The 41,177-nt window shown below is 64.8% G+C and carries 46 protein-coding genes; 14 read left to right on the top strand and 32 right to left on the bottom strand.

The genetic code is table 11. From position 1 onward, the window contains the following. On the top strand, positions 1 to 617 hold a 617-nt coding region (locus tag VNQ78_RS03840; RefSeq protein ID WP_414694039.1), incomplete at its 5' end, for a MutS-related protein. Here the strand turns inward: VNQ78_RS03840 and VNQ78_RS03835 are convergent. The 4 genes from VNQ78_RS03835 to VNQ78_RS03820 all read right to left on the bottom strand — a co-directional run bounded on the left by VNQ78_RS03835 (position 614) and on the right by VNQ78_RS03820 (position 4,605). After that, a complete protein-coding gene (locus VNQ78_RS03835) occupies positions 614 to 1,339 on the bottom strand; it encodes a proteasome-type protease (protein ID WP_325686766.1) in 726 nt (241 codons plus the stop codon). The two genes, VNQ78_RS03840 and VNQ78_RS03835, sit on opposite strands and share 4 nt — an antisense overlap. A 69-nt stretch (positions 1,340 to 1,408) precedes the next feature. Further along, positions 1,409 to 2,215, bottom strand: coding sequence for a transglutaminase family protein (locus VNQ78_RS03830; protein WP_325686764.1), 807 nt, complete (start codon positions 2,213 to 2,215; stop codon positions 1,409 to 1,411). 11 nt (positions 2,216 to 2,226) lie between these two features. Continuing rightward, positions 2,227 to 3,186, bottom strand: a complete 960-nt coding sequence (locus VNQ78_RS03825) for an alpha-E domain-containing protein (protein ID WP_325686762.1) — start codon at positions 3,184 to 3,186, stop codon at positions 2,227 to 2,229. A gap of 12 nt (positions 3,187 to 3,198) precedes the next feature. After that, positions 3,199 to 4,605, bottom strand: coding sequence for a circularly permuted type 2 ATP-grasp protein (locus tag VNQ78_RS03820; protein WP_325686760.1), 1,407 nt, complete (start codon positions 4,603 to 4,605; stop codon positions 3,199 to 3,201). A gap of 280 nt (positions 4,606 to 4,885) precedes the next feature. Between VNQ78_RS03820 and VNQ78_RS03815 the strand changes: the two genes are divergently transcribed. Together VNQ78_RS03815 and VNQ78_RS03810 are read left to right on the top strand one after the other, a co-directional pair. Continuing rightward, the gene (locus VNQ78_RS03815; protein WP_325686758.1) at positions 4,886 to 5,218 is read left to right on the top strand and encodes an STAS domain-containing protein; all 333 of its coding nucleotides are present in this window, start codon (positions 4,886 to 4,888) and stop codon (positions 5,216 to 5,218) included. Continuing rightward, complete coding sequence (locus tag VNQ78_RS03810) at positions 5,215 to 5,730, top strand: ATP-binding protein (protein ID WP_325686756.1); 516 nt, start codon at positions 5,215 to 5,217, stop codon at positions 5,728 to 5,730. The genes VNQ78_RS03815 and VNQ78_RS03810 overlap by 4 nt, the downstream gene beginning before the upstream one ends. On the opposite strand, the gene hspQ is transcribed toward VNQ78_RS03810, so the two are convergent. The 5 genes from hspQ to VNQ78_RS03785 all read right to left on the bottom strand — a co-directional run bounded on the left by hspQ (position 5,703) and on the right by VNQ78_RS03785 (position 10,363). Then, positions 5,703 to 6,035, bottom strand: a complete 333-nt coding sequence (gene hspQ, locus VNQ78_RS03805) for a heat shock protein HspQ (RefSeq protein WP_325686768.1) — start codon at positions 6,033 to 6,035, stop codon at positions 5,703 to 5,705. The genes VNQ78_RS03810 and hspQ overlap by 28 nt on opposite strands. 135 nt (positions 6,036 to 6,170) lie before the next feature. After that, a complete protein-coding gene (locus tag VNQ78_RS03800) occupies positions 6,171 to 6,629 on the bottom strand; it encodes a CreA family protein (protein WP_325686754.1) in 459 nt (152 codons plus the stop codon). A 67-nt stretch (positions 6,630 to 6,696) separates the two neighbouring features. Then, entirely contained in the window at positions 6,697 to 7,443 is a 747-nt protein-coding gene (locus tag VNQ78_RS03795; protein WP_325686752.1) for a metallophosphoesterase, read from the bottom strand. Positions 7,444 to 7,502: 59 nt separating this feature from the next. Then, on the bottom strand, positions 7,503 to 9,092 hold the full coding sequence (gene serA, locus VNQ78_RS03790) for a phosphoglycerate dehydrogenase (protein ID WP_325686749.1): 1,590 nt from the start codon (positions 9,090 to 9,092) through the stop codon (positions 7,503 to 7,505). 116 nt (positions 9,093 to 9,208) lie between these two features. Continuing rightward, entirely contained in the window at positions 9,209 to 10,363 is a 1,155-nt protein-coding gene (locus tag VNQ78_RS03785; RefSeq protein WP_325686747.1) for a phosphoserine transaminase, read from the bottom strand. Positions 10,364 to 10,553: 190 nt separating this feature from the next. Here VNQ78_RS03785 and serB point away from each other — a divergent pair, with 190 nt between their 5' ends. Genes serB through VNQ78_RS03770 form a run of 3 tightly spaced genes read left to right on the top strand, consistent with a single transcriptional unit; the run spans position 10,554 to position 13,709 of the window. Further along, on the top strand, positions 10,554 to 11,429 hold the full coding sequence (gene serB / locus VNQ78_RS03780) for a phosphoserine phosphatase SerB (RefSeq protein WP_325686745.1): 876 nt from the start codon (positions 10,554 to 10,556) through the stop codon (positions 11,427 to 11,429). A 54-nt stretch (positions 11,430 to 11,483) separates the two neighbouring features. Beyond that, positions 11,484 to 12,176 (top strand): CDP-alcohol phosphatidyltransferase family protein, encoded by a 693-nt coding sequence (locus VNQ78_RS03775; protein ID WP_325686743.1) that lies wholly within the window; start codon positions 11,484 to 11,486, stop codon positions 12,174 to 12,176. A 60-nt stretch (positions 12,177 to 12,236) separates the two neighbouring features. Beyond that, the gene (locus tag VNQ78_RS03770; protein WP_325686741.1) at positions 12,237 to 13,709 is read left to right on the top strand and encodes an ABC transporter substrate-binding protein; all 1,473 of its coding nucleotides are present in this window, start codon (positions 12,237 to 12,239) and stop codon (positions 13,707 to 13,709) included. A gap of 60 nt (positions 13,710 to 13,769) precedes the next feature. On the opposite strand, the gene VNQ78_RS03765 is transcribed toward VNQ78_RS03770, so the two are convergent. Together VNQ78_RS03765 and VNQ78_RS03760 are read right to left on the bottom strand one after the other, a co-directional pair. Then, the gene (locus tag VNQ78_RS03765) at positions 13,770 to 14,684 is read right to left on the bottom strand and encodes a lytic transglycosylase domain-containing protein (protein WP_325686739.1); all 915 of its coding nucleotides are present in this window, start codon (positions 14,682 to 14,684) and stop codon (positions 13,770 to 13,772) included. A gap of 161 nt (positions 14,685 to 14,845) precedes the next feature. Beyond that, complete coding sequence (locus VNQ78_RS03760) at positions 14,846 to 15,583, bottom strand: L,D-transpeptidase (RefSeq protein ID WP_325686737.1); 738 nt, start codon at positions 15,581 to 15,583, stop codon at positions 14,846 to 14,848. Positions 15,584 to 15,772: 189 nt separating this feature from the next. Between VNQ78_RS03760 and VNQ78_RS03755 the strand changes: the two genes are divergently transcribed. Then, complete coding sequence (locus VNQ78_RS03755) at positions 15,773 to 16,162, top strand: GlsB/YeaQ/YmgE family stress response membrane protein (RefSeq protein WP_325686735.1); 390 nt, start codon at positions 15,773 to 15,775, stop codon at positions 16,160 to 16,162. A 150-nt stretch (positions 16,163 to 16,312) separates the two neighbouring features. Here the strand turns inward: VNQ78_RS03755 and VNQ78_RS03750 are convergent, their stop codons facing one another. Further along, on the bottom strand, positions 16,313 to 17,614 hold the full coding sequence (locus VNQ78_RS03750) for a D-amino acid dehydrogenase (RefSeq protein WP_325686733.1): 1,302 nt from the start codon (positions 17,612 to 17,614) through the stop codon (positions 16,313 to 16,315). On the opposite strand from VNQ78_RS03750, the gene VNQ78_RS03745 reads away from it, so the two are divergent. The 7 genes from VNQ78_RS03745 (at position 17,604) to VNQ78_RS03715 (ending at position 24,554) form a co-directional block, all read left to right on the top strand. Continuing rightward, complete coding sequence (locus VNQ78_RS03745; RefSeq protein ID WP_325686731.1) at positions 17,604 to 17,849, top strand: hypothetical protein; 246 nt, start codon at positions 17,604 to 17,606, stop codon at positions 17,847 to 17,849. The two genes, VNQ78_RS03750 and VNQ78_RS03745, sit on opposite strands and share 11 nt — an antisense overlap. 29 nt (positions 17,850 to 17,878) lie before the next feature. Beyond that, positions 17,879 to 19,516 carry an MFS transporter gene (locus tag VNQ78_RS03740; RefSeq protein WP_325686729.1) on the top strand — a complete coding sequence of 546 codons (1,638 nt, stop codon included), beginning with the start codon at positions 17,879 to 17,881 and terminating at the stop codon, positions 19,514 to 19,516. A gap of 61 nt (positions 19,517 to 19,577) precedes the next feature. Next, entirely contained in the window at positions 19,578 to 20,519 is a 942-nt protein-coding gene (locus tag VNQ78_RS03735; protein ID WP_325686727.1) for an ABC transporter permease, read from the top strand. Beyond that, complete coding sequence (locus VNQ78_RS03730) at positions 20,516 to 21,328, top strand: ABC transporter permease (RefSeq protein ID WP_325686725.1); 813 nt, start codon at positions 20,516 to 20,518, stop codon at positions 21,326 to 21,328. The genes VNQ78_RS03735 and VNQ78_RS03730 overlap by 4 nt, the downstream gene beginning before the upstream one ends. Beyond that, on the top strand, positions 21,325 to 22,902 hold the full coding sequence (locus tag VNQ78_RS03725; protein ID WP_325686723.1) for a dipeptide ABC transporter ATP-binding protein: 1,578 nt from the start codon (positions 21,325 to 21,327) through the stop codon (positions 22,900 to 22,902). The genes VNQ78_RS03730 and VNQ78_RS03725 overlap by 4 nt, the downstream gene beginning before the upstream one ends. Positions 22,903 to 22,983: 81 nt before the next feature. After that, positions 22,984 to 23,217: a hypothetical protein gene (locus tag VNQ78_RS03720; RefSeq protein ID WP_325686721.1), complete on the top strand. Its 234-nt coding sequence runs from the start codon at positions 22,984 to 22,986 to the stop codon at positions 23,215 to 23,217. Positions 23,218 to 23,693: 476 nt separating this feature from the next. After that, complete coding sequence (locus tag VNQ78_RS03715) at positions 23,694 to 24,554, top strand: D-amino-acid transaminase (RefSeq protein WP_325686719.1); 861 nt, start codon at positions 23,694 to 23,696, stop codon at positions 24,552 to 24,554. 51 nt (positions 24,555 to 24,605) lie between these two features. On the opposite strand, the gene VNQ78_RS03710 is transcribed toward VNQ78_RS03715, so the two are convergent. The 20 genes from VNQ78_RS03710 to VNQ78_RS03615 form a co-directional block, all read right to left on the bottom strand. After that, positions 24,606 to 25,448, bottom strand: a complete 843-nt coding sequence (locus VNQ78_RS03710; RefSeq protein WP_325686717.1) for a calcium-binding protein — start codon at positions 25,446 to 25,448, stop codon at positions 24,606 to 24,608. Between the two features lie 126 nt (positions 25,449 to 25,574). Beyond that, positions 25,575 to 26,345 carry an amino acid ABC transporter ATP-binding protein gene (locus VNQ78_RS03705; RefSeq protein ID WP_325686715.1) on the bottom strand — a complete coding sequence of 257 codons (771 nt, stop codon included), beginning with the start codon at positions 26,343 to 26,345 and terminating at the stop codon, positions 25,575 to 25,577. Positions 26,346 to 26,354: 9 nt separating this feature from the next. Beyond that, positions 26,355 to 27,806, bottom strand: coding sequence for an amino acid ABC transporter permease (locus tag VNQ78_RS03700; protein WP_325686713.1), 1,452 nt, complete (start codon positions 27,804 to 27,806; stop codon positions 26,355 to 26,357). A gap of 1 nt (position 27,807) precedes the next feature. After that, positions 27,808 to 29,061: an ABC transporter permease subunit gene (locus VNQ78_RS03695; RefSeq protein ID WP_325686711.1), complete on the bottom strand. Its 1,254-nt coding sequence runs from the start codon at positions 29,059 to 29,061 to the stop codon at positions 27,808 to 27,810. Positions 29,062 to 29,166: 105 nt separating this feature from the next. Further along, positions 29,167 to 30,192 carry an amino acid ABC transporter substrate-binding protein gene (locus VNQ78_RS03690; protein WP_325686709.1) on the bottom strand — a complete coding sequence of 342 codons (1,026 nt, stop codon included), beginning with the start codon at positions 30,190 to 30,192 and terminating at the stop codon, positions 29,167 to 29,169. Positions 30,193 to 30,346: 154 nt separating this feature from the next. After that, positions 30,347 to 31,063 (bottom strand): ATP12 family chaperone protein, encoded by a 717-nt coding sequence (locus VNQ78_RS03685; RefSeq protein WP_325686707.1) that lies wholly within the window; start codon positions 31,061 to 31,063, stop codon positions 30,347 to 30,349. Then, entirely contained in the window at positions 31,060 to 31,734 is a 675-nt protein-coding gene (locus VNQ78_RS03680; protein WP_325686705.1) for an HAD-IA family hydrolase, read from the bottom strand. Before VNQ78_RS03680 ends, VNQ78_RS03685 begins: the two co-directional genes overlap by 4 nt. Next, entirely contained in the window at positions 31,734 to 32,777 is a 1,044-nt protein-coding gene (locus tag VNQ78_RS03675) for an RluA family pseudouridine synthase (protein ID WP_325686703.1), read from the bottom strand. The genes VNQ78_RS03680 and VNQ78_RS03675 overlap by 1 nt, the downstream gene beginning before the upstream one ends. Then, positions 32,774 to 33,148 carry a fluoride efflux transporter CrcB gene (gene crcB / locus VNQ78_RS03670; protein WP_325686701.1) on the bottom strand — a complete coding sequence of 125 codons (375 nt, stop codon included), beginning with the start codon at positions 33,146 to 33,148 and terminating at the stop codon, positions 32,774 to 32,776. Before crcB ends, VNQ78_RS03675 begins: the two co-directional genes overlap by 4 nt. Then, positions 33,145 to 34,467 (bottom strand): replication-associated recombination protein A, encoded by a 1,323-nt coding sequence (locus VNQ78_RS03665; protein WP_325686699.1) that lies wholly within the window; start codon positions 34,465 to 34,467, stop codon positions 33,145 to 33,147. Before VNQ78_RS03665 ends, crcB begins: the two co-directional genes overlap by 4 nt. A 59-nt stretch (positions 34,468 to 34,526) precedes the next feature. Next, positions 34,527 to 35,117 (bottom strand): acyl-homoserine-lactone synthase, encoded by a 591-nt coding sequence (locus VNQ78_RS03660; RefSeq protein WP_325686697.1) that lies wholly within the window; start codon positions 35,115 to 35,117, stop codon positions 34,527 to 34,529. A 68-nt stretch (positions 35,118 to 35,185) separates the two neighbouring features. After that, positions 35,186 to 35,797: an autoinducer binding domain-containing protein gene (locus VNQ78_RS03655; protein WP_325686695.1), complete on the bottom strand. Its 612-nt coding sequence runs from the start codon at positions 35,795 to 35,797 to the stop codon at positions 35,186 to 35,188. Between the two features lie 2 nt (positions 35,798 to 35,799). Next, a complete protein-coding gene (locus VNQ78_RS03650; RefSeq protein ID WP_325686693.1) occupies positions 35,800 to 36,021 on the bottom strand; it encodes a hypothetical protein in 222 nt (73 codons plus the stop codon). A 113-nt stretch (positions 36,022 to 36,134) separates the two neighbouring features. After that, positions 36,135 to 36,560, bottom strand: a complete 426-nt coding sequence (gene rplQ / locus VNQ78_RS03645) for a 50S ribosomal protein L17 (RefSeq protein WP_325686691.1) — start codon at positions 36,558 to 36,560, stop codon at positions 36,135 to 36,137. A 117-nt stretch (positions 36,561 to 36,677) separates the two neighbouring features. Then, a complete protein-coding gene (locus VNQ78_RS03640; protein ID WP_325686689.1) occupies positions 36,678 to 37,694 on the bottom strand; it encodes a DNA-directed RNA polymerase subunit alpha in 1,017 nt (338 codons plus the stop codon). 115 nt (positions 37,695 to 37,809) lie between these two features. Beyond that, a complete protein-coding gene (rpsK, locus tag VNQ78_RS03635; RefSeq protein ID WP_011747123.1) occupies positions 37,810 to 38,199 on the bottom strand; it encodes a 30S ribosomal protein S11 in 390 nt (129 codons plus the stop codon). A 15-nt stretch (positions 38,200 to 38,214) separates the two neighbouring features. Further along, positions 38,215 to 38,583 (bottom strand): 30S ribosomal protein S13, encoded by a 369-nt coding sequence (gene rpsM / locus VNQ78_RS03630; RefSeq protein ID WP_192336070.1) that lies wholly within the window; start codon positions 38,581 to 38,583, stop codon positions 38,215 to 38,217. 152 nt (positions 38,584 to 38,735) lie between these two features. Beyond that, positions 38,736 to 39,398: an adenylate kinase gene (locus tag VNQ78_RS03625; protein WP_325686686.1), complete on the bottom strand. Its 663-nt coding sequence runs from the start codon at positions 39,396 to 39,398 to the stop codon at positions 38,736 to 38,738. 40 nt (positions 39,399 to 39,438) lie between these two features. Continuing rightward, positions 39,439 to 40,809 (bottom strand): preprotein translocase subunit SecY, encoded by a 1,371-nt coding sequence (gene secY / locus VNQ78_RS03620; RefSeq protein WP_325686684.1) that lies wholly within the window; start codon positions 40,807 to 40,809, stop codon positions 39,439 to 39,441. 104 nt (positions 40,810 to 40,913) lie between these two features. After that, on the bottom strand, positions 40,914 to 41,177 hold a 264-nt coding region (locus VNQ78_RS03615), incomplete at its 5' end, for an uL15m family ribosomal protein (RefSeq protein ID WP_325686682.1).

The raw sequence follows: 41,177 nt of genomic DNA, 5'->3' as shown, positions 1-41,177 counted from the left end.
ACCTTGCGCGCGGACGCTCGACCTTCATGGTCGAGATGGTCGAGACGGCGGCGATCCTCAATCAGGCCGACGACCACGCCCTGGTGATCCTTGACGAGATCGGGCGCGGCACCGCGACCTGGGACGGGCTTTCGATTGCATGGGCGGTGATGGAGCATCTGCATGCCCGGAACCGCTGCCGCGCGCTCTTCGCGACACATTACCACGAGATGACATCGCTTTCCGCGCGGCTCGAGGGGGTCGAGAACGCGACCGTCGCCGTCCGCGAATGGGAGGGCGAGGTGATCTTCCTCCATGAGGTCACCAAGGGCGCGGCCGACCGCTCCTATGGCGTGCAGGTGGCGCGGCTGGCGGGACTGCCTCCCTCGGTCGTCGATCGCGCGCGAGAGATCCTGCACCAGCTTGAAAGCGGCGAGCGCGAGGGCGCGGGCAAGCCCGCCGCGCTGCTGGACGACCTGCCGCTGTTCCGCGCGGCGCCGCCTGTCCCGGTATCGGCGAAGCCCGCCCCCTCGGCGGCCGAGGAGCGGCTGCGCGCCATCAATCCCGACGACATCACCGCGCGCGAGGCGCTGGACCTGCTTTACGAATTGCGCGGCATGGTCGCGGGCCAGCCCTAGATCAGAACCTTGCCGAAACTGTCGCGCAAGGCCGCCGACCAGGCCGAGGACATGGCCATGAAGGCCGGGTCGCCCTCGAGGATGCGGCGGCGCTGCGAGACGCGCAGTCCGTCCCGCTCGATCACCGCCAGATCCAGCGGCATCCCGACCGAGAGGTTCGAGCGCAGCGTCGAATCCATCGACAGCAACACCGCCTTTTGCGCATCGGCAAGGCTGGTCTGCGGCGTCACCACCCGGTCGAGGATGGGCTTTCCGTATTTATGCTCGCCAATTTGCAAAAAGGGCGTGTCATCGGTCGCCATGATGAAATTGCCCTGCGGATAGATCAGGAACAGCCGCATCTCGCCGTCGCGGCGCTGGCCGGCGACGATCATGCTGGCGCTGGCCTGCTGGTTCAGGTCGCGGGTCAGTTCGGAAATCTCGCGCCGGGTGCGGTTCAGCGTCTCGCCGATGATCGTCGCGACCTGCAGCATCGACCCGGCCTTCATGATCGAGGTGGTCTCGTCCGAATCCGGGTCTTCGACCGCCTCCTGCAACCGGCCGAGCGCGGTCTGCGTGACCGAGAGGCTACCCGCCGTCAGGATGGCGATGACACGCTCGCCGGGCTCCTCGAAGAAATACATCTTGCGATAGGTCGAGATATTGTCGAGCCCCGCATTGGTCCGCGTATCAGAAAGCAGAACCAGCCCGGCATCCAGTTTCAGACCAACGCAATAGGTCATGCGGCACCCCTCCCCCGCCTCATCGGAGAGTTACGATGCCCGGCAAGGCAAGGCAACGGCGATACGCGGCTATTGCTGGACCTCCTCGACATGGACGCGCACGGCAAGGCTTTCGGTCCCGAAGCCGAAGGCCATGCCGCGCACCGGCGCCGCATCCTCAGCGTCATAACCCGAACCAAGCCTGACATAGCGGTCATCCGGGCAGCAGGCATTCGCCGCGTCGAAGCCGACCCAGCCAAGCGCGCCGACATGGATCTCGGCCCAGGCATGGGCGGCGTCATGCGGCTTTCCATCGGCAGTCGAATGGAGATAACCCGAGACATAACGCGCCGGCAGGCCCAGCGCACGGGCGCAGGCGATCAGCGCCTGGGCGAAGTCCTGGCAGACCCCCTGTCCCAGCGCGAGGGCCTCCGCCGCCGAGGTCGAGACGGCGGTAGCGCCCGGAACGAAGGCGATCGCCCGGTGAACCTCCGCCGACAGCCGGTGCCCGAGGTCGAGCGCATCCTCGCCCCGGACCGAGGCGGCAAGCGCGCGCAGCGCCGCGTCGGGCGTGGTGGCGGGGGTGTCGCGCAGGTAGACCAGCGGGCTTACCGTCTCGCGGTGGCCGCGCAGGACGCCGGCGGTGTCCCGCGTCTCGATCAGGCCCTCGATCGAGACCTTCACCGTCTCGATCGGGCCGCGCACGGTCCAACCCTCGATCCAGTCGCCCGCGCCGTCGCGGAAGGCCGCGCCGCGCTGGCCGCCGCTGACCGTGATCCGCCATTCGCCGACGCGCTGCCCCTCATGGACCGAGGGGGTCAGGCGCAGGCTTTGCACCAGCGCCTCGACCGGCGTGTCATAGCTGTAGCTTGTCTCGTGGGTGATCTTCAGCCTCACCGGACCCCTCCCTACATCCTGCCGCTGAAATAGTCGTCATGCACGGCATTCGAGATGCTGGCGATCTCGCCGATGAACCATGAGAGGAACTCGTGCAGCCCCTCGTCGAAGATCGCCTCGATATCGCGCGACATCAGCGCATCCAGCGTTTCGCGCGCATGGACCGAGGCCGTCGCGGGCACGCCCTCGCCATAGCGGCGGGTCAGCCCGTCGAGGTTCCAGACCGCCTCGTAAAGCGAGGTCAGCAGCGATCGTGGGCTTTCGCCGTTCAGGATCAGGAAATCCGCGACCTTGGCCGCCGTCACCTCGCCGCCATAGGCCCAGTGAAAGGCGCGATGGGCGGAAAGCGCGCGCAGGATCACTTGCCATTGATAGTTGTCGAGGCCCGAGCCGATGAACTCGACCCGCGGCAGCAGCACGTAGTATTTCACGTCGAGCAGGCGCGAGGTCGCGTCCGCCCGCTCCAGCGAATAGCCGAGATTGATGAAATGCCAGCCATCATTGCGAAGCTGGCTTGCATTGATCGCGCCGCGCACCGTCGCGCCATGGCGGGTGGTGAAATCGGTCAGCATCGCGGTATCAAGCTGGCTGCGCGCCCGGCCCTTCAGCTGCCGCAACTCCTGAAAGGCGATGTTCAGCGCGTCCCAGACCTGGTTCGTCAGGGCGGTGCGGACCACCCGCCCCCCCTCACGCGCGCGTTCGATGCAACTCGCGACCGAGGCCGGGTTTTCGCTGTCGAAGAACAGCCAGGACTCGACATTCTCCTGATTGATCTCGGCCCCGTAACGCTGGGCAAAGGTCAGTTGCGCACCCGAGGCGCGCAGAAGCGATTCCCATTCGTTGCGATAGCCTTCCTCGGTATTCGGCAGAAGGGTGATGCGCGCGCCCACATCCAGCAGACGGGCGGCGGTTTCGGCGCGTTCCAGATGGCGACCCATCCAGAACAGGTTGGCGGCGGTGCGGCTGAGCATCTGCGACCCCTCCTATTCCGTCAGAACCCAGGTGTCCTTGACCCCGCCGCCCTGCGACGAGTTCACGACAAGCGAGCCCTCGCGCAGCGCAACGCGGGTCAGCCCGCCCGGCACCAGCTCCACCCGGTCGCCGCAAAGGCAGAAGGGGCGCAGGTCGACATGCCGGGGCGCGATACCCTGATCGACGAAGGTGGGGCTGGTCGACAGCGCCAGCGTCGGCTGGGCGATGTAATTGCCGGGATTGGCTCTGATCCGCTCGGCAAAGGCCTCGATCTCGGCCTTGCTGGCCTTGGGGCCGATCAGCATTCCGTAGCCGCCCGAGCCATGGACCTCCTTCACCACCAATTCCTTGAGATTGGCCATGACATATCGGTAATCCTCGTCCTTCCACAGCGTCCATGTCTGGACGTTCTGCAAAAGCGGCTCCTCGCCCAGATAGAAGCGGACCATCTCGGGAACGAAGGTATAGACCGCCTTGTCATCGGCCACGCCCGCGCCGGGGGCCGAGGCGATGGCGACCCCGCCCGAGCGATAGACATCCATCAGCCCCGGCACGCCCAGCATGGAATCCTTGCGGAAACACAGCGGGTCGAGGAACGGGTCGTCGATCCGGCGATAGATCACGTCGACCCGCTTCGGCCCCTGCGTCGTGCGCATATAGACAAAGCCGCCATCGACGAACAGGTCGCTGCCCTCGACCAGTTCGACCCCCATCAGGTTCGCAAGGAAACTGTGTTCGTAATAGGCGCTGTTGAAATGGCCCGGCGTCAGGATCACGACGGTCGGCGCGCCCTCGCATTTCGCCGGCGCGACCGAGGCGAGGGTCCGGCGCAGCAATTCGGGATATTGCTCCACCGGCTCGATCCGGTTGTTGCGGAAGAGCGCGGGGAACATGCGCATCATGATCTCGCGGTTTTCCAGCATGTAGCTGACACCGGAGGGGGTGCGGCAATTGTCCTCCAGCACGAAGAATTCATCGCGGCCGGTGCGCACGATGTCGATGCCGACGATATGGGAAAAGACGCCGCGCGGCGGAACGAAGCCCACCACCGCCTTCTCGAAAGCGGCGTTCTGAAAGACAAGCTGCGCCGGGATGCGGCCCGCCCGCACGATCTCGGCCCGTGAATAGACATCGCGCAGGAAGGCGTTCAGCGCCCGCGCCCGCTGCTTGATCCCGCGCTCCAGCTTGCGCCATTCGCTTTGCAGAAAGACACGCGGCATCATGTCGAAGGGGATCAGCCGGTCCGGGTCGCCCCCCTCGCCATAGACCGCGAAGGTGATGCCGATGCGGCGGAACAGCGCCTCGGCCTCGGCCTGCTTCATCTGCCTGATCTCGGCCGGCATGGTTTCGACCCAGTCCGACAGCATGGCATAGGGCGCCCGGACCTGCCCGCTTTCCATCATTTCATTGTAATGCATCACCACCCCGGCTTCCCTCGTCACTGCCTGTGATCTTGGCACTCGGCCCGCCGCTGTCCATCGGAGGAACAAGGAATGCCGGGCGCAAGTTCCCCGCTGTCACCCGAGGAAGCAGCCCTGCCTAAAAACCGACCAGCCGCGCGGCCTGCGAAGTGCCGCCGCTGTCGCAGGGCATTTTATGCAAATGCGGGGAAAAGACCGCCGCCAAGGCCGGCCGCGCTAACCCCGCGCTAAGGATTGCGGCCTAAGCCTTGGGCATCACGATCAGCGAGGTAGGATGATGCAGCTCAGCTTGCTGCCCCAGGACGACGGCGTCACGATCAGGGTCGAGGAAAAACGCCTCGACGCCGCGGTCGCACTGGCCTTCAAGGACAAGGTGCGCGGCCTCGTCGCCCATGGCGGCGCGCGCGTCACGCTGGACCTCAGCCCGGTCGATTTCATGGACAGCTCCGGCCTCGGCGCGGTCATCGCCATCTTCAAGCAGATGCCCGCGGGCCGCAGCCTCGTGCTTTCGGGCCTCACCCCGAATGTCGAGCGGGTGTTCCGACTGACGCGCATGGACAAGGTCATGACGATCATCCCCGGCCCGGCATGGCACGACCGCGAGAGATGAGGGCCGAAACCCTCTCTCAGCGCCAGCCCATGCTGCACCGTATCTTCCGCGCCGACCCGATGACCGTGCGCCATGCGCTGAACTTCCTGCACGAAAGATTCGACGGCAGCGCCGGAGAGGAGGCGATCTTCCGTGTCGAACTGGCGCTGGCCGAGATTCTGAACAACATCTGCCAGCATGGGGGAGAAGGCGGTGCCGAAAGGCCGGGCGGACAAGGCCATGCGCCGCTGATCCATCTTTGCGTCATCCGCCATGTCGGGGGCATCGCTTGTGCGGTGACGGATGACGGGATTCCGCTGCCCGATCACTGCCTTGGCCCGCGCCTTCCCGGTGCGCCCGCGACGGGCCAGCGCGATGCCCTGCCCGAAGGGGGGTTCGGCTGGTTCCTGATCCAGGATCTGACCGCCTCGCTCAGCTATTTCCGCGAGGGGAGGCGCAACTTCCTCGCCTTCATCGTCCCGGTGGGGGACGCAGGCTCAAGCGGTCAGTTCAGCCCGAATTGCAGCGGATAGCGGCCATCCTCGAACTCGCCGAACATCTCGTCCACCTCGGGATGTTCCAGCGGCTCGCCCGAGACATCCGGGACGAGATTTTGTTCCGAGACATAGGCGACGTAATAGGTCGCTTCGGTCTCGGCATAGAGGTGGTAGAAGGGCTGATTGCGGGACGGGCGCGACTCTTCGGGGATGGACTCGTACCATTCCTCGGTATTGGCGAATTCGGGATCGACGTCGAACACCACCCCCCGGAACGGATGTTCCCGGTGGCGCACGACCTGCCCCAAACTGTATTTCGCCGTCTTGGCCGGAATCCGCATCGTCATGTTCCCGTTTCGCCGGGCTCAATAGCGCGGCGGACCGCCCGTGTCCACCAAAGCCGTCGCAATCGCCCCTGCAGCCGATCCCCACGGCGGCCGGATCGTCGCGACACTATGCGGGATTTCCCGCGGGAATCAGGGGCCGGGCGCCTCGTCCGGCTCCAGCGCGACGGTCGAGAGCGCCATCTTGGCCGAGCCTTGTGTCACCTGATTGCCATGCGAGAGATAGATCAGCACATGATTCTTCTCGTCATAGATCCGCTTCACCCGCAGCGACTTGAAGATCAGCGACCGCGAGGCCGAGAAGACGTCCTCGCCAGCCGGAGCACGCGCGATGTCGCCAATCGTGATCGGTCCCGTCCGCACGCATTCGATGGCCGAGTTCGACGGATCCTCGAACCAGTTCCCCTGTTTCAGGCGGTCAAGCATCGAGCGTTCGAAATAGGCCAGATGACAGGTCACGCCCTCAACCTCGGGATCGGCGATCGCCTCGACCAGAATGTCGTTGCCGACCCAGTCGACGCCCACCTTGCCGACGATCTCGGCGCGGGCCGGCATCGCGGCCAAAAGCAGCAGGGCAAGGGCGAGCCGCATGGAACCTCCACGGAAAGAACGGCTCCAGCATGGCGAGGACCGACCGGGCTTGCAACCCGGTCCGGGCTCAGGCCGGCAATGCCTCGCGGTGAATGGGCGCCCTGCCCTCCTCCGTCAGCAATTGCGGCTCCCCGCCGTCAAAGACCACGACGCTCAGCGGCCCGCCATAGGCGGCGCCGGTATCGATGGCGAGGCGGTTGCCGAAATGCGTCACCTGGTCGACCACGGTATGGCCATGGACGACAAGGATGCCGTGATCGGTCGCGTCGTCCAGAAAACCCTGCCGGATCCAGACCAGGTCATGCTCGGTCTGCTGCGACAGGTCGACATGCGGGCGGATACCGGCATGGACGATCAGCGCCTCGGGAATCAGATGCCATAGCGGCAAGCCGTCCAGCCAGCGCAGATGCGCCTCGGGCACGGCGCGGATCGTGTCGGCCAGAATATCCGCGTGGTCGCGCGTGCCCCGCGTGACGCCATAGGAGGCAAGGGTCGGCCCCGCCCCCAGATTGGCATGATCCAGCCAGTGCCGCCCCGAGGCGAGGCCGGGATCGATCCAGTCCGGCTCATTGACAAAGCGCGGCAGGAAGCGGTCGTGATTGCCTTTCAGCACCGTCCAGGGCCGCCCCTCGGCCTGCCCGCGCATCAGATAATCGACGACGCCGCGCGAATCCGGCCCGCGGTCGATCAGGTCGCCGACATGGACCACCCGCCCGCCGCCGCCATGCGCCGCATCGTCACGGCCGATCCGCTCATGCACCGATCGCAGCAGGTCGAGCTGCCCGTGGATATCGCCGATGACATAGGTGCGCATCACGCCTCCGCAATGAAAAAGGCCCCGGAGCGGGTCCGGGGCCGGTCGTCAGGTCCTGATCAGACCTCGAAGTTGATCGGACGAACCTGCAGGAACTTGCCCGTCGCCCGCAGCGCCTCGATTACCTCAGGCTTCAGCTCCTCGTCCAGATAGAGGATCGCGATGGCGTCGTCCCCGGTCTGCGTCCGGCCAAGGGTGAAGTTCGCGATGTTCACGCCCAGATCGCCAAGGATCGTTCCCAGCGCGCCGATGACGCCCGGCACGTCCTTGTTGCGGGTGTAAAGCATGAACTCGCCGATCTCTGCATCGACATTGATGCCGCGGATCTGGATGAAGCGCGGCTTGCCGTCGCTGAAGACCGTCCCCGCGATCGAGCGTTCGCGCGTCTCCGTCACCACCGTGACCTTGATATAGCCGTCGAAGATCCCCGATTTGCCCTGCGTCGTGGTCGCGACCTGGACACCGCGCTCGGTCGCGATGACCGGGGCCGAGACCATGTTCACATCCGGGTTCGTCGCCTTCATGACACCCGCAATGACCGAGGCGTTCAGCGCCTTCAGGTTCATCTCGGATGCGACGCCGTCGTAAAGGACGTTGATCGCCTTGATCGGCTCGTCGGTCATCTGGCCGATGAAGGCGCCAAGATGCCCCGCCAGCTTGATCCACGGACCCATGACGGCCGCTTCCTCTGCCGTCACCGAAGGCATGTTCAGCGCGTTCTGCACCGCGCCGGTCAGCAGGTAATCCGACATCTGCTCGGCCACCTGCAGCGCGACATTCTCCTGCGCCTCATTGGTCGAGGCGCCCAGATGCGGCGTCACGACGACATTGGGCAGATTGAACAGCGGGCTGTCGGTCGCAGGCTCGGTCGCGAACACATCCAGCGCCGCCCCGGCGACATGGCCCGACTTCAGCAGCTCGGCCAGCGCCTCCTCGTCGATCAGACCGCCACGCGCGGCATTGATGATGCGCACGCCCTTCTTGGTCTTGGCGAGGTTCTCGCGCGACAGGATGTTACGGGTCTTGTCGGTCAGCGGAACATGCAGGGTGATGAAATCGGCCTTGGCCAGCAGCTCGTCCAGCTCGACCTTCTTCACGCCCAGCTCCACCGCGCGCTCTTCCGACAGGAAGGGGTCATAGGCCAGGACCTTCATGCGCAGCCCCAGCGCCCGGTCGATCACGATCGAGCCGATATTCCCCGCGCCAATGATGCCCAGCGTCTTGTTGAAGACCTCGACGCCCATGAAGCGGTTCTTCTCCCACTTCCCGGCATGGGTCGAGGCGCTGGCCTCCGGCAATTGCCGCGCCACGGCGAACATCAGCGCGATGGCATGTTCGGCGGTGGTCACGCTGTTGCCGAAGGGCGTGTTCATGACGATCACGCCCTTTTTCGAGGCGGCGGGGATCTCGACATTGTCGACCCCGATCCCGGCGCGGCCAATGACCTTCAGGTTGGTGGCGTTCTCCAGCAGCTTCGCCGTCACCTTGGTGGCCGAACGGATGGCAAGGCCGTCATACTGGCCGATGATCTCGGCCAGCTTCTCCTTGTCCTTGCCGACATCCGGCAGATAGTCCACGTCGACGCCGCGATCGCGGAAGATCTGGACGGCGGTTTCCGAAAGCTTGTCCGAAACAAGAACCTTGGGCATCTCTCTATCCTCTGGATATGCTGGGGCCGCGCGGGTGCCTCCCCGGCCCCGCGCTTTGCCCTTCATCGTTTCACAAATACCCCGGGGGGTGCGGGGGGCAGCGCCCCCCGTTCAGATCAGGCCAGCGCGGCCTGCGCTTCGATCTCTGCGTTGAACGCATATTCGATCCACGGCATCAGCGCGGCCACGTCCGAGGTCTCGACGGTCGAACCGCACCAGATCCTCAGGCCCGCCGGCGCGTCACGATAGGCACCCGCGTCCAGCGCCACGCCGTCTTTTTCCAGACGCTTGGCGACGGCCTTGGCAAAAGCCGCCCCGTCCTTGATGCGCGGATCGGTGAATTTCAGGCAGACGCTCGTGGTCGAGGCCGTCGCGGGATCCTCGGCCAGATCGGCGATCCAGTCCTTGCCGGCGATGAAATCGCGGATCGCGCCAGCATTCGCGTTGGCGCGGGCTTCCAGCGCCTTGCGGCCGCCCAGCGATTGCGCCCATTTCAGCGCGACCAGATAATCCTCGACGCAGAGCATCGAGGGCGTGTTGATCGTCTCGCCCTTGAAGATCCCTTCGATCAGCTTGCCGCCCTTGGTCATGCGGAAGATCTTCGGCATCGGCCAGGCGGGGGTATAGCTCTCCAGACGCTCGACGGCGCGCGGGCTCAGGATCAGGACGCCATGCCCGCCCTCGCCGCCCAGCACCTTCTGCCAGCTGAAAGTCACCACATCCAGCTTGTCGAAGGGCAGGTCCATCGCAAACGCGGCCGAGGTCGCGTCGCAGATGGTCAGGCCCGCGCGCTCCGCCGGGATCTTGTCGCCATTCGGCACGCGCACGCCCGAGGTGGTGCCGTTCCAGGTGAAGACGACGTCATTGTCGAAATCGACCTCGGCAAAATCGACGATCTGGCCATAGGGCGCCTTGCGGGTCACGGCGTCGAGCTTCAGCTGTTTCACCACATCGGTGACCCAGCCTTCGCCGAAGCTTTCCCAGGCCAGCATCTCGACCTTGCGCGGGCCAAGCAGCGACCACAGCGCCATTTCGACAGCGCCGGTATCCGAGGCAGGAACGATGCCGATGCGGTAATCGGCGGGAACACCAAGGATCTCGCGGGTGAGGTCGATGGCCTCGGCAAGCTTCGACTTGCCGATCGCGGCACGATGCGAGCGGCCGAGCGGCGCGTCAGCAAGCATGTCCAGCGAGAAATTGGGGATCTTGGCACAGGGGCCAGACGAAAAGCGCGGATTTGCCGGCCGCGCAGCCGGAGCATTGATGCTCATATGTGTAGCCTTCCAGCTAGATAGCGCCGCGTTGGGGCGGCGTGTCCCGCTGACGGCGATATACCGCGCCCGGCCTTCAGGCAAGAAAAAATTTCGCGCCGTTCCGCCGGCCCCTTCCCTGCCGCCCCGATTGAAGCCGCGGGCGGTTTTGGCTAGTGCTGCGCCAAATCCCTCGCGCCCCGGAGATCCCATGTTCACCGTCACCATCCTCGCTGCGCCGGAACGCGCCGATCTCGCCGCCTCGCTGGTCGAGGAGCTGCGCAAGGATTGGGACGGCGGCCATGTCCTCTGGCTCAACCCCGGAATCGCCGCGGAATTTCCGGTCGAGGCCGTCCCCAGTGATTTCTGGAAGGCATGGGAAATCCTTCAACAGAAGGGCTTCGACCTCGCCATCCAGCCGACGCAAGGCCGGCGCAAGGCGGTGCTGCTGGCCGACATGGATTCGACCATGATCCAGCAGGAATGCATCGACGAACTCGCCGATGTCGCCGGCGTGGGCGAGCGCGTCGCCGCGATCACCGCCCGCGCCATGAACGGCGAGTTGAATTTCCACGAGGCCCTGACCGCCCGCGTCGCCCTGCTGGCCGGGCTTTCCGAATCGGCCATCGGCGAGGTGCTGGACAGCCGCATCACCCTTGCGCCCGGCGGCAAGGAACTCGTCGCGACCATGCGGGCGCAGGGGGCCTATACCGCGCTCGTCTCGGGCGGCTTCACGGTCTTTACCGGCCCGGTCGCCGCCGCCCTCGGCTTTGACGAGCATCGCGCGAATGAGCTTCTGGCCGATCAGGGCGTCCTCCTCGGCACGGTTGGCCTGCCGATCCTCGGCCGCGAGGCCAAGGTCGAGGCGCTCGAAGAAATCACCGCCGCCCGCGGCCTTACCCCCGCCGATGCGATCGCGGTCGGCGACGGGGCGAATGACCTCGGCATGTTGAAGCTCGCCGGCACCGGCGTCGCGCTTCACGCCAAGCCCGTCGTCGCGGCCGAGGTCGATCTCAGGATCAATCACGGCGACCTGACGGCCCTTCTCTACCTGCAGGGTTACGCCGCGGAAGAATTCGCGAACTGACACCCCCGCGTTCACGAACTTGCGAACTCGGCCCATCGGTGAGAGAAGCAGAGGATGAAAATCCGCTTCAAGGCCCTTTCCGTCCACCTGCTGACCGCCACCGGCGCGGTCCTGTCGATGCTGGCGCTGCTGGCGGCGGTGAATGCCGAATGGTCGCAGATGTTCTTCTGGCTCGTCGTGGCGCTGATCGTCGACGGCGTCGACGGCCCGCTGGCACGCCGCTATCAGGTGACGATCAACTGGCCGACCTATGACGGCGTGTTAATGGATCTGATCATCGACTATCTCACCTATGTCTTCATCCCGGCCTATGCGCTTTTCATGTCGGGCCTCCTGCCGGGCTGGACGGGCTGGATCGCGATCATCGCCATCACCTATGGCAGCGTGATCTATTTCGCCGATACGCGGATGAAGACAAAGGACAATTCCTTTGCCGGCTTCCCCGCCTGCTGGAACATGGTGGTGCTGGTCCTCTTCGCGTTGAAGCCGAATTTCTGGGTGATTCTCCTGATCGTGGTGGCGCTGACGCTGACCATGTTCACCAATGTGAAATTCATCCATCCGGTGCGGACTGGGCGCTGGCGCGCCATCTCGCTGCCGGTGACGGTTGGCTGGGTGGTTTTCGCGGTCTGGGCAGTCCTCGACGACTTCCACCCCGACAGCATCGCCCGCTGGGGCCTCCTCGTCACCTCGCTCTGGCTGATCGGCGCGGGCGCCGCACAGCAACTGACCGAGAAGCGGACTTGATTCCCCCGGCATTTGCGCGAAAACCTGCCTGACCGACCCGAAGAAGCAGATGGAGGCGGAATGCTTGGCAATTTCATGCGCGGTGCGGCGCTGGCAATACTGACGGCGACGCCGGTATTGGCGGCGCAGGATACGATCACGCTGGGCATGGTGCTTGAGCCGCCAAACCTCGACCCGACCGGCGGCACCGCCGCCGCCATAGACGAGATTGTCTATGCCAATGTCTTCGAGGGCCTGACCCGCATCGCGCCCGATGGCAGCACCGTGCCCGGCCTCGCCTCCAGCTGGGAGGCCGAGGACGGCGGCAAGGCCTATCTGTTCCACCTTCGCCCCGGCGTGACCTTCCATGACGGCAGCGCCTTCGACGCCGAGGACGTGATCTTCTCGCTCGACCGCGCCCGCGCGCCCGACAGCACCAATGCGCAAAAGGCGCTCTTCGAGGGCATCGAGACGGTCGAGGCGCCGGATCCCCTGACCGTGCGCGTCACGCTCAAGGCGCCCGATGGCGGCTTCCCCTTCAAGATGGCCTGGGGCGATGCGGTCATGGTCGACAAGGCCAATATCCCGGAAATCGCGACGAAACCCGTCGGAACCGGCCCCTTCCGTTTTGATGAATGGGTGCAGGGCGACCATATCCGGCTTGCCGCCTATGACGGCTACTGGGGGACGAAACCGGCGCTGAAAACCGCGACCTTCCGCTTCATCCCCGACCCGACCGCGGCCTTCGCGGCGATGATGGCGGGCGATCTCGACGCCTTCCCGATCTATCCCGCGCCCGAGACGCTGGCGCAGCTCGAGGCCGATCCCCGCTTCAAGGTTCTCGTCGGCACCACCGAGGGCGAGACCATCCTCGCCATGAACCACAAGAATCCCTCCCTCGCACTCCTCAAGGTCCGCGAGGCCATCGCCCATGCGATCAACCGCAAGGACATCATCGACGGCGCCATGTTCGGCTATGGCACCCCGATCGGCAGCCATTTCGCACCGCATAATCCCGATTACACCGACCTGACCGGACTCTCGGAATACGACCCCGAACGCGCAAAGGCCCTGCTGGCCGAGGCCGGCGTCAAGGATCTCACCCTGCGCCTCGCGCTCCCGCCCACGCCCTATGCCCGCCGCGGCGGCGAGATCGTGGCGGCAGAGCTGCGCGCCGTCGGGATCGAGACGCGGATCACCAATATGGAATGGGCGCAATGGCTCGAGCAGGTGTTCAAGAACGCCGATTATGATCTGACCATCATCAGCCATGTCGAGCCGATGGATATCGGCATCTACGGCCGCGACGGCTATTATTTCAACTACCAGAACCCGGCCTTCAACAAGGTGATGGGGCTTCTCGACGCCGAGACCGACCCGGCGGCGCGCTCGAAGCTCCTGAAACAGGCGCAGGAAATCCTCGCCAATACCTATGCCAATGTCTTCCTCTTCCAGCTCCCCAAGATCGGCGTGGCCAAGGCCCAGATCCAAGGCCTGTGGGAAAATGCCCCGATGCCCGCCAATGATCTCAGCCAGGTGCACTGGACCGAATAGCGCCCGCGTCTTCTTCGTTCCTCAAATACTCATGCGGCGCTGCCCCCGGGCGGCGCCCTTTCAGTTCTTCAGCACGATGCAGCGCCCACCAAAGCTGCGCAGCCGGGTGCAGAAGGCATGGGCCTCGGTCTTGGAGGAATAGCCGATCTGCGCCGTATAGACCTTGCGCGGGCCGCCCGAGATCTTGCGCCGCACATAGCTGACGCGCTTGCCGCCAAGGATCGGCCGCAGGGTCTTGTTCAGGCGCGACACCTGGGTCGTGACGCCGGACTGGCTCGGATGGGTGGCGACGATCACACCCCAGGGCCAGGGATGCTCGGGCGTGCGGAACTCGCGCAGCTTGCGGCTTGCCGCAAGATCGACGCAGGCGGCATAGAAAGGCCGCTCCTTGTCCAGCCGCAGGTCGGCGGTCTGCGCGGGGCTGTCGCGCCAGCTTACGGCGGTCAACCCGGTGATCGCCTGGACATAGTCCTGCGTCTCCCAGGGCAGGCCGCCATCCTGCGCGATGAAGCGCGCGGCGCGGTTCTCGCCACCATTATAGGCCACGGCGGCCAGGCCGACATTGCCGAACCCGTCGGTCAGCGACCGCAGATAGCGCGCCGAGGCCGCGATCGCCTTCGCCGGGTTGAAGGGGTCGTCAAGCCCGACCATCTCGGCCGTGCCGGGCATGAACTGGGCAATGCCCATCGCGCCGACCGGACTGACCGCCCCCGGCTCGAACAGGCTTTCCTTCCACAGCAACCGGGCGAAGAAATGCGGGTCGAGGTCGTTTTGCCCCGCCGCGCGCTCGATCACCGTGCAGACATCGGGAATGTAATTCGCCAGCGAGATGCAATAGAAGCCGTCATCCGTGCAGCGGCTCTTGGCCGAGAAGGCGCGGGGCGCGCTCAGGCCGTGGATCGCATCGACCGCCTCATAGGCCGAAGCGGGGCTGAGGACCAGCGCGGCAAGAAACCCAAGAACCAGACGACGCATCGGCGACTTACTTGCAAAGGATGGTGCGTCCGGGGAATAGCAATTCCGCCTCGACTTGGAAACCATCTAGGTAAGGGCCGGCGGTCCGTCGCCCGCGCAGTGTGGCTTGTCGGCCCGAACGAAGGAAAAGGCCCCGCCCTTCTGAGGGCGAGGCCGAAGCTTTACTGGGCGGCGGCGGTGGTCGCCGGAGTCCCCGCGGGCTCGAGATAGCCGTTCGGCAACTGGACCAGCGGACCTTCCAGCGCCTCGCTTTCGCCGCGCGAGCGGACCTTGACCCGCGTGCCGGTCGGGATCTCGCCAAAGAGGTCCATGATGTCCTGGTTGAACATACGGATACAGCCGGCCGAGGTCGCCTTGCCGATCGAGGACGGATCCATCGTGCCATGGATCCGATAAAGCGTGTCGCGCCCGCCCTGATAGAGGTAGAAGGCCCGCGAACCCAGCGGGTTGTCGATGCCGCCCGGCAGGCCATTGCGCAGCGGGCCGTAAAGGTCGGGCATGGTGCGCACCATGTTCGCAGTCGGCGTCCAGCTCGGCCAGGCCTGCTTGCGGTTGATCGAGGCCCCACCCTGGAAGTTCTTGCCGGCCTGACCCACGGCCACGCCATAGCGCATCGCCTCGCCCGGCGCGATCACGTGATAGAGAAAGCGCGCATAGGGATCGACGACGATCGTGCCCGGCGCTTCCGAGCCGTTATAGGCGACGCGCTGGCGGGTATTGCGGTCGGTCAGATAGGCCTTGCGGACGGCATGGATCTCGATCGGCTGGCCGTTCGGGCCACTGTCGGTGCGTGCGCCATAGACGCCACTCCCGACAGACGAGGTGGTGGAGGTCGGGGTCGTGGGTGCGCAGGCAGCAAGGCCAAGCCCCATCGCCAGCATCAGCGAGGCAAATCGCATCTGAGTTTCCCTTTGTAACGGCTGCGCGCAGGGGCCGCAGCCGAGGCAGCATTCAAGGCGTCAAGTCGCGGAATGCCACCGAGCAGGAGGGCGGCCGCGACTCGGCTGACTCCAGAAGTCTCCGCGCCGCCCGAATCCGTCAAGGGCAAGCCTCCGTGATCGGGCGAATCTGGCGCGGACTGTTGCCGAATGGCAGGGAATTTCGCGGCAATCGGCACTTTCTTGATTTCCCATGGAACCTTGCGGGCGACCGCTCGTTACTCCGCCGACCGCGCGAAGGCGCATACCTCCGCCGGTCGAACAGACAAGGGACCCGAAATGACCATCACAGCTCTTATCGTCACGTTGCTGATCGGCGCCATCGCCGGCTGGCTCGCCGGGCTGATCGTCAAGGGCCACGGACAGGATCTGCTGACCAATATCGTCGTCGGCATCGTCGGCGCGATCATCGCCAGCTTCCTGTTCCCGGCGCTCGGCCTTGGAATGAGCATAACGAGCCCGATCCTCGGCTCGATCATCTTCGCCACCATCGGCGCGGTGATCCTGCTGGTGATTTTGCGGCTGATCAGACGCGCTTGAGGGCGCCAGGCCTCCTCTCTCGCAGAGGAGGCCGACGAATAACCGCCGCGCCGGAATCTCCGGTTCGGGACGAGCCGAAATGACCTCGGGGGCATCGGACGGCGGGTCGCAAGGAAGGGCAATTTCTGCCCTTCCTTCCATATTTCCCGATCAGGCCTCGGCCGGGCGCAAGGCCCCGGCAGCCTTGGGCTTCGCCCCCCGGACATAGCGGGCATAGCCCAGATCGTCCGTCTCGATCTCGGGACGACGACCCGAGATGAGGTCGGCCAGCACCCTGCCCGAACCTGCCGACATCGTCCAGCCCAGCGTTCCATGCCCCGTGTTCAGATAGAGGTTCGGGATCGGCGTCGCCCCCACGATCGGCGTGCCATCCGGCGTCATCGGACGCAATCCGGTCCAGAACAGCGCCTTGTCGGGATCGCCCGCGCCGCCGAAAAGCTCGCCGACCGACTTGGCCAGCGTCGCGCGGCGGCGGTCGTTGAGGCTGAGGTCATAGCCCGCGATCTCGGCCAGGCCGCCCACGCGGATGCGGTCGCCAAGACGGGTGATCGCGACCTTGTAAGTCTCATCCATGACGGTCGAGACCGGGGCGCGGCCCTCGTCCTCGATCGGGATGGTCAGCGAATAGCCCTTGAGCGGATAGATCGGCAGCTTCAGCCCCAGATGCCGCACCAGTTTCGGCGAATGCGGTCCCAGCGCCAGCACATAGCGATCCGCGACCATCCGGCCCTGACTGGTGACGACGCCGCTGATCCGCCCGCCCTCGGCTTCGAGCGCCCGAATATCGACGCCCCAGCGGAAGGTCACGCCCAGCGCCTTCGCCATCTCGGCAAGGTTGCCGGTGAACTTGAAGCAATCGCCGGTCTGGTCGCCCGGCAGGCGCAGCCCGCCCACGATCCGGTCGGCCGAGGCGGCAAGCCCCGGTTCGGCCGCGACGCAGCCCGCACGGTCAAGCACCTCGAAGGGGACGCCATCGGCGCGCAGCACCTCGATATCCTTCGCCGCGCCGTCCATCTGCTCCTGCTTGCGGAAAACCTGCAGCGTGCCCTGCAACCGCTCGTCATAATGGATGCCGGTCTCGGCCCGCAGCTCGTCAAGGCAGTCGCGGCTGTATTCGGCGATGCGCACCATCCGGCTCTTGTTCACGGCATAGGCGGCGCTGGTGCAGTTCGCCAGCATCCGCGCCATCCAGCCCAGCCGCTGCATGTCGAGGCGGGGTTGCAGCACCAGCGGCGCATGGCGCTGGAACATCCATTTGATTGCCTTCAGCGGAATGCCGGGCGCGGCCCAGGGCGAGGAATAGCCGGGCGAGACCTCGCCCGCATTGGCGAAGCTCGTTTCCTGCGCCGGACCCTGCTGGCGGTCGATCACCGTGACCTCATGGCCGGCCTTGGCCAGATACCACGCTGAAGTGACGCCGATGACACCCGCACCCAGAACAATGATCTTCATCTATCCGCACCCTTTGAAAGAGATTGTCCGGCAGGATAGCGGCCTTTGCGGAAATGAAATCCCGATCTTCGCCGATCTTGAGGCGAATGAGGCAAATTTCTTCGTCAAATTTCAGATTATGAGATGGAATATTCGTTCATATCTCGATTATTGGAAAGATATATCCCTCCAGACCAAAGCAGCTGACGCGGAAATGACTCGTGCGGGAGTTGCCGCCCCCAGACAGCCTGCCTAAGCTGGCCGGCGAAGCACAGGTAGCAGTCCATGCCCCCAGAGAAACGCAAGAGCGCATTTGCCCCGTTCCGCCACGGCGACTTCCGCTTGCTCTGGTCGGCCACGCTGATCTCGAATTTCGGGGGGCTGGTCCAATCCGTCGGCGCGGCATGGATGATGACGCAGCTGACGGATTCTCCGACGCTGATCGCGCTGGTGCAGGCATCGAACACCCTGCCGATCATGCTGTTCGCGCTGGCCTCTGGCGCGCTGGCCGACAATTTCGACCGGCGCACGCTGCTGCTTGGCGCACAGGCCTTCATGGCCTCCGTCTCGCTGGTGCTGGCGGTGCTGACCTGGCAGGGCTGGATGACGCCGATGCTCCTGCTGTCGCTGACCTTCCTGATCGGCGTCGGGCAGGCGGTCTACAACCCGCCGTGGCAAGCGAGCATGGGCGATCTGGTCCCGCGTGAGGATCTGCCTGCCGCGGTGACGCTGAACTCGGTCGGGTTCAACCTGATGCGCAGCGTCGGACCGGCAGTGGGCGGGATCATCACCGCCGCCTTTGGCGCGGCCGCGGCCTTCGCGGTGAACGCGGCAAGCTATATCCCGCTCCTGGCCGCGCTGCTGCGCTGGCACCCGACCACGCCCGAGCGACTGACCGCGCGCGAGCCCTTCATCTCGGCCGTGGGGGCGGGGCTGCGCTATGTGGCGCTGTCGCCGAACCTGGTCCGCGTCCTGTCGCGGGGCGCGCTTTTCGGCTTTTCGGCCATCGCCATCCTTGCCCTCCTGCCGCTGGTCGCGAAATCCCACGCAGAGGGAGGGTCGCTGCTGTTCGGCCTGCTTCTGGGCTGCTACGGGCTGGGCGCGATCATCGGGGCGCTGGTGAACCCGCGTATCCGCTCGGTCCTGACCAATGAATATGTGGTGCGGCTGGCCTTTCTGGGCTTCGCGGGCGCATCCCTCGTCCTCGCGCTGACGGATCAGGTCTGGCTGCACGCAATCGCAATGCTGCCCGCCGGGGCAAGCTGGGTTCTGGCGCTGTCGCTGTTCAATGTCACGGTCCAGCTTTCGACGCCGCGCTGGGTGGTGGCGCGGGCGCTCGCGCTTTACCAGACCGCGACATTCGGCGGCATGGCGGTCGGGGCCTGGGTCTGGGGCGAGATCGCGTCGAATCAAAGCATCGACGCGGCGCTGATCTGCGCGGCGATCCCGCTGATCCTTGGCGCGCTGATCGGCCATTGGTTCCGCGCGCCCGAGTTCAGCAATCTCGACCTCGACCCGGTGAACAGCTTCCGCGAACCACAGCTGAAGCTGGACCTGCGCGGGCGGTCCGGGCCGATCATGGTGCTGATCGACTATCAGATAGATCAGGAGGACGTGCCCGAATTCCTGCGCCTGATGGCGCGGCGCCGCGACATCCGGCGGCGCGACGGGGCGCGGAACTGGGCCTTGCTGCGTGACCTCCAGCACCCCGAACAATGGTCTGAAAGCTATCACATCGCGACATGGGACGAATATGTCCGCCACAACCTGCGGCGGACGAAAGCCGATTTCGACAGCTATGAGGAGCTGCACAAGCTGCATCGCGGCGACGCCCCTCCGGTGGTTCATCGCATGATCGAGCGGCACAGCGTCGACGCAAGCGACGACCTGCCGCTGATCGGCAAGCTGGAACTGCCGCAATAAGCCGGCAAGCCGTTGCCGTGAAAGGCTTTACCGAATCCCGGCCGCCGTCTAGTTTTGCGCCATGCAGCGCTATGCCCTCCGTCGACTGATCATCCTGTGCCTCAGCCTCGCTGTGGCATCGGTGGTGATCTTTTCGGTGGTCGCACTGGTGCCGGGCGATCCTGCCAGCTTCATGCTGGGGACCGGCGCCCAGCCCGAGACGGTGGCGGCGCTGCGCCAGCAACTCGGCCTCGACCTGCCATGGCCGCTGCGCTACCTCGACTGGCTCGGCGGCGTGCTGACCGGCGATCTGGGGCAGAGCTTTACCTACAAGACGCCGGTTGCGGGCATGATCCTTGACCGGCTTCAGGTCTCGCTGCCGCTGGCGCTGATGGCGCTGGCGCTTTCGGTGGTGGTGGCGGTCCCGGTCGGCCTTTTCGCCGCGTCGCGACAGGGGCGCGCCGGCGACGGCATCACGATGGGCCTTACGCAGATCGGGATCTCGCTGCCGAATTTCTGGTTCGCCATGCTGCTTGTCCTGCTGTTCGCGGTCCGGCTGCGCGTCCTGCCGGCGGGCGGCTTTCCGGGCTGGTCCCATCCGCTGCTGGCGCTGAAATCGCTGCTGCTGCCTGCCGTCGCGCTGGCGCTGCCGCAGGCCGCGATCCTTGCGCGGGTACTGCGCTCGGCATTGGTCGAGACCATGGCGCAGGACTATATCCGCACCGCGCGGGCCAAGGGACTGACCCGCGGACAGGCGCTGCGCCGCCACGCGCTGCGCAATGCGCTGATCCCGGTCCTGACCATCCTCGGGATGCAATTCTCGTTCCTGCTCGCTGGCGCCATCATCATCGAGAACGTGTTCTACCTGCCCGGTCTCGGTCGCCTGATCTTTCAGGCGATCACCCAGCGCGACCTGATCGTCGTGCAAAGCGCGGTCCTGGTGCTGGTGGCGGCGGTCATTCTTGTCACCTTCCTCGTCGATCTGGGCTATGCGGCGGTCGACCCAAGGCTGCGGCGCAGATGAGGGTATCGCTGGTTCTGGGGGCCGTTCTGGCCGGGCTGGCCGCGATCGCGGCGGGCCTGTCGTTCTTCTGGACGCCGGGGGACGTCCTGCAACTCTCGGTGGCCGACAAGCTGCAACCGCCTTCGGCCGCGCATTGGCTGGGGACCGACCATCTCGGCCGCGACATGCTGTCGATGATCATGGTCGGCGCGCGCACCTCGATCGCGGTGGCGCTGGTCGCGGTGGGGATCGGCATGGGCCTTGGCGTGCCGCTGGGACTGGCGGCGGCGGCCAATCGCGATGGCTGGCTCGACGAGGTGATCATGCGCGGCAACGACCTGATCTTTGCCTTCCCCAGCCTCGTCATCGCCATCCTGATCACCGCCGCGCTGGGGCCATCGGCGCTGAACGCGATCATCGCTATCGGCATCTTCAACATCCCGGTCTTTGCGCGGGTGACGCGCGGCTCGGCTTTGCCGATCTGGACGCTCGACTATATCCGCGCGGCGCGGGTCTCGGGCAAGGGCGCGGCGCTGATCAACCTCCAGCATATCCTGCCCAATGTGGCGAGCGTGCTGATCGTTCAGGGAACGATCCAGTTCAGCCTTGGCATTCTGGCCGAGGCCGGGCTTTCCTATGTCGGGCTGGGCGCGCAGCCGCCGACGCCAAGCTGGGGGCGGATGCTGGCCGAGGCGCAGACGATGATCTCGCTTGCGCCGCATGTGGCGATCGTGCCGGGGCTTGCCATCGTGCTGACGGTCCTTGGCCTCAACCTGCTGGGCGACGGGCTGCGCGACGCGCTGGATCCCAGATTGCGCGGGTCGCGATGATCGAGGTCGCGGAACTAAACGTCACCCTTGGCAGCCTGCAATTGCTGCATGGCATCGACCTGCAACTCGAGCCGGGGCGCATCACCGCGCTGGTCGGCGAAAGCGGCTCCGGCAAGTCCCTGACCGCGCTGGCCATCATGGGCCTGCTGCCGCCCGAGATGCGGGTCGAGGGCCGGGTCGAGCTTGATGGCGACGACATCCTTGCCCTGCCCGAGCGCGAGCTTTGCCGCATCCGGGGCAAGCGCATCGGCATGATCTTTCAGGAGCCGATGACGGCGCTGAACCCCCTGATGACCATTGGCGATCAGGTGGCCGAGGTGCTGCGCCAGCACCAGCGCCTCCCCCGCGCAGTGGCATTGGAACGCGCGCGCGAACGGCTGGACCGTGTCGGCCTGCCCGAGGCGCGCTTTCCGCTGACGCTCTATCCGCATGAACTCTCGGGCGGGCAAAGGCAGCGGGTCGCCATCGCCCTCGCCATCGCTGAGCGGCCCGAGTTGCTGATCGCGGACGAGCCGACGACCGCGCTGGACGTCACCACGCAGGCCCAGATCTTCGATCTGCTGAAGGGGCTGGTCCGCGAGGAGGGCATGTCCCTCCTGCTGATCACCCATGACCTTGCCGTCGTGGCCGGGCTGGCCGATCGCGTCGCCGTCATGCAGCGCGGTGCCGTCGTCGAATATGCGCCGGCCGCGCAGATCTTTGCCGGCCCGCAGCACAGCTATACCCGCGAACTGCTTGCCGCTGCGCAGGCGCGGCCCCGCCTCGTCCTGACGCCGGCAAATCCGCCGCCGCTGCTGGAGGTCACGGATGTCGTGCGCACCTACCCCGCCCGCAGCCAGCGCGAGCGGGTGCGGGCCGTCGACGGCGTCAGCCTGACCATCCATGACCGCGAGGCGGTGGGACTGGTCGGGGAATCGGGCTGCGGGAAATCCACCCTGACCCGCGCCATCCTTGGCCTCGACCCGATCCAGGGCGGCAGGATCGCGCTGGACGGCCAGCAGATCCGCGCGGGCCAGCGGATGCCCCGCGCGCTGCGGGCGCGGATGCAGGTGGTGTTTCAGGATCCGTTCGGCAGCTTCGATCCGCGCTGGCGGGTCGAGAACCTTGTCGCCGAGCCCTTCCACCTGACCGGCCGCCCCGCCGACTGGCGTGAGCGCGTGGCCGAGTCGCTTTACGACGTCGGCATCACCGGCGACGCGATGCGCCGCTATGTCCATGAGTTTTCAGGCGGCCAGCGGCAAAGGATCGCGCTGGCCCGCGCCCTGATCATCCGGCCCAGCCTGATCATCCTGGACGAGGCGGTCAGCGCGCTCGATGTCCGGGTGCGGGCGCAGGTGCTTGAGCTTCTGGCCAGCCTGCGCGTGCGGCATGGCCTCGCCTATCTGTTCATCAGCCACGATCTGTCCGTGGTGCGTCAGGTCACGGACCGGGTGCTGATCATGCGCGACGGCAAGATCGTGGAATCCGGCCCGACCTCGCGCGTGCTGGAGGCGCCCGAGCATCCCTATACCCGGACGCTCCTCGACGCGACGCCGCGTCTGCCTCACGACTGCGACAAATCGGCGCGATCCTAGGCCCCGGCGCTTGCGGATCGGCCGACCGCTCATTACTTGCTGCATGCTTCGAAAGAAGGAAGGCAAGGAAGGAGTTTCGCGATGGGAATCGCGGTCAATCGCGCCATGATCGGTGATGAAGTCAGGCCAAAGCGGCGATCCGCCGCCGAGACGCTGATCTCGGCCTCGCGCGCCGCGCAGGAGGAGCTTGTCCAGCAGACAGGCGTTCCGGTGATTCCCGCCGTCGCCGAATCACCGATTCCCGTCCTTGCCCCGCGAAACCGCACGCCCGATCCCCGTCACGGCACGGGCCGGACGCCTCGCAAGGCCGGGTGACCGGCAGGACATTCGCCGCGACCGATCGAACGGCCGGCAGAGACGCATATATTACAAAAGATTTATCAAGGTTTTAAGACAGACGAGACTATTTCTGACCTCTGAAAGTAGACAGGCCCCGCTTGCCGCAGGGCCTGTCACTCCTCCCCGTGATGGCGGCCAAGCCTCCCCGAATGGCCGCCCAGGTATCTCGCTGCAGCACAGGCGCTCATCAGCTTTGCCTGTCTGCTGGTCATTTGTGCCCGACTAATTGACGCTATGTCAACTGGTCTACTTTCGCATACCGTCATTCGAGGGGTCTGCCTTGCAGTGCCCGCAACGATATTTCGGTCGCGTTGCGGGGAAAGATAGATAGTTGCGACTTTTGCAGCAAGTTCATTCTGCATCGCACTCCCCTCCCCTTGTCTGTCTTGACGCTTCGCCGCTTTCGGCGCAGGACGCCGAACAGGCCGCTTCAGCAGAAAAAGGAGAAGAAGATGACCCGCACCGTCTATCTGAATGGCGAGTACCTGCCCGAAGCCGAGGCCAAGGTGTCGATCTTTGACCGTGGTTTCGTGATGGCCGATGGCGTCTACGAGGTGACGAGCGTGCTGCAGGGCAAGCTTCTGGACTTTCCGGGCCATATGAAACGCCTCGCCCGCTCGCTCGCCGAGCTTGGCATGGGCAATCCGCTTTCGGACGAGGAATGGACCGCCGTTCACCGCAAGCTGGTCGAACTGAACGGGATCAACGAGGGGATGGTCTATCTGCAGGTCACGCGCGGCAATCCTGGCGACCGCGACTTTGCCTTCCCGCCGGCGGATACGCCCCAGACCGTGGTTCTGTTCACCCAGTCGAAGCCCGGCCTTGCCGCGAACCCGACCGCCAAGACCGGCATCAAGGTGATCTCGGTCCCCGATCTGCGCTGGTCGCGCCGGGACATCAAGACGGTGCAGCTTCTCTACCCCTCGCTCGCCAAGATGGAGGCGAAGAAGCGGGGTGCCGACGACGCATGGCTGGTCGAGGACGGCTTCGTGACCGAGGGCACCTCGAACAACACCTATATCGTCAAGGACGGGCGGATCATCACCCGCAACCTCTCGACCGACATCCTGCACGGGATCACCCGCGCCTCGCTGCTGCGCTATGCGGCAGAGGCGCAGATGCAGATCGAGGAACGCCCCTTCACCATCGAGGAGGCGCAGCAGGCGGATGAGGCGTTCTTCACCTCGGCCTCGGCCTTCGTGCTGCCGGTGGTCGAGATCGACGGCGCCAAGGTCGGAAACGGCACGCCCGGCCCGGTGGCGGCGCGCCTGCGGGAACTCTATCTGGAAGAATCCCTCAAATCCGCGCTCTGAGCGCGAAAACAGCGGACGCGCGGCGGTTTCCCGTCGCGCGCGCCATGCAGATCAGGTGGTTTGCTCGCGGACCAGATTGATGCCGCCAACGTCATCGACCTGAGTGGCCTTCAGGACGGCCAGCACCTCGCCATTCACGACAAGCTGCACGTCGTCACCTTCCTGCACCAGCTCATATTCTTCCTCGCCGGTATAATCCTCGGCAAGCGTCACGGTGATCCTGTCCGAGCTGCCATAGGTCACGACCGCCGCACCGCCGGCATCGCTGCGCAGTACGATCAGGTCGGACCCGTCGCCCGCATCCACGATGTCATTCGCGCCGGCATGGATCGTGTCATTCCCCTCGCCGCCCAGCAGCGTATCGGGCGCGTCGGGATCGGAGGCGTCGGGCGACAGGATCAGGTCGTCATCCTCCTCGCCGTCGATATAGACGGTGCCGCCATTGTCGATGATAGTATCGTCATCGTCGCCGCCGGTGATCGAATGATTGCCCGAATTGGTGATGATCGTATCGTCGCCATAGCCGCCGTCGATCGTGTCATTGCCCTCGTCGGCGCCGAGGTCATAGGCGCCGTAAAGGTCATCGTCATAGCCCAGATAGATTTCGTCATCGCCGGCATCGGCGGTCACGGTATCATCGCCATAGCCGGTCCAGACCAGATCATTGCCGCCCCCGGCCGAGACGAGGTCATTGCCGTCGAAGGACTGGAAGGCCTCGTCCTCGTCGGTTCCGACCAGCGTGTCGGCCTCGTCCGTGCCCTCGGTCAACTGGCGGCCGCCAAAGGGATCGTCCGGCGGCGGATCCAGGGATTCGTCGTCGTCATTGCTTGAAACGAGCGAGCCGATTCCGACAATGCCCAAGAGGCCCAACAACAGGAAAACGGTCTGATTCATCTGCTCACTCCAAGCTCGTCGGGCGGCAAGATAAACCGGGCACCTCCCTTCCGGCAACACGGCACGCGCGCAACTGACGCGGATGTGGCCTCATTGCCGCCCGTGCGCCCGGACCGCGCGTCCTGTTCAGTGGCCAAGGATCTGGCTCAGGAACAGCTTGGTCCGCTCGCTTTGCGGGTTGTTGAAGAACTCGTAAGGGGTGTTCTGCTCGACGATCTGGCCCTGATCCATGAAGATCACGCGATGCGCCACCGCCTGCGCGAAGCCCATCTCATGCGTGACGCAGAGCATGGTCATCCCGTCCTCGGCCAGTTCGATCATCGTATCCAGAACCTCCTTGATCATCTCGGGGTCAAGGGCGGAGGTCGGCTCGTCGAAAAGCATAATCCGGGGCCGCATGCAGAGCGAGCGGGCAATCGCCACGCGCTGCTGCTGTCCGCCGGAAAGCTGGCCGGGATATTTCAGCGCCTGCTCGGGGATCCTGACTTTTTCGAGGAAATGCATCGCCGTCTCCTCGGCCTGCTGCCGGGGCACCTTGCGGACCCAGATCGGGGCAAGGGTGCAATTCTCGAGGATGGTCAGATGCGGGAACAGGTTGAAATGCTGGAACACCATCCCGACCTCGGACCGCACCTTGTCGATGTTCTTGAGGTCGGTGGTCAGTTCGGTGCCGTCGACGACGATCTTGCCGGCCTGATGCTCCTCCAGCCGGTTGATGCAGCGGATCAGCGTCGACTTGCCCGAGCCGGAGGGGCCGGCAATGACGATCCGCTCTCCCTTCCTGACATTCAGGTCGATGTCGCGCAGCACGTGAAAGGTGCCATACCATTTGTTGAGCTTGGTGATCGAGATCGCGGTCTCGTCAAGCGGTGACCGGGTCTGTGTCTGGACTGCCATGATGACCTCTCAGCGATGGTCGCGCTTCAGGCGGCGCTCGAGATGCATCGAGTAGCGCGACATGCCGAAGCAGAGGATGAAGAAGATCGAGCCGACGAAGATATAGGGCTCCCAATAGGCGCCCTTCCATTCGAAGCTCGCGCGGATGGTGTCGGACATCGCCTTCAGCGGGTCGAAAAGGCCGACGAAGGTGACAAGCGTGGTGTCCTTGAACATGCCGATGAAGGTCGAGACGATGCCGGGGATAGAAATTTTCAGCGCCTGCGGCAGGATGATCAGCCGTTGCGCCTTCCAGTAATCGAGGCCGAGCGCGTCGGCGGCCTCGTATTGGCCCTTGGGCAGGGCGGCAAGGCCGCCGCGGATCACCTCGGCCATATAGGCCGAGGCGAACAGCGTCACCATGATGATGACCCGCAGGATGATGTCGAAATTCGTCCCCGGCGGCAGGAAGTAATTGAGCAGCAGCGAGGCCACGAAAAGCAGCGTTATCAGCGGGACGCCACGGATGAACTCGATGAAAAGCACCGCCATCATCTTGATCACCGGCAGGTCGGAACGCCGGGCGAGGGCAAGGATGATGCCCAAGGGCAGCGACAGCGCGATCCCCGAGACGCCAATGGTGATCGACAGCACGAACCCCCCGAACTGGTCCGATGACACCGGCGTCAGCCGCATCGGCAGGATGGCGGCAAAGCCGCGCGCCGCGTAATCCGACAGGACCAGCCACCACAGCGCCGCGACGATCACCGCGGCGGCAAAGGCGAACATGCCGAAGCGCGACAGGGCCTGCCAGACGACAAAGCCGATCAGGAAGCCCGCAAGCGCCATGACCGGCCCCCAGATCGTGCCGCCCCAAAGCAGCCAGACCGCGAGGAACGGATAGACGAGGGTGGCGACCAGCGCCCAGTCCCGCCTGCGCTCGATCAGCAGGAGCCAGCCCAGCAGCAGAAACAGCATCGCGCCAAGCTCGGCCCCGGTTGCGCCAAGCACCTGCGAGGCCGCCAGCGTCACCACGAATGCCACTCCGGTCACGATCCAGCGCGCCTTGCGGCTGTCCGAGAACAGCACCGGCGCCAGCGCGAAGAAGAGCGCGCCGAAAGCCAGCACCGGCCGCCAGTAGAGATCGACCGGATAGAAGCCGAAGACGAACTGGTTCCAGCGATGCTTGATGATGGCAAAGCAGGCACCGGTCGCGTCGGGTCCATGCGCCTCGGCGATGATCTTGCGGCATTCGGCCATGCTGTTCGCATTCCAGACCGCGTTCGAAAGCCAGGGCCAGACGGTGCTGAAGATGGTCCAGAGGATCCCGAGGCCAAGCAAGGTCAGCGCGATGTTCAACGGCCCCGAGAGCAGGTTCTCGCGCAGCCAGAGGATTGCTCCCGAGCTGCGGACCGGCGGCGGTTCGGGCGGCAGGATGTCTCTGCGCACAAAGGCGATGGTCTGGGCTTCTGTCTCGCTCATCTCAGCGTTCCTTCAGCTTGACGCGGCTGTTGAAGACGTTCATCCCGCCCGAGATGATGAGGCAGAGCAGCAGATAGATGCCCATCATCAGGACCATGCATTCCATCTCGCGCCCGGTCTGGTTCAGCGTGGTCCCGCCCAGCGTGCCGCGCAGGTCCATGTAGCCCACCGCGATGGCGAGCGAGCTGTTCTTGGTCAGGTTCAGGTATTGCGAGATCAGCGGCGGCACGATCACCCGCAACGCCTGCGGCAGAACCACCAGCGCCATGGTGCGGCCGGGACGCAGGCCCAGGGCGAATGCCGCCTCGGTCTGGCCGCGGCTGACGGCAAGGATGCCGCCGCGCACGATCTCGGCGATGAAGGCCCCGGTATAAAGCGTCAGCGCCAGCCAGAGGACCACGAAGGCATTGTCGAGATTGGTGCCCTCGGCAAAGTTGAAGCCGCGCAGGACCGGCGGGATCAGGTGCAGGCCGAAATACCAGGTCAGCACCAGCAGCGGCAGCAGGAACATCGCCAGCGTGATCCACCAGGTCGTCGGCCGCTTGCCGGTGCTGTCCTGAATGCGCTGCGCCCGCTTCCTCAGGAAATGGCGGCCGGTAAAGGCCAGCGCCAGCACCACGACATAGGCGACCAGAGCCCAGCTTATGCCTTCGCGCCCGATGGCGATGACGCCGGGCGGGTTGGTCATGCCAAGCGACGGCACCGCGGTATAGCGGTTGGTCGGCGCGATCAGGTCGAAAAGGATCATCTCGGCCGCCGGATTCTCGCCACGATAGGCGTTCGGGGGCGGCATGATCTCGGTGAAGATGGCGAGGATGACGAGGATCCACAGCAGCAGCGGGATGTTGCGGAACACCTCGACATAGACCGTCATCAGCCGCGCGATCAGCCAGTTCGACGAGAGCCGCAGCACGCCGACGATGACGCCCACGACGGTGGCCGAGATACAGCCGAGGATCGAGACCTGAAGCGTGTTCAGCAGACCCACGACGGCGGCGCGCAGATGGGTGTCGTCCGAATTATAGGGGATCAATTGCTGCGGAATGTCATATCCCGCCCGCCTGAACAGAAAGTCGAAGCTGAGCGTCTTGCCCATGATGGCAAGGTTTTTCAGCGTATTGTCGATGAGCCAGCTTGCCAGAAGCATGACCAGAATGAACACGACCGCCTGGATCGTCAGTGAACGATAGCGCCGGTCGTAAATCAGCATCGACAGGCGGAAAGGCGGACTGGCCGCGCCTGGATAATCTACCATATTTTATCCCCTGTTGGCCGGCGGTAGGGTCTGACGCCCTGATGTCTTGCCGGCGCGTGGCGAAACGGGCGGGGATTTCCCCCGCCCGTTCCCGTCTGGCTGCGATTACCGGAAGGGCATCGCGTACATCAGACCGCCTTGGGTCCATTGCGCGTTCAGCCCGCGGGCAAGGCCGATCGGCGTCTGCTCACCGATCGTGGCGGCAAAGATCTCGCCATAGTTGCCGCTGGCTTTGATGGCGCGCTTGGCCCATTCGGCGTCAAGACCGATCATCTTGCCCAGATCGTCCGAGCTGCCCAGCAGGCGCTGGACTTCCGGGTTCTGCGAGGATTTCGACAGCTCGTCGATATTGGCCGAGGTGATGCCGTATTCCTCGGCCGCGACCAGCGCGAAGAGGGTCCAGCGCGCGATGTCGCCCCAGTTGTTGTCGCCGTGGCGCACCGCCGGCCCCAGCGGCTCCTTCGAGATGATCTCGGGCAGGATGATGTGGTTTTCCGGGTCGGCGAAGGCCGCGCGCGTCGCGGCAAGGCCCGAGGCGTCGGTCGTATAGGCGTCGCAGGCGCCAGCCATGTATTGCTGCTCGCCCTCGGCGTTCGAATCGATATTGACCGGCTGATAGGTCATGTTGTTGGCCTTGAAGTAATCGGCCAGGTTCAGCTCGGTCGTGGTGCCGGTCTGGATGCAGATCGTCGCGCCATCCAGTTCCTTGGCCGAGGACACACCCAGATCCTTGCGGACCATGAAGCCCTGACCGTCGTAATAGTTCACGCCGATGAAATCGAGCTTGAGGTCGGTATCGCGCTGGAAGGTCCAGGTCGAGTTCCGCGCCAGCAGGTCCACCTCGCCCGAGGACAGCGCGGTGAAGCGCGTCTGCCCGGTCGTCGGCACGTATTTCACCTTGGTCGCATCGCCCAGCACGGCCGCGGCCACGGCCTTGCAGAAGGCGACATCGAAGCCCGACCAGTTGCCATTGGCATCGGGTGCGGCGAAACCGACGAGGCCCGTGTTCACGCCGCAGTTCAGCACGCCGCGGGCTTTGACCTCTTTCAGCGTGTCGCCTTCAGCGGCCATGGCACCGGACGCCAGAAGGGCGAAGGCGGTGGCAGAGCCGACGAGTGCAGATTTCTTCATGGGGTTCCTCTCTGTTGTCTTCCGATCCTTGACGGATCGCTTGGAAGCTGGGGCCGTAGGCTAGCCCGATTGAGCCATGCGGGCAGAATTCACTGCCCCCATAAGCGGCATTGTGCCGATGAAGTTCCCTCCGTCAAGAAATTAGGGGGCTGGTTCAGCCGGCCCTGCTCAGCCGCCAGAAACGCTGGGCATTGCGCATCTGGTCGAGGCGGGCGGCTGCCGCAGCGTCAGCTTCCTCGTCACGGCCCCAGTTTGCGCTTTGATATTCCTCGTCAATCCGCGACAGCGCATGTGCGGTATCGGCGTCGATCCGGCCCTTGACCACCGCCAGTCCAAGGATCAGCGACCCCGGCAGCGTCACAAGATCATGGAGCGCGGTCAGGCCGAATGCATCGAGGGCAAGGACTTCTGCTTTCAGTTTAATCAATGCCGGCTCGGGCTGGGGCACCGGCACGACGCCATGCGTGATCCGCAGCGGCGCGCCAAGCGCGGTCGCGGCCCAGTCGATCAGCGGATCCCAGCCCTCGGCCTGGGCCTGAACCAGCGCCTCCGGCCCCTCGGCCCGGTAGGAGAGAAGATCGGTGCCGCCATATTCGGCAAGCATCCCCGCGACCGCGTCGAATTGCGGGGCCACACGCTCGACCGCCGAGTTCGCGGCACGGGTCAGCGGCATGGTGTTCGGGTCGATGATGTCCGACTGGGCGTCCCATTCGGCAGCGATGGCCTCGGCCAGCGCCGCGGTCGGCAGGATCAGCGGCAGCTTGCCGGGGGTGCGGACCGGGCGGCCGTCCAGCGTAACCTCCCAGCCACCGTCGGCCTCGCGCAGGGCCGAGGACGTCCAGAACCGCCGTGCCTTCCATTCGCTGCTCATGCCGCCTGCTCCTTCCCGGCCCAGTCCAGCAGGGCCTGCGTCAAGGTCGGGTAATCCGGCGCGACCAGCGCCGCCCCCGCCCCGAGAAGATCCGCCGAGGGGTGATAGCCCCAGTCGACGCCATAGCCCGCCACGCCGGCCGCGCGTGCCATCTCGATGTCGAAAACCGTGTCGCCAACCATCACCGCATGGTCCGGCTCCAGCCCGGCATCGAAAAGCGCGCTTTGCAACATCGCCGGATGCGGTTTCGAGGGATGGCCGTCCGCCGTCTGGCGGGTGAAGAAACGCCCGGTCAGGCCATGCGCCTCCAGCACGGCGGTCAGCCCGCGCATCGGCTTGCCCGTGGCGATCCCCAGCAGCACGTGATCCAGCGAGGCCAGCGCATCGAGGCAGTCGAGCGCGCCGGGATAAAGTGGCGGCACCGCCCCCTTGGCACGCGCGGCGACGAAAGCCTCGCGATAGCCCGCCACCACGCGGTCATGCATCTGGGCCGAGGCGCCCGGCAGCAGCCGCGCCACCGCGACCGGCAGCGACAGGCCCACGATCGCGAGGATTTCGGCCGGCTCCATCTCGGGCAGGCCCGCACCGCTGAGGCCCTGATTCATCGCGTCGGCGATCTCGTGCTGGCTGTTGACCAGCGTGCCGTCGACGTCAAAGACGACCAGCCGCATCAGTCGTCCTCGAACGGGTCTTCGGGCACGTCACTCTCGTGCCAGCCCAGCGTTTTCCAGGTCCGTTCCATGTGATCGGGCAAGGGCGCGGTGACGGTGATCAGCTTCTTGGTGATCGGATGCTCGAACCGGATCAGGCGGGCGTGCAGATGCAGCTTGCGGCTGATCTCTCCGCCAAGCTGCGCGCCCCAGCCGTCGCCAAGGTTCTCCTGCCCCGAGCCGCCATATTTGCCATCGCCGATGATCGGATGCCCCATCTCGGACATATGCGCCCGCAACTGGTGGGTGCGGCCGGTAACCGGCACCATCGCCACCCACGAGACCCGGCCGCCAAGCGCCGACAGCACCGAGTAATCGGTATGCGCCCGCTTGGCGCCCTCGGTCTCGGCCACCTGCGAGGGGTGGACCGCGACCATCTTCTCGCCCTCGCCGCCCCGGCCACGGCCGGGAGCCTTGACGAGGCCGTATTTGATCGACCCCATGCGCGGATGCGGCACGCCCGCGACGGCGGCCCAATAGATCTTGCGCGTCAGGCGGTGGCGGAACGCCTCGCTTAGCGCCCGCGCGATCCGGTCGGTGCGGGCCAGCAGCAGCACGCCGGAAGTGTCCTTGTCGAGGCGATGGACCAGCTTCGGCCGGTCCTTGTAGCCGAACATCAGCGCCTCGGTCAGCCCGTCGACATGCCGGTCGCCCTGCCCCGAACCGCCCTGCGACGGCAGACCCGGAGGCTTGTTCAGCGCGATGATATGCTCGTCGCGCCACAGGACGCAGGACTGGATCATCTCGGCATCGGATTGCTTGACGCGGGCTTTCGCCGCGACCGGCGGCGGGGCGCCCTCGGGCAAAGGCGGCACGCGCACCTCCTGCCCGGCCTCGATCCGGCTGTTGGCCTTGACCCGGCCGCCATCGACGCGCAGCTGGCCGGTGCGGCACATCTTCTCGACCGCGCCCTGCGTCAGTTGCGGGAAACGCTTCTTCAGCCAGCGATCAATGCGCTGATCGCCCTCGTCCGCGCCAATGCGGATGGTCTGGACACCACTCATACGAACAACCCCCGGCCAACGGCCAATCCGGCGATGACCGCCAGCAGTGAAATCACAACGGAAGCGAGCACATAGCCCGCGGCGGTCAGGACCGCGCCACGCTCCCACAGAACCATCGTGTCCAGCGCGAATGCCGAAAACGTGGTGAAACCGCCCAGAACCCCGGTCAGCAGCAGGGGCGCCAGATGCTGCCCCCCGCGCAGAGCAAGCATCGAGGCGAGCAGACCCATGACGAAGCAGCCGACGATATTCACCGTCAGCGTTCCCAGCGGAAAGCCGGCGGTGATCCGCCCGGCCAGAATGTTGACGCCGTAACGCGCCATCGACCCCAGGGCGCCACCCAAGGCGACCTGAAGGAATGCATGGTTCATGTCTTGCCCTCTATGCGCCGCTTTTGACGGAGGCTGGCGAACCATTCAACGCGCTTTTTCAGGTCACGCTCGAATCCACGCTCGACCGGCAGGTAAAGGACGGGACGTTTCATACCCTCGGGGAAATAATCCTGCCCCGAGAAGGCATCCTCGGCATCGTGGTCGTATTGATAGCCCGCGCCATAGCCCTGTTCCTTCATCAGCCCGGTCGGCGCGTTCAGGATATGGGCGGGCGGCATCTGGCTGCCCGAGCGTCGCGCCAGATCGCGCGCGCCCTTGTAGGCGGCGTAGCCCGCATTCGACTTCGGCGCGAGCGCGAGATAGATCACCGCCTGCGCCAGCGCCAGCTCGCCCTCCGGGCTGCCGAGGCGTTCGTAAAGCGCCCATGCGTCGAGGCAATGGCGCTGCGCCGCCGGGTCGGCGAGGCCAATATCCTCGACCGCCATGCGGGTGATGCGCCGCGCGAGGTAGCGCGGATCCTCGCCCCCCTCCAGCATCCGCGCGAACCAGTAGAGCGCCGCGTCGGGATCGCTGCCGCGCACCGATTTGTGCAGCGCCGAGATCAGGTTGTAATGCTCGTCCCCCGACTTGTCGTATTTCGCCGCCCGCCGCATCAGGCGCTTGGCCATCCGGTCGGTGTCGAGCTTTTCCGTGACCTTCCATGCCATCACCTGCTCGATCAGGTTCAGCACCGCGCGGCCATCGCCATCCGCCATCTCCAGCAGACGTTCCCGCGCCTCGGCAGTCAGGGGCAGCGGCCGGCCCAGCTCCTGCTCGGCGCGCTGGGCGAGGCGTTCCAGATCGGCGAGGCTCAGGCGTTCCAGCACGATGACCTGCGCGCGGGACAGAAGCGCCGCGTTCAGCTCGAAGCTGGGATTTTCGGTCGTGGCCCCGACAAGGACGATGGTGCCGTCCTCCATATGCGGCAGGAAGCTGTCCTGCTGCGCCTTGTTGAAGCGGTGGATCTCGTCCACGAACAGCAGCGTGCCCCGCCCCTGCTGGCGGCGCAGGCGGGCGCTGTCGAAAACCTTGCGCAGTTCCGGCACGCCCGAAAAAATCGCCGAGATCTGGACGAAGGCCAGGTCCGTCTCATGCGCGAGAAGGCGGGCGATGGTGGTCTTGCCCACGCCGGGCGGCCCCCACAGGATCAGCGAGGACAGCCTGCCCGTGGCAAGCATCGCGCCCAGCGGCCCGTCGGGGCCCAGGACCTGCTCCTGTCCCACCACATCCGAAAGCCGGGCCGGGCGGATGCGATCCGCCAGCGGTCGGTTGGTCTCGGAAGCGGAAGCGTTTGGTTCGTTGTCGAAAAGATCTGCCATGTGGGCGGCATGTTACGCCGCCCCAGACATGCGCGGAAGTCCCCTCCGCACAGACATGATCAGTGCATCTTGGTCGCAAGATTGATCGACACGCACTGGAAATAACCGTCGTCGATCCAGATCACCGGGCCCATCGCCTGGGCTTCCAGACCAGCGGGCACCAGCCAGCGCGGCCAGGTCGAAGCGACAAGGCAGACGAGCTTCGTCGCGCCCAGTTCCCGTGCCGAATTGGTCATCTCCTTGACCAGTTCCAGATGGACCCGGCGGCGCTGGCTCTGGCGGATGGTATGGTCCACGAACAGGCGGCTCGCCTCCCATGTGCCGGGCTCGACCGGGGCAGCGTCGGACAGCAGGTTTTGCGGGATAGATCCCCCCAACAGGTCAAGCTGCGCATCCCGAATCATATAGGAATACATGCCGCAGCGCGCGGTCGTGGGCGTCAGGCGAACGCCGGCAAGGACTTGGCCCCGCTCATGGATGGCGACCCAACGGCTCATCGGGGTGTCGTACTGGTCGAACTCCATGTCATCCGTCTGGGGCAGATCCCAGCGTTTCTGGATGATGAAGCTTTGTTTCCGGGCGCGGAAGATATTGGCGAACAGTTCGCCGTGGTTGTGGAGGTTAGCGAACGAAAGCGTGGTGGTCTGCATGGTAGTCTCCTGGGGTGTGGTGGGTGGTGGCCCCCAGGGTGTAACCGCGCGAATAGTGAACCGTCGTCTTACAGCAAGCGGTAGTCCTTGGCTCTCTGCAGCGCCTCGGCAGTCGTGCGCGCCATGAGACGTTCGCGCGCCGATATGAGACGAGCCTTGAATGCGCTTTCGGTAATACCAAGTTTTGCCGCCGCCGCTGCGTGCCGATCTCCTTCTGCGATGCACCTAAGGGCCTCTTGCTGAGCCTTGGTCAGGCTCTCCGGCGGCTCGGTTATGTCATGAAGCCGTCGAATCGTTGCCGAGATCGCTTCGATCTCGTCATCCGTGAATTCCCGCTTGTCATGGGCGAAGGCCGCGATGGTGCGCGACTTGATGGGTCCGTGGGCCACGACAAGGCCATAATTCAGCCCGTGATCCGCTGCATCCTGCAGGATCGAGAACGGGTCAGGAATAGGCAGCACGCTCCAGCGGCAGGCACCGGTGGTCGAGAAACCCCAGGCGATCGTGGGATCGCGCAGGGCATAGGCGCGCTCGGCATAACGCAGGGACCATTCCTTGTTATAGGTCTGGAACTGCATCAGCGGAGCAGCAAACCGGATGTGCAAGCCGACAAAATAGCCGGCAGGAGCAAGCTTTCTCAGCTTGGCGAGTGCTGCATTGATATCCGCGCGAGACGACATGACTATTTGGACAGATTGAGTTTTCTATAAGCACGGCCATAAATGGCGTGAGGACGAGTGTATTCAAGCGTAGTTGGTTTTGCGAGCGGTGTTTTTTGAAAACCCACTTTCAGAGCCCAGTTGTATTTGCAGATACGACGCTTATGCAAAATCGCCTGCACAGGCGTATCGGCACTGTATTTCCACTCAAAAGCAGCAACCTGCGCCAAGATCGCAGCCGACACGTCACGGTTGTTCCGTTCATTGAGCCACCTGCAACTGTTGCAAAAAACCCGCAGCCGTTCTTTCGGCCGCGGGTTCAATGTCGTCACATAACCCTAAGAAAGGATTAAGAATCTTACGCTTCTTCGTCGGCTGCCGATTCGGCTTCCAGACGGGCGCGGTCAGCGGCGCCTTTGGCGTTGGTGTCGCGCTCGACGAATTCGATGATCGCCATCGGAGCCATGTCGCCATAGCGGAAGCCGGCTTTCAGGATACGGACGTAGCCGCCCTGACGGTCCTTGTAGCGGGCACCGAGCACTTCGAACAGCTTCTCGACATGCTGGTCCTGCTTCAGCTGGGAAGCAGCCTGACGACGGGCGTGCAGGTCGCCGCGCTTCGCCAGCGTGATCAGTTTTTCAACGATCGGGCGAAGTTCCTTGGCTTTCGGCAGGGTCGTCTTGATCTGCTCATGTTCGATCAGCGAGCCGGCCATGTTGGCGAAAAGCGCCTTGCGGTGCTCATGGGTGCGGTTGAGGCGGCGATAGCCACGTGCGTGACGCATGATATTTCTCCTTTACGTCTTTTACTTTGTCCGGCGACCCTGCGTGGGGGCCGCTCTCCTTGGGGCGGAATGCCCGGGTAGTGCCGGGGGCGGCGGGTGACGCCCCCGGATAATCTCTCAGAACTGGTCGTCGAAGCGTTTCGCAACGTCTTCGATGTTTTCCGGCGGCCAGTCCACGACGTCCATGCCAAGATGCAGGCCCATGCCCGAGAGCACTTCCTTGATCTCGTTCAGCGACTTGCGGCCGAAGTTCGGGGTGCGCAGCATCTCGGCTTCGGTCTTCTGGATCAGGTCGCCGATATAGACGATGTTGTCGTTCTTCAGGCAGTTCGCCGAGCGGACCGAAAGCTCCAGCTCGTCGACTTTCTTCAGCAGGCGCGGATCGAACTCCAGACCGTCTTCCGCGTCCGAACGGGTCGCGGCTTCCGGCTCGTCGAAGTTGACGAAGACGGCAAGCTGGTCCTGAATGATGCGCGCGGCATAGGCCACGGCGTCTTCCGGGGTCAGCGAACCATCGGTCTCGACCTTCATCGTCAGCTTGTCATAGTCGAGAACCTGGCCCTCGCGGGTCGGGGTGACTTCATAGCTGACGCGCTTGACCGGCGAGAAGATCGCGTCGATCGGAATCAGGCCGATCGGCGCATCTTCCGGGCGGTTCTTGTCGGCGGCGACATAGCCCTTGCCATTGGCAACGGTCAGTTCGACATGCAGCTCGGCGCCTTCATCCAGATGGCAGATCACGTGATCGCGGTTCAGGATGGTGATGCCGGCGGTTTCCTGGATGTCGCCTGCCTTGACCTCGCCCGGCCCCTTGGCCGAGAGTGCGAGGCGCTTGGGCGCGTCGACATCCATCTTCAGCGTCACGCCCTTGAGGTTCAGGACGATGTCGGTGACATCCTCGCGAACGCCCGGAACGGACGAGAATTCGTGCAGGACATTGTCGATCTGGACCGAGGTGATGGCCGCGCCTTGCAGCGACGACAGCAGCACACGGCGCAGGGCATTGCCCAGGGTAAGGCCAAATCCGCGCTCGAGCGGCTCCGCGACCACCGTGGCGACGCGGGTCGAATCAGCACCCGGCTTGATTTCAAGCTGAGTCGGCTTGATCAGTTCAGCCCAATTCTTGTGGATCATGCGTTTGCCTCCATACCTGTTTCCGATCCATGACCGGTGATCGGAAACGCCCGAGGTTGAATGCGAAAGTCGCGCCCGCGCCGAAAGGGCGCGGAACGCGTCGTAATTGCGGGTGTCAGACCCGGCGGCGTTTCGGCGGGCGGCAGCCGTTATGCGCGATCGGCGTCACGTCACGGATAGCCGTGATGTTGAAGCCGACGGCAGCCAGTGCGCGCAGCGCGGATTCGCGGCCCGAGCCGGGGCCCTGAACTTCGACCTCGAGGGTGCGAACGCCGTGCTCCTGAGCTTTCTTGCCAGCGTCCTCGGCAGCCATCTGCGCGGCGTAGGGGGTCGACTTGCGCGAGCCCTTGAAGCCCATGGTGCCAGCCGACGACCACGAGATCGCGTTGCCTTGCACGTCCGAGATCAGGATCTTGGTGTTGTTGAAGGACGAGTTCACATGCGCCACGCCCGTGGCGATGTTCTTGCGTTCCTTACGCTTGATGCGGGTTTTATCGCGTGCCATTACCTCAGCCCCCTCTTACTTCTTCTTGCCGGCGATGGGTTTCGCCGGGCCCTTGCGGGTGCGGGCGTTGGTGTGGGTGCGCTGACCGCGGACCGGCAGGCCACGACGGTGACGCAGGCCACGATACGAACCCAGATCCATCAGACGCTTGATGTTCATTTGCGTCTCGCGGCGCAGGTCGCCCTCGACGGTCAGGTTGGCGTCGATGTATTCGCGGATCTGAAGAACTTCGGCATCCGAGAGTTCGTTCACGCGACGGGTCGCGTCGATACCGACGGCCGAGATGATCTCGTCCGCGAATTTCGGGCCGATCCCGTGGATATAGGTCAGTGCGATCGGGACGCGTTTCCCGGTCGGAATGTTGACGCCAGCAATACGAGCCACGCGCTTTTCCTTCTCATGTTGCGGTTCCGTAGCACCGGAACCTTTTTTCACAACCAAAGACCCGAAAGCCATGCCTTCGGGCCTAAAGCCACACCTGATATCAGGTGATTCTCATGCGAGATGCTGCGGATTAAGGTATTCGAAGGGTTTCGTCAACCCTTACCCCCTGCCCCGTCCAGAACCTGCGCGATCGACGTCGCGACCTCCTCGATCTCGGCCAGACCATCGACGGGGTGCAGGTTCCCCTTGCAATAGTAATACCCGATCAGCGGAGAGGTCTTCTTGTAATATTCCATCAACCGCGTCTTGAGGCTTTCCTCGTTGTCGTCGGCCCGGCGCCGCAGGTCGGTCGAGCCGCAGACATCGCATTTGCCCTCGACCTTCGTGGGCTTGGTCACGTCATGATAGACCTCGCCGCAATTGCCGCAGGTGTAGCGGCCCGAAATGCGCGAAACCAGCGCCGCGTCATCGACCCGCATCTCGATCACGGCGTCGATCTGCTGGCCCTCGTCCCTCATCAGCTCTTCCAGCGCGTCGGCCTGAGCCAGCGTGCGGGGGAAGCCGTCGAAGATGAACCCCTTGCCACCCTGTTCGATCTTTTCCTTGATCAGGCCGATGACGATATCGTCTGTGACGAGTTCGCCGCGATCCATGACCTTGGCGACGCGCAGGCCCATCTCGGTCCCGGAGCTGCGCGCCTCACGCAGCATGTCGCCGGTCGAGAGCTGGACGAGGCCGCGTCCCTCGATCAGCAACCGCGCCTGAGTGCCCTTGCCGGCCCCAGGGGGGCCCAGCAGAATGATGTTCGTCGCCATATTCGTCCCTCTTCCGCCCGCTTCGGGGCCTCTCTCCCAATCAGCGACGCGCCGGAGCCTTGCGCGGGCGCGGTGTCCCCGGTTTCCGTTTGCCACGAAGCTGCGATTTCTCAATCAAACCTTCGTATTGATGCGCAAGCAAGTGGCTTTGCACCTGGTTGATCGTATCCATCACGACGCTGACCACGATCAGCACCGACGTCCCGCCGAAATAGAAGGGAATCGAGAGTTGGTGGCGGATGATCTCGGGCAGCATACAGACGGCGGCCAGATAGGCCGAGCCGATGACCAGCACGCGCGTGACCACATAGCTCAGATAATCCTCGGTCCGCTTGCCCGGCCGGATGCCGGGAATGAAGCCGCCCTGATTCTTCAGGTTCTCGGCCACGTCATCCGTCTTGAAGCTGACGTTGAACGTGTAGAAATAGGCGAAGAACACGATCATCGCCGCAAAGAAGATCAGGTAGAGCGGCTGCCCCGGCCCGAAATACGCGAGGATCGTCGACATGACCGGGCCGGTCTGGTTGCCCGAGAAGGTCGAGATCGTGACCGGCAGCAGCAGCAGCGACGAGGCGAAGATGGCCGGGATCACGCCCGCCGGGTTCACCTTGATCGGCAGGTGCGAGGACTGGCCGTCATAGATCTTCATCCCGACCTGGCGGCGGGGATACTGGATGTGGATCTTCCGCAGCGCGCGTTCCATGAAGACGACGAAGGCGATCACGGCAATGACCATCACGATCACGCCAAGGATCACCGGGGTCGAGACGGCGCCCGAACGGCCCTGCGCCAGGAACTGCGCGAGGTGGCCCGGAATCTCGGCCACGATGCCGACGAAGATGATGAGCGAAATGCCGTTACCGATGCCGCGGGCGGTGATCTGCTCGCCCAGCCACATCAGGAACATGGTGCCGCCGACCAGCGTGATCACGACCGAGGCGCGGAAGAACATCCCCGGCTCATGCGCGAGGTTGCCATGCTCGAGGCTGACGGCCAGGCCCCAGGCCTGGAACAGCGCCAGCGCGACCGTGCCGTAACGGGTATATTGGTTGATCTTCTTGCGGCCCGACTCACCCTCTTTCTTGAGCTGCTCAAGCGAGGGCACCATCGAGGCCAGAAGCTGCACGATGATCGAGGCCGAGATATAGGGCATGATGCCAAGCGCAAAGACACCCATGCGCCCCAGCGCGCCGCCGGTGAACATCGAGAGGATGCCCCCGATGCCGGCCTGCGCCTGGTCCATGAAGTTGCGCAGCGCCGCGCCGTCGATGCCCGGCACCGGGATATAGGTGCCGAGGCGGTAGATGATGAGAAGTCCGAGGGTGAACCAGATCCTCTGGCGCAGCTCGGTCGCCTTGCCGAGCGCGCCCCATGACAGGTTCGCGGCCATCTGTTCTGCGGCTGACGCCATTGCATGTGCCCCTTCATGGCAACGCCGCCGGATCGTTTCCCGATCCCGCGGCGCCTGGAAAACTTGACAGCTATCTATTGGGCGCGGGCGCGTCCTTCAACAGCTTATTCGGCCGCGGCTTCTTCTTTCACCGGGCGGGACAGGGCGATCTTGCCACCGACCTTCTCGATCGCCTCGATCGCGGCTTTCGACGCGCCGGCGACGGAGAGGTTCAGAGCGGCCTTCAGCTCACCCTTGGCCAGCACGCGGACACCGTCCAGCTTGCGGCGGATGACGCCCGACGCGACCAGCGCGTCCTCGGTCACGTCAGCCTTGGCGTCCAGCTTGCCCGCATCGACGAAAGCCTGCAGCTGGCCCAGATTGACCAC

The organism is Paracoccus sp. (in: a-proteobacteria) (genome assembly GCF_035556475.1).
In the GTDB taxonomy this organism is placed as follows: domain Bacteria; phylum Pseudomonadota; class Alphaproteobacteria; order Rhodobacterales; family Rhodobacteraceae; genus Paracoccus.
Note: the sequence above shows the minus strand (reverse complement) of the source record. Positions and strands in the feature narration are given on the sequence as shown.

Bases quoted from the DNA above. Each gene is read 5' to 3' on its own strand.
- VNQ78_RS03825 (WP_325686762.1), bottom strand. From the start codon at position 3,186: ATGCTCAGCCGCACCGCCGCCAACCTGTTCTGGATGGGTCGCCATCTG.
- VNQ78_RS03755 (WP_325686735.1), top strand. From the start codon at position 15,773: ATGGCAGGGAATTTCGCGGCAATCGGCACTTTCTTGATTTCCCATGGA.
- VNQ78_RS03765 (WP_325686739.1), bottom strand. From the start codon at position 14,684: ATGCGTCGTCTGGTTCTTGGGTTTCTTGCCGCGCTGGTCCTCAGCCCC.
- VNQ78_RS03695 (WP_325686711.1), bottom strand. From the start codon at position 29,061: ATGGTAGATTATCCAGGCGCGGCCAGTCCGCCTTTCCGCCTGTCGATG.
- VNQ78_RS03800 (WP_325686754.1), bottom strand. From the start codon at position 6,629: ATGCGGCTCGCCCTTGCCCTGCTGCTTTTGGCCGCGATGCCGGCCCGC.
- VNQ78_RS03720 (WP_325686721.1), top strand. From the start codon at position 22,984: ATGGGAATCGCGGTCAATCGCGCCATGATCGGTGATGAAGTCAGGCCA.
- VNQ78_RS03715 (WP_325686719.1), top strand. From the start codon at position 23,694: ATGACCCGCACCGTCTATCTGAATGGCGAGTACCTGCCCGAAGCCGAG.
- VNQ78_RS03675 (WP_325686703.1), bottom strand. From the start codon at position 32,777: ATGAGTGGTGTCCAGACCATCCGCATTGGCGCGGACGAGGGCGATCAG.
- VNQ78_RS03640 (WP_325686689.1), bottom strand. From the start codon at position 37,694: ATGATCCACAAGAATTGGGCTGAACTGATCAAGCCGACTCAGCTTGAA.
- VNQ78_RS03625 (WP_325686686.1), bottom strand. From the start codon at position 39,398: ATGGCGACGAACATCATTCTGCTGGGCCCCCCTGGGGCCGGCAAGGGC.
- VNQ78_RS03795 (WP_325686752.1), bottom strand. From the start codon at position 7,443: ATGCGCACCTATGTCATCGGCGATATCCACGGGCAGCTCGACCTGCTG.
- VNQ78_RS03655 (WP_325686695.1), bottom strand. From the start codon at position 35,797: ATGTCGTCTCGCGCGGATATCAATGCAGCACTCGCCAAGCTGAGAAAG.
- VNQ78_RS03770 (WP_325686741.1), top strand. From the start codon at position 12,237: ATGCTTGGCAATTTCATGCGCGGTGCGGCGCTGGCAATACTGACGGCG.
- VNQ78_RS03710 (WP_325686717.1), bottom strand. From the start codon at position 25,448: ATGAATCAGACCGTTTTCCTGTTGTTGGGCCTCTTGGGCATTGTCGGA.
- VNQ78_RS03735 (WP_325686727.1), top strand. From the start codon at position 19,578: ATGCAGCGCTATGCCCTCCGTCGACTGATCATCCTGTGCCTCAGCCTC.
- VNQ78_RS03660 (WP_325686697.1), bottom strand. From the start codon at position 35,117: ATGCAGACCACCACGCTTTCGTTCGCTAACCTCCACAACCACGGCGAA.
- rpsK (WP_011747123.1), bottom strand. From the start codon at position 38,199: ATGGCACGCGATAAAACCCGCATCAAGCGTAAGGAACGCAAGAACATC.
- VNQ78_RS03680 (WP_325686705.1), bottom strand. From the start codon at position 31,734: ATGCGGCTGGTCGTCTTTGACGTCGACGGCACGCTGGTCAACAGCCAG.
- VNQ78_RS03785 (WP_325686747.1), bottom strand. From the start codon at position 10,363: ATGAGCATCAATGCTCCGGCTGCGCGGCCGGCAAATCCGCGCTTTTCG.
- VNQ78_RS03700 (WP_325686713.1), bottom strand. From the start codon at position 27,806: ATGAGCGAGACAGAAGCCCAGACCATCGCCTTTGTGCGCAGAGACATC.
- VNQ78_RS03705 (WP_325686715.1), bottom strand. From the start codon at position 26,345: ATGGCAGTCCAGACACAGACCCGGTCACCGCTTGACGAGACCGCGATC.
- VNQ78_RS03690 (WP_325686709.1), bottom strand. From the start codon at position 30,192: ATGAAGAAATCTGCACTCGTCGGCTCTGCCACCGCCTTCGCCCTTCTG.
- secY (WP_325686684.1), bottom strand. From the start codon at position 40,809: ATGGCGTCAGCCGCAGAACAGATGGCCGCGAACCTGTCATGGGGCGCG.
- VNQ78_RS03745 (WP_325686731.1), top strand. From the start codon at position 17,604: ATGATCTTCATCTATCCGCACCCTTTGAAAGAGATTGTCCGGCAGGAT.
- crcB (WP_325686701.1), bottom strand. From the start codon at position 33,148: ATGAACCATGCATTCCTTCAGGTCGCCTTGGGTGGCGCCCTGGGGTCG.
- serA (WP_325686749.1), bottom strand. From the start codon at position 9,092: ATGCCCAAGGTTCTTGTTTCGGACAAGCTTTCGGAAACCGCCGTCCAG.
- serB (WP_325686745.1), top strand. From the start codon at position 10,554: ATGTTCACCGTCACCATCCTCGCTGCGCCGGAACGCGCCGATCTCGCC.
- VNQ78_RS03740 (WP_325686729.1), top strand. From the start codon at position 17,879: ATGCCCCCAGAGAAACGCAAGAGCGCATTTGCCCCGTTCCGCCACGGC.
- rplQ (WP_325686691.1), bottom strand. From the start codon at position 36,560: ATGCGTCACGCACGTGGCTATCGCCGCCTCAACCGCACCCATGAGCAC.
- VNQ78_RS03760 (WP_325686737.1), bottom strand. From the start codon at position 15,583: ATGCGATTTGCCTCGCTGATGCTGGCGATGGGGCTTGGCCTTGCTGCC.
- VNQ78_RS03815 (WP_325686758.1), top strand. From the start codon at position 4,886: ATGCAGCTCAGCTTGCTGCCCCAGGACGACGGCGTCACGATCAGGGTC.
- VNQ78_RS03725 (WP_325686723.1), top strand. From the start codon at position 21,325: ATGATCGAGGTCGCGGAACTAAACGTCACCCTTGGCAGCCTGCAATTG.
- VNQ78_RS03685 (WP_325686707.1), bottom strand. From the start codon at position 31,063: ATGAGCAGCGAATGGAAGGCACGGCGGTTCTGGACGTCCTCGGCCCTG.
- VNQ78_RS03750 (WP_325686733.1), bottom strand. From the start codon at position 17,614: ATGAAGATCATTGTTCTGGGTGCGGGTGTCATCGGCGTCACTTCAGCG.
- hspQ (WP_325686768.1), bottom strand. From the start codon at position 6,035: ATGCGGATTCCGGCCAAGACGGCGAAATACAGTTTGGGGCAGGTCGTG.
- VNQ78_RS03730 (WP_325686725.1), top strand. From the start codon at position 20,516: ATGAGGGTATCGCTGGTTCTGGGGGCCGTTCTGGCCGGGCTGGCCGCG.
- VNQ78_RS03775 (WP_325686743.1), top strand. From the start codon at position 11,484: ATGAAAATCCGCTTCAAGGCCCTTTCCGTCCACCTGCTGACCGCCACC.
- VNQ78_RS03820 (WP_325686760.1), bottom strand. From the start codon at position 4,605: ATGCATTACAATGAAATGATGGAAAGCGGGCAGGTCCGGGCGCCCTAT.
- VNQ78_RS03665 (WP_325686699.1), bottom strand. From the start codon at position 34,467: ATGGCAGATCTTTTCGACAACGAACCAAACGCTTCCGCTTCCGAGACC.
- VNQ78_RS03835 (WP_325686766.1), bottom strand. From the start codon at position 1,339: ATGACCTATTGCGTTGGTCTGAAACTGGATGCCGGGCTGGTTCTGCTT.
- VNQ78_RS03810 (WP_325686756.1), top strand. From the start codon at position 5,215: ATGAGGGCCGAAACCCTCTCTCAGCGCCAGCCCATGCTGCACCGTATC.